At 46.4% G+C, this 56,390-nt stretch carries 59 protein-coding genes, 3 tRNA genes, 1 other RNA gene, 1 pseudogene and 1 riboswitch (2 of these 65 only partly in view); of the genes and pseudogenes, 57 read left to right on the forward strand and 7 right to left on the reverse strand.

Features of this window, described 5'->3' with window-relative positions:
* The 3 genes from ACYQ2N_RS14380 to ACYQ2N_RS14390 form a co-directional block, all read left to right on the forward strand.
* Positions 1-12: transfer RNA gene (locus ACYQ2N_RS14380), tRNA-Asn, on the forward strand; it begins 63 nt to the left of the window's first position.
* 20 nt (positions 13-32) lie between these two features.
* Positions 33-107: transfer RNA gene (locus ACYQ2N_RS14385), tRNA-Ile, on the forward strand.
* 111 nt (positions 108-218) lie between these two features.
* Positions 219-294, forward strand: a tRNA-Val gene (locus ACYQ2N_RS14390).
* Positions 295-568: 274 nt separating this feature from the next.
* Here ACYQ2N_RS14390 and ACYQ2N_RS14395 read toward each other — a convergent pair.
* Complete coding sequence (locus ACYQ2N_RS14395) at positions 569-1,453, reverse strand: LysR family transcriptional regulator (protein ID WP_459999935.1); 885 nt, start codon at positions 1,451-1,453, stop codon at positions 569-571.
* A gap of 331 nt (positions 1,454-1,784) precedes the next feature.
* Between ACYQ2N_RS14395 and ACYQ2N_RS14400 the strand changes: the two genes are divergently transcribed.
* The 10 genes and pseudogenes from ACYQ2N_RS14400 to rnpB all read left to right on the forward strand — a co-directional run bounded on the left by ACYQ2N_RS14400 (position 1,785) and on the right by rnpB (position 9,411).
* Positions 1,785-2,174, forward strand: a complete 390-nt coding sequence (locus ACYQ2N_RS14400) for a DsrE family protein (RefSeq protein WP_459999936.1) — start codon at positions 1,785-1,787, stop codon at positions 2,172-2,174.
* Positions 2,161-3,735: an ASKHA domain-containing protein gene (locus ACYQ2N_RS14405; RefSeq protein WP_459999937.1), complete on the forward strand. Its 1,575-nt coding sequence runs from the start codon at positions 2,161-2,163 to the stop codon at positions 3,733-3,735. Before ACYQ2N_RS14400 ends, ACYQ2N_RS14405 begins: the two co-directional genes overlap by 14 nt.
* Positions 3,736-4,003: 268 nt before the next feature.
* A complete protein-coding gene (locus ACYQ2N_RS14410) occupies positions 4,004-5,008 on the forward strand; it encodes a YeiH family protein (protein WP_460000551.1) in 1,005 nt (334 codons plus the stop codon).
* 62 nt (positions 5,009-5,070) lie between these two features.
* Positions 5,071-5,493, forward strand: coding sequence for a universal stress protein (locus tag ACYQ2N_RS14415; RefSeq protein ID WP_459999938.1), 423 nt, complete (start codon positions 5,071-5,073; stop codon positions 5,491-5,493).
* A gap of 42 nt (positions 5,494-5,535) precedes the next feature.
* The gene (locus ACYQ2N_RS14420; RefSeq protein WP_459999939.1) at positions 5,536-6,105 is read left to right on the forward strand and encodes a hypothetical protein; all 570 of its coding nucleotides are present in this window, start codon (positions 5,536-5,538) and stop codon (positions 6,103-6,105) included.
* Positions 6,106-6,160: 55 nt separating this feature from the next.
* Positions 6,161-6,566 (forward strand): annotated as a pseudogene (locus ACYQ2N_RS14425) (Uma2 family endonuclease).
* Positions 6,567-6,838: 272 nt separating this feature from the next.
* Entirely contained in the window at positions 6,839-7,666 is an 828-nt protein-coding gene (locus tag ACYQ2N_RS14430) for a tRNA (adenine(22)-N(1))-methyltransferase (protein WP_459999940.1), read from the forward strand.
* Positions 7,666-8,643: a Nif3-like dinuclear metal center hexameric protein gene (locus ACYQ2N_RS14435; protein WP_459999941.1), complete on the forward strand. Its 978-nt coding sequence runs from the start codon at positions 7,666-7,668 to the stop codon at positions 8,641-8,643. The genes ACYQ2N_RS14430 and ACYQ2N_RS14435 overlap by 1 nt, the downstream gene beginning before the upstream one ends.
* Positions 8,644-8,803: 160 nt before the next feature.
* Complete coding sequence (locus ACYQ2N_RS14440; protein ID WP_459999942.1) at positions 8,804-8,962, forward strand: hypothetical protein; 159 nt, start codon at positions 8,804-8,806, stop codon at positions 8,960-8,962.
* A 72-nt stretch (positions 8,963-9,034) separates the two neighbouring features.
* An RNA gene (gene rnpB / locus ACYQ2N_RS14445) (RNase P RNA component class A) lies at positions 9,035-9,411 on the forward strand.
* A 126-nt stretch (positions 9,412-9,537) separates the two neighbouring features.
* Here the strand turns inward: rnpB and ACYQ2N_RS14450 are convergent.
* Positions 9,538-9,864, reverse strand: a complete 327-nt coding sequence (locus ACYQ2N_RS14450) for a helix-turn-helix domain-containing protein (RefSeq protein WP_459999943.1) — start codon at positions 9,862-9,864, stop codon at positions 9,538-9,540.
* Between the two features lie 244 nt (positions 9,865-10,108).
* A riboswitch (cyclic di-GMP riboswitch) is annotated at positions 10,109-10,193 on the forward strand.
* A 75-nt stretch (positions 10,194-10,268) separates the two neighbouring features.
* Between ACYQ2N_RS14450 and ACYQ2N_RS14455 the strand changes: the two genes are divergently transcribed.
* From ACYQ2N_RS14455 to ACYQ2N_RS14490, 8 genes are all read left to right on the forward strand, one after another.
* Positions 10,269-11,372 (forward strand): HD-GYP domain-containing protein, encoded by a 1,104-nt coding sequence (locus tag ACYQ2N_RS14455; protein WP_459999944.1) that lies wholly within the window; start codon positions 10,269-10,271, stop codon positions 11,370-11,372.
* A 38-nt stretch (positions 11,373-11,410) separates the two neighbouring features.
* Positions 11,411-12,487 (forward strand): HD-GYP domain-containing protein, encoded by a 1,077-nt coding sequence (locus tag ACYQ2N_RS14460; RefSeq protein ID WP_459999945.1) that lies wholly within the window; start codon positions 11,411-11,413, stop codon positions 12,485-12,487.
* 1 nt (position 12,488) lies between these two features.
* Positions 12,489-13,700 carry a GAF domain-containing SpoIIE family protein phosphatase gene (locus ACYQ2N_RS14465; RefSeq protein ID WP_459999946.1) on the forward strand — a complete coding sequence of 404 codons (1,212 nt, stop codon included), beginning with the start codon at positions 12,489-12,491 and terminating at the stop codon, positions 13,698-13,700.
* Positions 13,701-13,724: 24 nt separating this feature from the next.
* Entirely contained in the window at positions 13,725-15,542 is a 1,818-nt protein-coding gene (locus tag ACYQ2N_RS14470; protein WP_459999947.1) for a flagellar assembly protein A, read from the forward strand.
* 5 nt (positions 15,543-15,547) lie between these two features.
* Positions 15,548-15,880 carry an STAS domain-containing protein gene (locus ACYQ2N_RS14475; RefSeq protein WP_459999948.1) on the forward strand — a complete coding sequence of 111 codons (333 nt, stop codon included), beginning with the start codon at positions 15,548-15,550 and terminating at the stop codon, positions 15,878-15,880.
* A gap of 33 nt (positions 15,881-15,913) precedes the next feature.
* Positions 15,914-16,426: an ATP-binding protein gene (locus ACYQ2N_RS14480; RefSeq protein WP_459999949.1), complete on the forward strand. Its 513-nt coding sequence runs from the start codon at positions 15,914-15,916 to the stop codon at positions 16,424-16,426.
* 179 nt (positions 16,427-16,605) lie between these two features.
* On the forward strand, positions 16,606-16,986 hold the full coding sequence (locus ACYQ2N_RS14485) for an EamA family transporter (protein ID WP_459999950.1): 381 nt from the start codon (positions 16,606-16,608) through the stop codon (positions 16,984-16,986).
* Between the two features lie 235 nt (positions 16,987-17,221).
* The gene (locus ACYQ2N_RS14490) at positions 17,222-17,410 is read left to right on the forward strand and encodes a Rossmann-fold NAD(P)-binding domain-containing protein (protein ID WP_459999951.1); all 189 of its coding nucleotides are present in this window, start codon (positions 17,222-17,224) and stop codon (positions 17,408-17,410) included.
* Between the two features lie 175 nt (positions 17,411-17,585).
* Here the strand turns inward: ACYQ2N_RS14490 and ACYQ2N_RS14495 are convergent, their stop codons facing one another.
* The 3 genes from ACYQ2N_RS14495 to ACYQ2N_RS14505 all read right to left on the reverse strand — a co-directional run bounded on the left by ACYQ2N_RS14495 (position 17,586) and on the right by ACYQ2N_RS14505 (position 19,573).
* A complete protein-coding gene (locus ACYQ2N_RS14495; protein WP_459999952.1) occupies positions 17,586-17,855 on the reverse strand; it encodes a hypothetical protein in 270 nt (89 codons plus the stop codon).
* Between the two features lie 356 nt (positions 17,856-18,211).
* The gene (locus ACYQ2N_RS14500; protein ID WP_459999953.1) at positions 18,212-19,006 is read right to left on the reverse strand and encodes a CheR family methyltransferase; all 795 of its coding nucleotides are present in this window, start codon (positions 19,004-19,006) and stop codon (positions 18,212-18,214) included.
* Between the two features lie 126 nt (positions 19,007-19,132).
* Positions 19,133-19,573, reverse strand: a complete 441-nt coding sequence (locus tag ACYQ2N_RS14505; protein WP_459999954.1) for a YaaR family protein — start codon at positions 19,571-19,573, stop codon at positions 19,133-19,135.
* Between the two features lie 57 nt (positions 19,574-19,630).
* Between ACYQ2N_RS14505 and ACYQ2N_RS14510 the strand changes: the two genes are divergently transcribed.
* Positions 19,631-20,680: a M28 family metallopeptidase gene (locus ACYQ2N_RS14510; RefSeq protein ID WP_459999955.1), complete on the forward strand. Its 1,050-nt coding sequence runs from the start codon at positions 19,631-19,633 to the stop codon at positions 20,678-20,680.
* A gap of 16 nt (positions 20,681-20,696) precedes the next feature.
* Here the strand turns inward: ACYQ2N_RS14510 and ACYQ2N_RS14515 are convergent, their stop codons facing one another.
* The gene (locus ACYQ2N_RS14515; RefSeq protein ID WP_459999956.1) at positions 20,697-21,569 is read right to left on the reverse strand and encodes a flagellar motor protein MotB; all 873 of its coding nucleotides are present in this window, start codon (positions 21,567-21,569) and stop codon (positions 20,697-20,699) included.
* 61 nt (positions 21,570-21,630) lie between these two features.
* Positions 21,631-22,440 (reverse strand): flagellar motor protein, encoded by an 810-nt coding sequence (locus tag ACYQ2N_RS14520; RefSeq protein ID WP_459999957.1) that lies wholly within the window; start codon positions 22,438-22,440, stop codon positions 21,631-21,633.
* Positions 22,441-22,687: 247 nt separating this feature from the next.
* On the opposite strand from ACYQ2N_RS14520, the gene flgM reads away from it, so the two are divergent.
* From flgM to fliF, 35 genes are all read left to right on the forward strand, one after another.
* Positions 22,688-22,960, forward strand: a complete 273-nt coding sequence (gene flgM, locus ACYQ2N_RS14525) for a flagellar biosynthesis anti-sigma factor FlgM (protein ID WP_459999958.1) — start codon at positions 22,688-22,690, stop codon at positions 22,958-22,960.
* Between the two features lie 34 nt (positions 22,961-22,994).
* Positions 22,995-23,477, forward strand: a complete 483-nt coding sequence (locus ACYQ2N_RS14530; RefSeq protein WP_459999959.1) for a flagellar protein FlgN — start codon at positions 22,995-22,997, stop codon at positions 23,475-23,477.
* Positions 23,478-23,510: 33 nt separating this feature from the next.
* Positions 23,511-24,986 (forward strand): flagellar hook-associated protein FlgK, encoded by a 1,476-nt coding sequence (gene flgK, locus ACYQ2N_RS14535; protein WP_459999960.1) that lies wholly within the window; start codon positions 23,511-23,513, stop codon positions 24,984-24,986.
* Between the two features lie 52 nt (positions 24,987-25,038).
* On the forward strand, positions 25,039-25,956 hold the full coding sequence (gene flgL, locus ACYQ2N_RS14540) for a flagellar hook-associated protein FlgL (protein WP_459999961.1): 918 nt from the start codon (positions 25,039-25,041) through the stop codon (positions 25,954-25,956).
* A gap of 11 nt (positions 25,957-25,967) precedes the next feature.
* The gene (locus ACYQ2N_RS14545; RefSeq protein WP_459999962.1) at positions 25,968-26,525 is read left to right on the forward strand and encodes a DUF6470 family protein; all 558 of its coding nucleotides are present in this window, start codon (positions 25,968-25,970) and stop codon (positions 26,523-26,525) included.
* Between the two features lie 11 nt (positions 26,526-26,536).
* Positions 26,537-26,986 carry a flagellar assembly protein FliW gene (locus ACYQ2N_RS14550; RefSeq protein ID WP_459999963.1) on the forward strand — a complete coding sequence of 150 codons (450 nt, stop codon included), beginning with the start codon at positions 26,537-26,539 and terminating at the stop codon, positions 26,984-26,986.
* Positions 26,986-27,240, forward strand: a complete 255-nt coding sequence (csrA, locus tag ACYQ2N_RS14555) for a carbon storage regulator CsrA (RefSeq protein WP_459999964.1) — start codon at positions 26,986-26,988, stop codon at positions 27,238-27,240. The genes ACYQ2N_RS14550 and csrA overlap by 1 nt, the downstream gene beginning before the upstream one ends.
* A gap of 205 nt (positions 27,241-27,445) precedes the next feature.
* Positions 27,446-28,264, forward strand: a complete 819-nt coding sequence (locus tag ACYQ2N_RS14560) for a flagellin N-terminal helical domain-containing protein (protein WP_459999965.1) — start codon at positions 27,446-27,448, stop codon at positions 28,262-28,264.
* A 124-nt stretch (positions 28,265-28,388) separates the two neighbouring features.
* Positions 28,389-28,763 (forward strand): flagellar protein FlaG, encoded by a 375-nt coding sequence (locus ACYQ2N_RS14565; protein WP_459999966.1) that lies wholly within the window; start codon positions 28,389-28,391, stop codon positions 28,761-28,763.
* 12 nt (positions 28,764-28,775) lie between these two features.
* Entirely contained in the window at positions 28,776-30,260 is a 1,485-nt protein-coding gene (gene fliD / locus ACYQ2N_RS14570) for a flagellar filament capping protein FliD (protein WP_459999967.1), read from the forward strand.
* Positions 30,261-30,278: 18 nt separating this feature from the next.
* Complete coding sequence (fliS, locus tag ACYQ2N_RS14575) at positions 30,279-30,665, forward strand: flagellar export chaperone FliS (RefSeq protein WP_459999968.1); 387 nt, start codon at positions 30,279-30,281, stop codon at positions 30,663-30,665.
* Positions 30,666-30,679: 14 nt separating this feature from the next.
* The gene (locus ACYQ2N_RS14580) at positions 30,680-30,946 is read left to right on the forward strand and encodes a hypothetical protein (RefSeq protein WP_459999969.1); all 267 of its coding nucleotides are present in this window, start codon (positions 30,680-30,682) and stop codon (positions 30,944-30,946) included.
* Complete coding sequence (locus ACYQ2N_RS14585) at positions 30,943-32,793, forward strand: motility associated factor glycosyltransferase family protein (RefSeq protein ID WP_459999970.1); 1,851 nt, start codon at positions 30,943-30,945, stop codon at positions 32,791-32,793. The genes ACYQ2N_RS14580 and ACYQ2N_RS14585 overlap by 4 nt, the downstream gene beginning before the upstream one ends.
* Positions 32,794-32,835: 42 nt before the next feature.
* Positions 32,836-33,840: an SDR family NAD(P)-dependent oxidoreductase gene (locus tag ACYQ2N_RS14590; RefSeq protein WP_459999971.1), complete on the forward strand. Its 1,005-nt coding sequence runs from the start codon at positions 32,836-32,838 to the stop codon at positions 33,838-33,840.
* 12 nt (positions 33,841-33,852) lie between these two features.
* Positions 33,853-34,791 carry a dTDP-glucose 4,6-dehydratase gene (locus ACYQ2N_RS14595; protein WP_459999972.1) on the forward strand — a complete coding sequence of 313 codons (939 nt, stop codon included), beginning with the start codon at positions 33,853-33,855 and terminating at the stop codon, positions 34,789-34,791.
* 81 nt (positions 34,792-34,872) lie between these two features.
* The gene (pseC, locus tag ACYQ2N_RS14600) at positions 34,873-36,060 is read left to right on the forward strand and encodes a UDP-4-amino-4,6-dideoxy-N-acetyl-beta-L-altrosamine transaminase (RefSeq protein ID WP_459999973.1); all 1,188 of its coding nucleotides are present in this window, start codon (positions 34,873-34,875) and stop codon (positions 36,058-36,060) included.
* 27 nt (positions 36,061-36,087) lie between these two features.
* Positions 36,088-36,816, forward strand: a complete 729-nt coding sequence (locus ACYQ2N_RS14605; RefSeq protein ID WP_459999974.1) for a cytidylyltransferase domain-containing protein — start codon at positions 36,088-36,090, stop codon at positions 36,814-36,816.
* Positions 36,817-36,849: 33 nt separating this feature from the next.
* Entirely contained in the window at positions 36,850-37,875 is a 1,026-nt protein-coding gene (locus ACYQ2N_RS14610) for an N-acetylneuraminate synthase family protein (protein ID WP_459999975.1), read from the forward strand.
* Positions 37,876-37,917: 42 nt separating this feature from the next.
* On the forward strand, positions 37,918-38,907 hold the full coding sequence (locus tag ACYQ2N_RS14615; protein WP_459999976.1) for a PseG/SpsG family protein: 990 nt from the start codon (positions 37,918-37,920) through the stop codon (positions 38,905-38,907).
* A 94-nt stretch (positions 38,908-39,001) separates the two neighbouring features.
* Positions 39,002-40,738, forward strand: coding sequence for a biosynthetic-type acetolactate synthase large subunit (ilvB, locus tag ACYQ2N_RS14620; protein ID WP_459999977.1), 1,737 nt, complete (start codon positions 39,002-39,004; stop codon positions 40,736-40,738).
* 63 nt (positions 40,739-40,801) lie between these two features.
* On the forward strand, positions 40,802-41,551 hold the full coding sequence (locus ACYQ2N_RS14625; protein WP_459999978.1) for an SDR family NAD(P)-dependent oxidoreductase: 750 nt from the start codon (positions 40,802-40,804) through the stop codon (positions 41,549-41,551).
* Positions 41,544-42,776, forward strand: a complete 1,233-nt coding sequence (locus ACYQ2N_RS14630) for an ATP-grasp domain-containing protein (RefSeq protein ID WP_459999979.1) — start codon at positions 41,544-41,546, stop codon at positions 42,774-42,776. Before ACYQ2N_RS14625 ends, ACYQ2N_RS14630 begins: the two co-directional genes overlap by 8 nt.
* Positions 42,777-42,779: 3 nt before the next feature.
* Positions 42,780-43,721: an NAD-dependent epimerase/dehydratase family protein gene (locus tag ACYQ2N_RS14635; protein WP_459999980.1), complete on the forward strand. Its 942-nt coding sequence runs from the start codon at positions 42,780-42,782 to the stop codon at positions 43,719-43,721.
* Positions 43,714-46,041, forward strand: coding sequence for a hypothetical protein (locus tag ACYQ2N_RS14640; RefSeq protein ID WP_459999981.1), 2,328 nt, complete (start codon positions 43,714-43,716; stop codon positions 46,039-46,041). Before ACYQ2N_RS14635 ends, ACYQ2N_RS14640 begins: the two co-directional genes overlap by 8 nt.
* Positions 46,042-46,057: 16 nt before the next feature.
* Positions 46,058-47,377, forward strand: a complete 1,320-nt coding sequence (locus tag ACYQ2N_RS14645; RefSeq protein ID WP_459999982.1) for a UDP-glucose dehydrogenase family protein — start codon at positions 46,058-46,060, stop codon at positions 47,375-47,377.
* Between the two features lie 68 nt (positions 47,378-47,445).
* Complete coding sequence (locus ACYQ2N_RS14650; protein WP_459999983.1) at positions 47,446-48,669, forward strand: class I SAM-dependent methyltransferase; 1,224 nt, start codon at positions 47,446-47,448, stop codon at positions 48,667-48,669.
* An 89-nt stretch (positions 48,670-48,758) separates the two neighbouring features.
* Entirely contained in the window at positions 48,759-49,250 is a 492-nt protein-coding gene (locus tag ACYQ2N_RS14655) for a hypothetical protein (RefSeq protein WP_459999984.1), read from the forward strand.
* 381 nt (positions 49,251-49,631) lie between these two features.
* Positions 49,632-50,006, forward strand: a complete 375-nt coding sequence (locus ACYQ2N_RS14660) for a hypothetical protein (RefSeq protein ID WP_459999985.1) — start codon at positions 49,632-49,634, stop codon at positions 50,004-50,006.
* A 141-nt stretch (positions 50,007-50,147) separates the two neighbouring features.
* Complete coding sequence (locus tag ACYQ2N_RS14665; RefSeq protein WP_459999986.1) at positions 50,148-50,723, forward strand: Uma2 family endonuclease; 576 nt, start codon at positions 50,148-50,150, stop codon at positions 50,721-50,723.
* A 326-nt stretch (positions 50,724-51,049) separates the two neighbouring features.
* Entirely contained in the window at positions 51,050-53,305 is a 2,256-nt protein-coding gene (locus ACYQ2N_RS14670) for a chemotaxis protein CheW (protein ID WP_459999987.1), read from the forward strand.
* Positions 53,306-53,323: 18 nt separating this feature from the next.
* Positions 53,324-53,770 carry a chemotaxis protein CheW gene (locus ACYQ2N_RS14675; protein ID WP_459999988.1) on the forward strand — a complete coding sequence of 149 codons (447 nt, stop codon included), beginning with the start codon at positions 53,324-53,326 and terminating at the stop codon, positions 53,768-53,770.
* Positions 53,754-54,971 (forward strand): protein-glutamate methylesterase/protein-glutamine glutaminase, encoded by a 1,218-nt coding sequence (locus tag ACYQ2N_RS14680; RefSeq protein WP_459999989.1) that lies wholly within the window; start codon positions 53,754-53,756, stop codon positions 54,969-54,971. Before ACYQ2N_RS14675 ends, ACYQ2N_RS14680 begins: the two co-directional genes overlap by 17 nt.
* Positions 54,972-54,980: 9 nt before the next feature.
* Complete coding sequence (gene flgC, locus ACYQ2N_RS14685; protein ID WP_459999990.1) at positions 54,981-55,499, forward strand: flagellar basal body rod protein FlgC; 519 nt, start codon at positions 54,981-54,983, stop codon at positions 55,497-55,499.
* Positions 55,500-55,503: 4 nt separating this feature from the next.
* Positions 55,504-55,833: a flagellar hook-basal body complex protein FliE gene (gene fliE / locus ACYQ2N_RS14690; protein ID WP_459999991.1), complete on the forward strand. Its 330-nt coding sequence runs from the start codon at positions 55,504-55,506 to the stop codon at positions 55,831-55,833.
* Positions 55,834-55,933: 100 nt separating this feature from the next.
* A protein-coding gene (gene fliF, locus ACYQ2N_RS14695) for a flagellar basal-body MS-ring/collar protein FliF (protein ID WP_459999993.1) crosses the window boundary here: on the forward strand, positions 55,934-56,390 show its 5' portion. Its footprint extends 1,133 nt past the window's final position; only the first 457 of its 1,590 coding nucleotides appear in the window; the start codon lies at positions 55,934-55,936; its stop codon lies off the right edge, out of view.

Consider the following 56,390-nt stretch of genomic DNA (forward strand, 5'->3'; position numbering starts at 1 on the left):
CTCGGGGAGCCAATTTTTATTTGTTTGTGCATGGGCCTATAGCTCAGCGGTAGAGCAGCCGGCTCATAACCGGTCGGTCCCTGGTTCGATCCCAGGTGGGCCCACCATAATCTGGTTCGTGGTTCGAAGTTCGTGGTTCGAAGCTAAGGTCGTTGTTTTTTGACCTAAAATCGAACTTTCAATTCGAATATCGAACATCGTACATCGAATATCGAATTGGGCGATTGGCTCAGTCGGGAGAGCGCATCCTTCACACGGATGAGGTCACTGGTTCGATCCCAGTATCGCCCACCAGTATTTAAGCGGCTTTCAGCCTTGCAAAATTCAGTACTTCTGTGTCAATATAGACATAGACTTGCTGAGAACCTCTTCGGGTTTTTAGCTTGATCTCACAACGAGTGTGGAAAAGGTAGCTAACCATTTTGCCGTGGGTAAAGCTTTCTTCGACACTCGTTTTTTCTTTGTTCGCGTACCACTGAGCGTAATTCAATAAGGTTTCTCTCGGAATAGCCGCACAGTTTATGGCGACAAAAAGCCCGTCTTTTCACAGATAATAAATCCCGGTCGGTTATTTTTCTAAGGATAGGAGTTTTTCCATGAATATCTCTATCGCTTTGGAGGTTGTTGGCTCTTTTGGCCTTAAGATAGACAGGGAGCGGAAGAGGTGTTTTCCTTTGATGCGTAGAGCGGTTAGTTCCTCTGCATCTAACTCTTTGCGGACGATTAAACAGGAAACCAGGGCGATGCCCAGGCCTGTAATAACCGTCTGTTTCACCCCTTCATTGCTTCCAAAAACAAAAGACCGCTTAACTCGTAGTCCTAAATCCTCAATCAGAAGATCGGAAAAAGCACGGGTACCTGATCCGCTTTCCCTGAGTATCCATACCTGATCTTGCAAATCTTCAGCTGTGACAACGGGCAGACGGGCCAAGGGATGATTGTTTGACACCACTAAAATCATTTCATCTTTGGCGAATGTTTGCATTTTCAAATCCACATGACTAACGTCCCCTTCCACCAGTCCAATGTCAAGGTGATTGGAGTGGATTTTCTGGGCAATCTCCTCGGTGTTCTCAATAGCAACCTCTATATCAACTTTGGGATATTGGGCGGCCAACTCCGCCAGGAGTGCTGGAAGGATGTATTCCCCGATGGTAAAACTGGCCCCAATTTTTAAAGAACCTGTGACCTCATTCTTCAACAGGTTGATCTTCTGTATGGCTTCTTCATACAGCAAGAGAATCTTTTTGGCGTGCTGATAGAGGATATCGCCTGACTGGGTTGGCTCTACATGTTTCGATGATCGATGAAGGAGTTTTGTTCCCAGTTCATTTTCCAGGTTCCGGATGTGTAAGCTTACACTGGGTTGAGATATATATAGGATGTCGGCTGCGTGTGAAAAACTTTTTTGTTCGATGACGGTGACAAATACTTTGAGTGTGTCAACAATCATTAGTTGTCCTCCTTCCTTAAAGAGACCATTACCTTAGATTATAAATCGGAATTTAAGTAGATAACACAGAATAAGCCGACGAAGAGATTCGATTTCTTAATACTACGAATAAGGAATTTCGATTGCTCGACAATTTACTACAATGTTATAGTGTTAACTATGAAGAACGGTTTATTACATATAACGTGATTCATAGGAAGTATGGGAATTCCTTCGAATAATCGCTCTATAGAACGAAAAATCCTTATAATTAGAAGATTCTTGCTATATTGCATCCGTCTCCTCATTCAAGTTACAATGTTGAAAAAAACTACTGGAAGGAGGTCTTTTGATGTTGCCTTACAAGATTCTGTTTCACGTTAATGAGCTTAACCGTTGGCCTGTCGCTTTGCTTAACCTGCGCAACTTGATTAAAGATACCGGATCAGAGAACATCCAAGCCGAGGTCGTCGCCAACGGCCCCGCGGTTCTTCTCTATGCTACTTCAGCGGAGATCGGGGAAAAACTGCCGCCAAGCTGGAGCGGTGAATTCCGTCAACAGCTCCTGCGCGACATGCGGGAGCTTCGGAAACTGGGCATTCCTTTTCTGGCCTGCGCTAATGCCTTAAAGATGAATGCCTTGGAAGAGAAGTCTCTCCACCCATTCGTGACCGTCATCCCGGCAGGTATTACGGAGATCGTCAAGAAACAGGCTGAGGGTTACGGTTATGTCAAACCCTGAACAAGCGTCAATCTTGTGTGAACAAATCCAAGCGGACCTCGGTGACTTAGACCCTTTGACCCGGAAGGTTCTTTTGCAGCTTTTACCTCCGACTCCAACGGACAACCGGGCGGATGTCGACCGGCTGCGCCTTGCTCTTGAGCACCAAGTCGGTCCGGTTACGGTGCCCCTTGCCCTGATGTCCCAAATCCATCAGGTTTGCTCTGTCTGCGGGTGTGTTACAGCCACCGTTTCCATGACGGGCAGCGGTTGGCAGCTTATAGACCTGGAACCGGGGGACACCACCCAAGAACACTATGGGCTGGCTATCGACATCGGTACGACCACGGTCGTTGTTTACCTCATTGACATGAGTTGTGGGGCAGTTCTCCGGCGTGCAGCTGATTTTAACGGACAAGTTCCGCTCGGAGAAGATATTCTCAGCAGGATCAGGCACGCTGCCAACCCAGGCGGCCTTGCTGAGCTACAAAAGGCGATTCGCGACACGCTAAATCGTTTGATCGGACGCCTCTGCACTCCACCTCTCGCTCCTACCCGGATCAGCGCGGCAAGCATCGGAGCCAATACAACCATGGTGCATCTTCTTCTTGGCCTTGACCCCGCGTCTATCAGCCGTTCCCCGTATATCCCGGTCGTCAACAACCCTGGCATCCTCACGGCCCAGGACATCGGGCTCCGTATCAACCCTCTGGCACCTGTCTACTGCCTGCCTAGCGTCGGCAGCTTCATCGGCGGTGACATCATTGCCGGAGTCCTTGTCAGCGAGATGCACCGCCGGGAGGAGATCTCTCTGTTTGTGGACATCGGAACAAACGGAGAGATCGTCATGGGAAATCGGGAGTGGCTGGTCGCCTGTGCCGGGGCGGCAGGGCCCGCTCTGGAAGGCGGTGTCACGACCTATGGCATGCGGGCAGAACCGGGAGCGGTCGATCGGGTGAGCCTGGACCCCGTCACCGGAGTGCTCTATTCGACGATTGGGCATGCCCCGGCCTGTGGAGTCTGCGGTTCAGGTCTGGTGGACGTCTTGGCCGAGCTCTTTCTCAACGGGCTCATTGACAGGGCAGCGCGGTTTAGCGCCGGGCAAAGGCATTTTGTGGTCGTGCCTGCCGCCGAATCTGCCTCAGGGCAGGATATCGTTGTCACACAAGCGGATATCGATAACCTGATGGCTACGAAAGGCGCGGTCAATGCCGCAATTGAGGTTCTCCTGGAGAGCGTCGGCTGCAACTGGCAGGATATCCGGCGCTTTTACGCTGCGGGAGCCTTCGGACAATACCTTCCCCTGGAATCAGCCATCACGATCGGCCTCTACCCCGATCTGCCGCGCTCGGCGATGGTCCGTCTGGGCAACAGCTCCGGCGAAGGAGCCCGTCAGGTGCTTTTGTCCCATTCCAAGCGCAGGGAAGCGGAAGCACTTGCTGCCAGGATCACATATTTCGAGCTTAACACCAACCCGACCTTTATGGACAAATTCAAAAGCAGCAAATTTCTACCCCACACAGACATCGACCGCTACCCAAGCGTCAAAGCGCGCCTGCAAGCCCGCCGCCGGATGCTCTAGCATCCAGAGTCCACCGACAAAAGGTCCAAGTGGAAACGCGCATGCGGCTTACTTCGCTCCGGGTGCATGAATGGTTTGCACGATAGGCTTTCTTCCCATAAGTTTTCTATATCATAAGTCTTCCTAATTGTCCGTATAGGATATCGATATTGACTGCTCAGTCCTGGGCCAATTATAGTTATTCATGTCAAGCCTGCAGGGAGTATCAGACAATGAAGGAGGACGTTGAGTGTTACAACAAGAAAAAAAGAGTTCACTGAGAAAAGAAGTGTCTTATTCAGCACCTGCTGCGGAACATACAAACTGGGGTCCGCTTACGTTAGGCCTTCTGTTTACCCTGACCATTGCCGCAGCAGGGACTGCTTTGGCTTATCTTCCTGGGCTAAATCGTGTCGGAGCGATGTTAACTTCGATCCTGCTTGCTGTCGTTTACCGAAATATCAAGGGATATCCCGAGTCCTTGAGGGAAGGAATCCGCTTTTCGGGGCACAAAATACTGCGTTTTGCCATCATCCTTTACGGCTTTAAATTAAATATTGATGTTGTTTTGCATAAGGGGATGACTCTACTGCTCTATGATGCGCTGACCATCGTTTTGGGCATTGGAGTAACGATGCTGGTTGCCAGGTTGATAGGGGCCGAAAAACAGCTGTCCCTTCTTCTGGGGATCGGAACAGGGGTCTGCGGAGCGGCAGCTATTGCCGCGGTTGCTCCGATTCTGAATGCGGATGATGAAGAGACCGCCATCGGGGCGGGTATCGTTGCGCTCATGGGCACCGTTTTTACTCTCAGTTACACTTTCTTGCGCGGCTACCTTCCCTTGAGTCCTCTGGAATACGGAGTATGGAGCGGTGTCAGTCTGCATGAGATTGCTCATGTCGCCGCTGCGGCGGCACCCGCCGGCACGGAGGCTTTGGCAGAAGGGCTGCTTGCAAAGTTGGGGCGTGTTTTCCTCATGCTTCCCTTGAGCTTTATTCTGGCTTCCTGGATGCGCCGGAAAGGAAATGCAGAAGTCAAACAAAGCACACCGTTCCCTTGGTTTCTTGTCGGGTTCATGCTGACCAGCCTCATGGGAACATACTTGCCGATCCCGCAAGCCGTTTTGAATACCATTTCCACCGTGGCCTCCTTTCTCTTGGCTGCAGCCATGGTCGGTTTAGGATTGAATGTACATCTTGCTAACCTGAGAAAGCGGGCCTTGCGTCCCTTAACGGCTATGTTTGCCGCTTCGCTCGTAGTGTCCGTCGTTTCTTACTTTATTGTGCAGTTCTGAGCAGTAACCTGGACGTAGCGCCTTCTAAAAAGTCCTATGAAAATAAAAGGGGGTTTTTCTTAATGGATATTCGCAGCATTCTTGTTGGTCTTGACGGTTCAAAAAGCAGCAGAAAAGCCTTGCAAGCTGCCGTGGATTTAAGCCGGAAACTCAATGCCAAGGTCACAACGTTGACGGTTGTGCATTTACCGGATTTCAGCCCAGGCGGAGGCGAAGTGGAGGAACTTGAGCAGGCAGAGAAGTACTACCAGCCTTTGCTGCAGGAGGTACGGGCTTATGGGTCAACGCTCGGGTGTGACATTACTACGGTGATCCTGAAGGGCCATCCGACAGAACGGTTACTCCAATATGCCGAGGATAACCAGGTGGATCTAATAGTCATCGGGACCCGCGGCTTAGGGGGATTCAAAAAGCTGCTCATGGGCAGTGTAGCGCAAAAAGTCGTAAGCTTTTCCAAGATTCCGGTCATGGTCATCCGGGAATGACAGCAGGGGATTTTCCCTAGAAAAGTGTCAGGGCATAATACTTTGCTGAAAAGAGAACGTGAAATGGGCGTCGTCCTTTATGTAGACGACACCCATTTCACGTTTAAATTTTCCTGTGCGCTGAGGTCAGAAACGGTACGTTCTAAGAATAATTATCTCTTAAACTCTTTAGGCGGCCCTGTTCATCAAGCCTTTGCAGGGCGTGTAATAACCCACCGTAACAGGCGGAACAGGCATCTTCGGCAATCACCTTTTCGGCCAGCCGCTGAGCTCTATATCCATCCCAGCGAACCTACGTTGCGTCGCCATTTACAAAGCATCGACGCCGAGAAGCTTGATGAAATCATGAATCAGTGGTTGGCGGAGCAAACCGACCCGGATGCTATTGCGATAGATGGTAAAACCTTAAAAGGTGCGAAAGACGTTAGTGGAAGACAACTGCACTTAATGGCCGCCATCCTGCATAAAGAGGGTGTTGTTGGCCAAGGGCCTAGGGTGATGGCCAGCCTTCGCAACTTAGTAATCAGCTTGTTTCGGTTGCATGAAGTAAAGAACACAGCGAAAGCGCTACGTACATGTGGACGTAATATGGAAGCGTCTTTAAGCTACTAGGATTTCTTTCAAAGCTCTTCAGGGCATGGTATAATATTACAAAAGGAGTGATTTTATGCCGTTTCCACGAGAAGATGAAAATATACCTATGCAGATTATATAACTTGGCCGGAAGATGAAAGATGGGAGATAATTGATGGAGTGCCATATATGTAGGCTGCTCTTTCATGGCAGCATCAGGCAATATCTGTTGAATTAACATCACAGTTCAACGCTTATCTTAAAGGTAAACCATGTAGAGTTTTCGCTGCTCCATTTGACCTTTGTATCCCTGAATATAACGAAAGTGATGAGGAAATCTCCAATATTATCTCACAGCCCGATATTGTTGTGTCTTTGTTCTTCAAGATAATAAACGCTATGGAAGGCCGGAAGTTTACTCCGAAGAAGATCAAATAATAGTTTCTTTATTCCCTGAACTTATAATCGATTTAGCGCCTGTTTTTGATTCGGTCATATAACACCGCACCGAGCTTCAGACGAGGACTGTGGCATTTAGGCTCCGGTTTTTTTTTGGCTATTCAGAAAGTATAAGTCTGAGGACGCATAAGTGCAACTAAGACTTCTGCCTGCGCCTTCAAGGCTAACAAGTGCGTTACTGCCACCGGCAGTAACGGGCGCAAGCCAAGTTTTCTTTACTTTGCCTGCGGATTGAATAATTTAGATTCTGACGAAACTGTCTATCTGTAGAAGTGCCGAGTTGCGTGCCGGTGCTTTGATATGAGGTGAGAATTTGCATACTGTATCCGAGTTAGGACCGCGTTTACAAACGATTACAAACTTTGTGCCCCCGGGAGCAAGGCTGGGGGATATCGGGACAGACCATGCTTACCTGCCGCTGGCTCTGGTCGCAGACGGGAAGATCACCGGTGCTGTTGCCATTGATGTTCACAAAGGACCTTATCAGTCTGCACTAAAGGCGGTGAACAGCGCCGGCTTCGCGGACAGGATTGATGTCCGCTTTGGGGACGGACTGGAACCACTTGTGCCCGGGGAAGTGGATACCGTGGTCTTAGCCGGGATGGGCGGGGTTACAATCCTGGAAATACTGAATAATAAGCCGGAGGTCTTGCATGAGGTGAGTACGCTCATTCTGCAGCCTCAGGGTGCAGAGGGCAGAGTGCGGGAAGATTTAAGCAGCAGGGGTTGGCTCTTAAAGGATGAGGTCTTAGTAGAAGAAACAGACCGTGTGTACACGGTGATTTTATACTCGCACCAAGAAGGATTTACGGCTGCGGAACTGGAAGAAAAGGTTCGGTGGTGGCAGGATAAAGTATTACAAAGCTTGGCTTCAGCTTCTAATTCCAATTCTAATTCTAATTCCGATGGAGATGCTGTTAAAGTCTCTGCAGTTACCCGCTCGTTCGTATGGGAGTACGGTCCCCTTATTCTTTCCCGGCGCGGAAACCTGCTTACAAGACTATTAGCGGAAAACTACCAAGAACTAACGCGTCAGTTGGAAGAGATACGCAAGGGAAAGTCTGAAAAAATAGGCAGGCTTGTGCAGGACAAGACACTGCAACTAAAAGTACTTGAGGTTTTACGTTGGGAGGCAAGATAATGGCAGTGACAGTCGGTTCAATCGCTCAGACCATTGAAAAGGTTGCCCCAAAGTATTGGGCTGAAGAATGGGATAATGTGGGCTTATTAGTAGGAAATATGGCTGACAGTGTGGCAAGGGTCTTACTTGCAGTGGATGGAACCCCGGAAGTTGTGGCTGAGGCAAGTGAACGTGATGCAGAGATGATTGTTGCTCATCATCCGCTCATGTTTCGCCCCCTGAAAAACCTGCGCGCAGATAATCCCCAAGCCGAAGTGCCGTTAAAGCTTCTTAAGCACGGTATTTCATATTACGCCGCACACACCAATTTAGATCAGTCCCGTTTCTCGTCCAGTTGGCTTTTGGGCCAGAGCCTGGGATTAAGAGAGATGGATTACCTGGCTGTGACCAGATATGAAACACTTGATCTAAGCCCTCTTCAGAACCGCGGCCAAGCTAGGGGGTACGGCATCATTGGCTATTTGCCGCAGGCTGAAAGCTTGGGTAGTGTCTGGCAGCGTCTGACCGCACTTCTAAGAGACGAACCTTGGGCCGAAATTCAGTACAGGGTTAATAATGATTACGTGTCCGAACAAAGACCTGTACATGAGCGGAATATTACAGATGACATGGTTACTGATGCTAATAGTGGTAAGACTGCTAAACTTTGTCTGGGTGGAATCCGCCTGGCCGGCGACTTAGCCAAACCTGTGCGCAAAGTGGCGATTGTTAATGGCAGTGGCGGCAGTTTTGTCCAGAAAGCGCTTTTTCAAGGTGCTGACCTTTTTATTGCAGGGGATATTGATCATCATGCCGCACTAGATGCTCTCCAAGGAGGTATGACGGTGGCAGATATTGGACATTTTATTAGTGAAAGACCAATGCTTTATAACTTGGCCCACTACTTACGTTCTGCCAAAGCCCTCCAAGGAGTGGAGTTTATTATCAGTGCGGCGGATAAATCTCCTTGGATAGTGCAAACGAGTGAAAAACAATAGAACCATTGTCATGTTCAATACTTGACAATTTTACTCGGATAATCTATCATGTGTACTAAAGGAAGAATATTTATAAATTAATAAAAATATAGACAAGATAGTTATTAATAAAGATAGTTATTTTGCTAGTTTAATCTGAATCACAAAGGAGGGTAAAAACATGAGTCGTACGGAAATGTTGCGGCGCGAGCGAGAAAGAGTTTTGGCTAACCTCGCTTCCGATTACGAAAATCGGACTAAGTGGCTAATAGCTCTTATGGATATTGACGATGAAATGGAAGAACTCGAAGATAGCGCCCATCATACAAACAGAGCGTAAGCCCAAACTCTGGATCTGCAACCAGCAAAATTTATTTGACCAAATTCATTTTTTGCAGTACTATTATGTGGCGAAGTTGACGAGATGATCGCGGAGGCAAGGACCGAAAGGTCGTCTCTGAGGAAAGTCCGAGCTTCATAGGGCAAGGTGCTGGGTAACGCCCAGTGGGGGTGACTCCAAGGAAAGTGCAACAGAGATATACCGCCCAGCACTCAGGCGACTGAGTGCTGGGTAAGGCTGGAAAGGCGAGGTAAGAGCTCACCGGCAGCCAGGTGACTGGCTGGCCCTGTAAACCCCACCTGAAGCAAGACCGAATAGGGGAGCTATGAAGCGGCCCGCTTCGTTCCCGGGTAAGGTCGCATGAGGCCGTTGGCAACAGCGGCCCCAGATAGATGATCATCGCCTCTCACATGAGAGGAACAGAACTCGGCTTAACGGAGACTTCGCCATGCTCATGGGAAACTGAGGTGCTAAAGCATCCGGTTTCCCTTCAGTTTTTTATCCGGTAGTGCCTGTAAGATTAATGGGAAAAGCCTTCGGCGTGATGCCGAAGGCTTTTCCCCTACTCTCTTTTCTTAGCTTTCTAAAGATCGAAAGTAGGCTTGAGCTACTTCCCTGATAAATTTGACTTGTTTTGATTTCTTATCGGACAAAACAGCCAGCAACTGATAAAGTTCCCGTTCTTTTGCGTCGTATGAAGTTAGCAATGCTGCCGGCTCTACGGTGAGGCTCACAGCGATTTTCGCCAGGAGTTCCAAAGAAGGTGCTTTGCTGCCCCTTTCGATATATCCTATGTACGCTCCGCTGACACCGATCATTTCGGCCAGCTTTTCCTGCGTAAACCCCTTTAACTTACGAAAATATCTTATGTTATACCCTACGAGTTTTCGTATATCATGCAACCCTGTCACCTCCATCTCCTATTGTAGCTGGAGGTGCAATAAGTGTTTATAAACTATTAGTCTATAAAATAAACAAAATTATACACTGTTAGAATCTAACCATCAAGTTGATTAGGTGGTACAATTTGACTAAGATTATATATAAATTTACCTACACTTACATAAAGCTATATATTTAGACACCATGCCACATCAGTGTGGCACTAAGAGAGAATGAAAATTCGTTCAGAATAGCTAGTAACTACTGCGACAAAGGCAAACCCGACGAAAGCCGGGGGCGCAAAGCCACAGGTCTTCCACTTCAAGGTGATGACGGCTGGGTTACCGAACAGGGAGTAGTTGGTTAGAGTTGCCATACCTCCTGGGTATGGCGCTTTTGTTTTAAAAAAGGGGTGAATGGTGCCTTGAAACTGCAGATCGTTCCGATTCAGGTTGATACTGTTGTAGCAGATAAGCCCTCACCGTTCGATTTGTTTGATCAGGGGGGCTATTTACTTTTGGAGAAAGGGGAAGCAGTTACCGCACAAGTTTTCGAGCTTGCCTGTAAAAGAGAGATCTATGTAGTCAGCTATGAGTGGACCGAATTAGCGGGGCGTGAACAGTCGGTTGATTTCAAGGACGATCAGTTTCAGAAAGCCCCCCTTAAGCATATACGCTACAATTCTCATTTTATCCGGATTGATTATCTTAAACAGGCGCTGCCGATTTTGGCAAGTTCCCTGCAAGAATTGGAGAAGTGTCACGGATTTCCCGGCTTCTCCTGGCTGGATAACCATGACCGGTATACCTATATTCATTCTGTGAATGTGGCTGTGCTGGCGACGATCATCGGTATCCATATGGGGTATGAGGCTGAGGAACTGTCCTATTTGGCAAGTGGCGCTGTGTTGCACGATTGGGGAAAATTACTGGTTCCCCGGGAGATTTTGCACAAACCGTCCGCTTTGTCGCCGGAGGAATTTCAAGTGATCAAGAGCCATCCTGTCCGCGGGGAACAGGTCTTGCGGGATGCGGGCTGGCCGGACGAGGTTTTGCGGGTGATCCTGGAGCACCATGAGCGGTGGGGAGGACAAGGCTACCCGGACGGTTTGCGCGAGATGGAGATTCATCCGAATGCTCAAATCGTTGCGGTGGCGGATGTTTTTGATGCCCTGACGGAAGACCGTCCGTACAAAGTCAGGTTGGCTCCTTACCATGCCTTGGAGATGATCTTGAACGGATCCGGTTCAAGCTATGCCCCGGGAGTGGTGCGGGCTTTGCGCAGTTGTGTCCTCCTCTACCCGGAACATTCCACCGTGACTTTGAACAGCGGAGAAACGGGTGTCGTGATTGCGCTTGCCTCCGATTTACCCACCCGTCCGGTGGTGCGCATCATTGCGGATCAGCAGGGAAGGCCCGTACGGGGAGAAAACATTATTGACTTAAGGAAAAATCGCACTTTAACCGTAAATAGCATTACCTTTGACCGCAACTCAGGTTCACGACCGGAATTTAACCCATCGGCTTGATGAGAGACTTTCAGGCAGGAATCCCCAGGGGGAGGGTGATGAGTATGCGGGCTATGCCCATTGACAAGGTGCGGGTCGGTATGCAAGTGAGCAGGGCGATTTACGGAGCCAATGGCGAGACCTTGCTGGCTGCCGGAATTACTTTGACTCCCCGCTATATTCAGAGGCTCCAAGAGCTGGGAGTGCTCGCTCTTTATATTCATGACAAAGAGGTGGGCGATCTTGAGATCAACGATGTCGTCTCGGAGAAGACCCGGTTGCAAGCCCTGAAAATAACGAAGGAGACTATGGATAATCTCAAGCTGAGCCCGGCGCTGGAGCTGTCTAGGGTAAAGTCAGTGGTTGACGATATTATCGAAGAACTACTGAGCAACAAGGATGTCATCGTTAATTTGGTGGATATCCGCGCGATGAACGATTACACGTTTGGGCACAGTGTGAATGTGGCTATTCTTTCTCTGATTACCGGGATTGCCATGGGTTATGAGCGGGAGAAACTCTACAAACTAGGGGTTGGGGCTCTGTTCCATGATATTGGGAATACTTTGCTGCCGGAAAATGTCTTGAATCAGAACAGGCCTTTGACTGATGAAGAAGAAAACCTGTATCAACAGCATACCGTTCTGGGATTCGAGGTTTTGCGCAAGTTGGAAAACTTCAGTTTGTCTGTTGCCCATGTGGCTTTACAACACCATGAACGTTACGACGGTACCGGCTATCCCAGGCAACTGCAAAAGGAGGCAATCAATGAATTTGCTAGGATTGTTGCGGTAACCGACCTTTATGATAAGTTAACCAGTGGGTGGGGTTGGCAGCCTCGCTGTTTGCCCTTTCAGGCTCTTGAATTAATTATGGCCAACCGGGAAAAGTTCTTTCACCCTGACGTGGTTGAAAATTTCATGAACACGGTTGCTGTTTTTCCCATTGGAACCTTAATCATGCTCAATACGCAAGAAAAAGGAGTCGTCGTGCAGACCTATAAAGAATACCCAACGCGGCCCCGGGTCAGAGTGCTGGCCGATTCTGGAGGAAAAAGAATTGTTCCCCCCTATGAGTTGGATTTGGCTTTGAATCCGAACTGCTGTATTGTCCGGATCCTGGATGAGGGAAACTGAGATGACTAGGACAGAGGAGACGGAAATTCTTTACCAGGTCTGTTCTCTCCTCCTGCAAGCGCAAGCAGACGAGCAGGCTTTTACAGAAATCACTTGCCGCCTGTGCTCGGGTCTGGGAGCTTCCTGCTGTAGTCTGTGGCTGGCTCGCTCCGGCGGGGGGCGCAGCCAGGAGCGCTTGGCGATTTATCAAGCCGTTAAATTGCCGTCGGAACTTGTTAATTTGGATTTTGCAGTGGCCAAGCAGGCCATCGAGCAGGGGCAATCTCTCGTCTGGCAAAAACTTCGGGTCGGAGAAAACCAGGAGTTGCTCCTTATCGCCAGCCCCTTGGTCAGACAAGCTCAGGTCGTAGGAGCTGTTTGCTTGTGGTTTGCTCCGGATACCCACGCTGGGAACGTCACGCTGATGCTGGTACATCAAATTAGCCGCGATCTGGCGCAGGGGATTTACAATTATACTTATCATTCCGGTGTCAACGGTAGGAGTCTGAGCAAAGAATTAGAAATGGCAGCGCATATCCAAACAGGTTTGTTGCCGGAAAAAATACCGGATATCAAAGGGATTTCCCTGGCCATGCGCTCGTTGATGGCCCATGAGGTAGGCGGTGATTACCTGGACTTATTTCAAACACCGAATAAGCTGTTGGGGATTGCCGTGGGAGATGTCATGGGGAAAGGCATTCCTGCTGCCTTATGGATGGCTATGACCAGGGTGGCCCTCCGTACTGCGGCCCGGACTTTTTCTCAGCCTGATGCCGTGCTTGAGGAAGTGAATAGGGGTCTTTATCCGGATCTAGCCGGCCAAAGCATTTTTGTGACGCTGCAGTACGCTCTGTATGAGCCTGTCAAAAAGGTTCTGTTTTTGGCCAATGCTGGTCATCTCCCGCCACTGATATATCATGGACGGACCGGGCAATTTGAATTGCTTAAAGTAAAAGGGATTTATATAGGGGGTCTGGAAAACTACAAATTCAAATTGGCAGGCGTACAGTTGAAAGAAAGCGATATTGTTTTGTTTTACAGTGATGGCGTCACGGAAGCCGCCAATGCGGAAGGACAGCAATTCGGCCTGCGCAAGGTGGTTGACGTTTTAGAAAAAAACGCTCTCTTCAGCGCAGCGGAAATTGCCGACAAATTAATTATTCACCTTGGCCAACACATAGGTGATACCAGGCAACGAGATGACATTAGCTTTTTGTTGTTTAAGCTTGAATAACGAGATGGGGAGGTGTGAAATCCGATGGTTGGCATAGGAGTCGGGCAACAAGCGGATCTGCCGGATCAGGACGGCTGGGTTACAATCAAGAACGGTCAAGTTATCGTGTGCAATCCCCGGGGGTGTGGCAAGTTTCCTACGCTTACTCCGGACAAGAATGTGCAGGTTTTCCTTAACGGAGAAAAAATAGTTCGGACTGCTTTCGTCCACGAAGGTGACAGTATCAAATTACAACCCCTTAATACGGAACCTTTTCTGAATTTAGAGGTTAAATTAAGCTCAGACAAATTGAAAGCTTTTTTGCAAATACATAAAAAACCCGGGAAGCGCTATGTGGTTGAAGATATGCCGCCGACAGGGGAAGCAACAGTTAAAGCCAGTATTGCTCAAGTCATCTGGCCGCAGCTTACTTTTGAACAGGTGCGGGATCTCCTGCACCAAAATCAGGTTGTTTACGGAATTAACGAGGAAGCAATCCGGCAAGCGCTTGAGCTGGAAGACGAGAACATGAGTATCGAGGTAGCAGCTGGTCAGGCACCAATACCACCCCAGGATGCCGGGATTGTTTATACCTTTCAAAATAGCGGGCGCTTCCAGGGAACGATTGAACCTTACGGCCAGGGCAATCCTTTGTCTGTTGCCGTAGGGACGGTTTTAGCGGTCAAAAGCCTTCCCGTGGATGGGAAGGCGGGTATGGACGTGACAGGAAAAATTATACCACCCCGCCCTCCGCGAGACGAACCGATCCTTAGCAAGAGCGGGGTCAGTCTCATCCAAAACGGAGCGGTTGCGGTGGCTGCAGTTTCCGGCAAACCAGTCCTGGAAGGATCGGTCCGTAAGTATTTGTCCGTCCAGCCTGTGCACATCATCAACGGAGACGTGGATAGGAAGACCGGGAATATCAAGTTCAAAGGCAACATCGTTGTGACGGGCAGTGTTTTGGACGGATTTGGTGTGGAAGCCGGAGGGAGCATCGAAGTATGGGGCGATGTCCTTCACGCTTCTCTTTATGCCAATAACGAGATCATTATTCATAACAAGGCTATCACGGCCCGAATCCAGGCCGGCGGCTTATCGTCCCAGTACAGGCGAATATATGGGGTGCTTAAGCATTTGGCAGACCGCCTGAAGCAACTGCTCAGTTCCATGGAAGTTCTGAAACGCCAACCGTCTTTTAACACCGCGGATCTGAAGCTGAATGGCGAAGGACGCTTGGTTCAGCTTTTAATGGATTTCAAGTATAAGGATGTACCAAAGCTTGTCAATGATTTTCTGGCCGTGTTGGCTGAAACGGAAAATTGGCCGCAACAAGAACTGGTTGAGTTAGGGCGGGATCTAAACGAAAAACTGTGTAATTTAGGTCCGCTTCGCATAAAAAAGCAGGCTGAAATGGAGTTGCTAAGCCAAGAGGTGCAACAGACCCTGGAGACTCTGATGTGGCTGATCAGCAATACAGCCGATGTGCAGGTGGGCTATGTGCAAAACAGTGTGGTGCGGGCGAGCGGAAACATCATTGTGAAAGGACAGGGCAGCATTGTTTCGGAGCTGGACGCCGCAGGTCAAATTCTAATCAGCGGTGGCAAGGTAAGAGGCGGCCGCCTGACTGCCCGGGAAAAAATCCAGGTTCAGGAACTGGGTTCCCCCAATGATGCACAGGTAATTATCCGGATGCTCGACAATTGTTGCTTGGAAGCCAATATTGTCCATCCGGTTGTAACCATTGAACACGGTGCGGATCACCTGGTTATTGCGGAGAACTGCCGCCGTTTGCGAGCCAGCGTAGGCAAGGACGGGGACTTAAGGCTGGAGAGAGAGTATCCGGGTACCAGAAAGGAGTTGTAAGCAGAATGTTGTTGCAAATACGGACGGAGATCTCTGAGCAGCGGGCTGTGCTTTTTCTGGAAGGGGTATTGGATATTTCTACGGTCGATTTCCTTCTGACAGGCGTAAGCGGGCTGGCAGGGGTGAAGGAAGTTGACCTGGATTTAGCCGGGGTGACTTTCATAGATTCAACCGGCATCGGCGGGATTAGCAAAGCCGTGACCGAACTCCGAGAACGCCAGGTCTATGTTAAAATCATAAATATCTCGGCTGATTTGTTTGAGATTTTTGATATCTTGGGGCTGCCGGAGATCTTTGGTGCTGAAATTTTCGAAAAAAATCGAGCCGGGAATTCATGAGACTGGATGCGCGTGACAGCAGGAGGCAGGGCCATGGGGGAGAGGGAAAAGGTTTTTCAGATGTGCAGAGATGTTTTGCATTCCGTCAGTGCCGGGAAGTTTGAGTTACTTGCTGACTGGGAGACCGGTTTGTTAAGATCGGCTGGCACACTCCAGGCCGAGTTGGAGATCAAGCGTCCGGCCGATGTGGACGCTGCCCGGGGGCTGATCAGGAATATTTTAGGAGCCGGAGGATGGGATCGCCAACGGATTTTACATATCATGCTGGCTGTGTCAGAGGGAGTTACCAATGTGCTTAAGCATGCTCACAGCGGAAAGATGGAAATTCGGGAGACAGGAAACGGGATGCGGGTGATCGTAGCAGACCAAGGGCCCGGTCTGAACTTGCTTATGCTTCCCCACATGATTGTTCGTCAGGGATATTCCACCAAGAGTTCTTTAGGCTATGGTTTCAATATTATGTACAGAGTATCCGACAAAATCCACCTTGCTTCATCGGAGCAGGGTACCTTTCTGGCCTTGGACTTTCTGAACCGTGCTCTCTGAGAGGAACAGAACTCGGCTTAACGGAGACTTCGCCATGCTCATGGGAAACTGAGATGCCTCGGCATCCGGTTTCCCTTCAGTTTTTTTGGGGGGGGCTTGTAAGTCAAGAGCTAATTGGTTAAAATTAACATGAAGATCCATCTTGGATTATCTTATATCATTAGAAAAAGGAGTCTATGATGACGATTGATTTAAGAAGTTTGGGCATTCCTTTTGTATCCATCCTTCTCGGAGCCACGGGGCAATTTTTACTAAAGCTTGGAATGACGAATTTTAAGAACGTAACGGCTAACGGCATTTGGGGACAGTTAATCCATATTCTTTTCACTCCGGCGATATTTCTTGGATTTGCGTGTTTCGCTGTAAGTTCCGTTTTGTGGCTGGTTGTGCTCTCACGCTGGGAGTTAAGCGTGGCCTATCCCATGGTTTCTCTGGGCTATGTTATAGCCTTTATCTTGGCAGCAGTGTTTTTGCATGAATCTTTTTCTTTGCCGAAAATTATGGGGAGCGCTTTTATTTTACTGGGAATTAGCATTTTAGGGCTGTTTGGCAGGAGCTAAGGACTAATTTCCGCCGACTTTAGGCCAAAAGGGAAGTTGCGGCCCGGTAGAAAGTGCGGTATTATGACAGTAAGAGGCTTATGCTTGCATAAGCAAGGATGTCTTCCTTATAAGACGCAAGGGTGTAAATCCCAGAGTGACGGAAGGAGCCAGGAAGAAAAAAGCAAGAAAAACTTAATATTGGCAGTAAGCAATCCCTAGGGGTAAATCCTAAGAATCAAAGGGGCGTGTGGCGATGGTGCTTAAAGACTTTGGCAGAGGTGCACGGATCCAGTTAGCTAAAATGGCTAAACAACTTGGGATGAAATTCATTGGGTATAACCCTACGGACCAGCAGGTATCGCTGGAACACCAGGGCAAAGGGATTACTTATGAATTGGAGGAATTTATAAACCACTATAATAGAATTAGTGAGTCAGTATGAACCTACTCCGCTAGGGTGTTCGTAAACTTGTTTCCTAGTTTTGTTCATTGAACGAAAGGAAGCTTGTTCGAGGCAAAAATAGGGTTTCGGTTGTAACATCAAAAGAATAAAAATATAGAGGGCTCACCCTGAAGTGTGTAAAACTACAGGATGTGGAGCCCTTAAATTTATTATATTACGCCGTCTGGCGTCTGCGCCGCAAATTAACGTTGGCGGGTAAAAGCATTACAGAATGCCTTATTTCTAAAGTCACCGGAAGCGGGCGGTAATGTTCTAAACTTTGCTGGGAGGCGCGTTCATTTTCATAATTGCGGTACTCCTGCCAACGAGCGATAAAGTCCTCTTTGCCGACCGTTAATTCATCCCCTCCTGCAAGTTGGAACTTGTAGCGGTTTAACTCCGGCTCCTGGATGTACCCGATAATCAGACGGCCCTGAAAGAACAAGTAAACCCCACCTTCCCAATTTTTTCCCTCTGTTAGATGTGAAGAACCTAACATCAACTGCTTTCAGTGTAGCAAATCCGGAAAGGTTTGCGGTGAATAATTCTCCGACAAAAGCTAGTAAATTAAAATACTGTTAGAGCTTTTTCTTAAATAAATGTACAAGAGTATCCAAGAAGTAAAAAAATGTGCGATAATACTTTGTAGTCAGTAGTCAGTAGTCAGTAGTCAGTAGTCAGTAGTCAGTAGTCAGTAGTCAGTAGTCAGTAGTCAGTAGTCAGTAGTCAGTAGTCAGTAGTCAGTGTGGAAACCGGTAACCATATTCTACATTATTCTGAATTCTGAGTACTTGAATAGCGCTATTTCCCGTGTTTTTGGTAGAAAAAAGATGACACCGGCTGTAGCCCCAAATGATTCATGCCAAATAAATGCTCGGTGCTGCCTGTGAAGAGGATCCCAGCGGGACGCAGGGATTCTGTAAACTTTTTATAAAGTAATTCCTTGGCATCCTCGGTGAAGTAAATTACTACATTGCGGCAGGCGACAAAATCAAACCCTGTATCAAAGCGGTCTGTAAGCAAGTTCTGGGTCTGAAAAGTAACCGTGCGTTTAACGGCATTATTGATTTGATACCCTTTCTCTGAAGAAGTAAAATATTTTTTAAGAAGCTCGGGCGGGGTACTGGCAAAATCCTGCTGCTTGTAAATTCCCTCTTTGGCCTGGAGCAGGACGTTGGCATCAATGTCGGTAGCCAAGACCGTGAAGCGCACGTTCTGAAAGTATTCGAGCATCGTAATCGCCAGGGAATAGGGCTCTTGACCGCTCGAACAGCCTGCGCTCCAAAGTTTGAGCGAGGTTTTTCCTTGTACAAGTTTGGGGATAATCGTTTCACGCAGGGTTTTCCATTGGTTAAAGTCGCGGAAAAATTGCGAGACATTAATTGTTAAATGCTTAAAGAAAGAGTCATACAGTTGGCGGTCTTGGTCGAGGACCTTCAAAAACTCGGGATAAGTTTTGTACCCGTGCGAATTCATAAAGCTTAGGATCCGCCTCTGCATCTGGTTTTGCTTATAGAAGTTAAGATCGAGACCGCTTTTCGGCAAAAAGGCTTTAACGAATCCTTCATAGCTGTTTGAATCGGGAAAGAGAAGCATTTTGCACCTCGTTCTGCGAGAATTTCCTTTCCAGGCTTCAGTTATTAAACTTAAGTAGTGCCTGGTCTAAGATTTACTTTATTGTATTCTGGGCCCGGGTTAAAAAATCCTACCTTGTCCCAAGGTCTAGACGAATAAGTCGACAATAAGCCCGCGGATTTCGTCTATTTTCTTCAAAATCTCCAAGGGTTTATCTTGCTCTGCTAAAACTTTGCGACCAAGTTCTTCTAGGGCATGGTCAATGCGGCTAATGCGGGCCATCACTTTGGGCCTGCCGCCATAATCCCAGAAAGTTTCTTCCTGGAGCTGACGGCTCTGACCAAAGGTTGAGCGTAAAAAGGACTTGACTAAAGACCGGAAATCCGCCAAGTCGCTTAAAGAGAGGGACTTGCTCAGTTTCTGGCCCTGATCACTCAGCTTGGCTAAAAACTGTGCCAGCTCCTGCTCCTGCATGCGCTGAGTTTTGGCCAAGGCTTGGCGAAAGTCAGCTTCACCAGCAAGGGAGGATTTTGAATTTGCGTGTTCGTTGGCGGTGGTTTGCCCTGTGCGCTCGATACGCATGGACATAGGTGCAGGTCTCCTTTGCCTTGGATATTTTAGTAAAAATGAAAGGAACAGACGATTGTGCAGACGCGCCGTGCTTTTATAAAGCTCCTTTGTGGTTTAGGTGCAGTGGCTCTCCCTTGGACTGGCTTGCCACGGCGCTTGCAGGGGTCGCTCCAATCCTGGGTAGAGCGCCCGGCGGTTAAATTCGTCCGTTCGCCTGCAGAGGATGAACAGATGAATTTTAAGCGCTTGGCAGCAGCGCATTTAGAGCGGACTGCCTGGGACGATGTGAATGTTTTAGCTAGCTTAGACTTTGGGGGTAGGCGTGCCGGGACCGTCGGCGAGGGAAAAGCTGCTGGATACCTGATCCACGAAATGGCCGACATTGGCTTAGTCCCCATGGGGAGCCTTAAGCAAGACGGGAAGCCCGGTTTTGCCCATGCTTTTACTATTCCCGAGGTTGCGGCCACTGTCGTTAACGGGCGCCTAGTTATGCGCCCCCAAGCGGGACTAAAAAGCCCTGCTCTCAATCTGCTTGGTGCTTTGCCGGGGGAGAACGCGGAAGAGATTATTATCATAAGTGCCCATTACGACCACCTTGGAGTTTACCAAGACAAGCTCTACCCGGGTGCAAATGACAATGCATCCGGGGTTGGCTGTGTTCTGGAAGTAATGCGCAGACTGGTGCGTGCAGAAATGAAACCCAAACGTTCGGTTGTTGCCGCTTTCTGGAGTGCAGAAGAAATGGGTTTTTTAGGTTCGAATGCCTTCGTCCGGAGTCCGAGTTTTCCTCTTGCCAGCTTAGTCGCAGTGCTTAATGTAGATACTGTCGCGAACGGGCCTACAGGAGATTTCATGCTCTGGGCTGACGGTTTAAACCGTGCGGCTAAAGCTTGCGCTGATGCGGCTGCCCAGGCGGGGGCATCAGCGCCCTTGGGTCCCACCAATGGCCATAACAGTGATCATATAAGTTTTGCGCATAAAGGAATTCCGGCTGTAACATTGCTGGCTAAGTCTTGGCTTGCCCAAAACCATACGCCTGAGGATGATGTTAAAAATCTTAATCCCGACCAGCTTCGCCTGGCTGTGAGTATTCTTGAGCGCGCGGTAAGGATAGCGGCTTTTTAGAGTGTGTTATTGTCGCTTAAGGCTGGCTCTGAGGAATTGGTTCTGCGATCAGTTTTTTACCAGGCTCGGTTAAATCATATTTGGAACGCAGAATCACCAGGTCCACGCGGCGGTTGCGCGCACGGCCTGCTTCTGAGTTATTGGTCGCGACAGGACGGTATTCTCCGTAGCCCGTAGCCGAAAGGCGGTCTGGATTAACTCCGCCGTCGCTTGCCATAATCTGTACGACATTGGTCGCGCGCAGGACGGATAATTCCCAGTTGCTTGGGAACTGAGGGGTATGGATGGGCAAATTGTCCGTATGCCCTTCAACTTTTATGTAGTTAGGTGCACTGGCAAGTACCGTACTGATTTTATTTAGGATTTCGCGGGCTCTTGGAGTAATTACGGCCGAGCCGCTGTCAAAGAGAAGGGTGTCCTGGATACTGACGACCAGCCCTCTCTCTTCGATCGAGCTTACAAGCTTGGCTTCGAAGCCGTTGTCGGTCGCAAACTGATCGAGCCTTGCTTTGATTCCTTCAATCGTGAGGTTTTCCTGTTCGGCGTTGCCGCTCCCTTCACTCTGGTTTTGTCCGGCATATTCTGAGTTGGCACTGTTATCAGGTTTGTCTGTTTTCCCGGGTGTTGTAGCGTTCGTCTGTGGGTTTCCGGTCTGAAACAGGGATGGACCCATGGGACTGTCGGCGATTTCAACTTTAGACGGGGTGCCGCCTCCCAGTGCTTTATTAAGTGAGTCTGCAACCGCCCGGAATTTATCGGCATCGATTTTACTCATGGAGTAGAGTACAACGAAAAAGATCATGAGGAGGGTAATAAGGTCGGAATAAGTGAGGAGCCAGCGTTCGCCATTTTCTTTTTCCTGTTCGGCTTCCTGCTTCTTTCTCGCCATCTAATCACTCCCCCTATGCTTTCAACTCTAATTAACAGCTTGCAATCTGCTACCAAACAGTTTACTGAAGTTCGCCCATGGCGGCCCTTCCGGCTCCGGCTTCATCTTCTTTGGCTTGGGGCTCAGGGATGTTGCCAAGGTGGGTTTTAAGTTTTTCTTTAAGAATTGAGGGGTTTTCTCCAGCCTGGATGGAAAGGATGCCGTCCAGGATCATTTCCATGGCCGCCACTTCAAAGGTGTCTTTTATTTTCAGTTTGGTGGCTATTGGCAGCCAGACTAAGTTTGCTGTACCGACGCCGTAAAGGGTGGCAAGAAAAGCGGCCGCAATCGAGCTCGAGAGGGCGCTGGGGTCGGAGAGGTTGCCTAGAACGTGCACCAGCCCCATCACTGTCCCGATAATACCCATGGTTGGGGAGTATCCTCCTGCCGCCTCAAAAACATGTATCCCTACTTTGTGACGCTTGCGTAAGACTGCTATGTAAGATTCGAGAATCTCTCTCGTGATTTCCGGGTCAGTGCCATCGATGACAAGCTGCATTCCCTGCCGGGTAAACTGGTCAGTTACAACTTCGAGTTCCTGCTCAAGGCTCAAAAGTCCTTCCCGCCGGGCTTTTTCCGCGAAGCGGATCAGGGTTTCATAAGCTTCGGCAGAACCAAAAGACTGATTGCCAAAGGCAATTTTGAACCATTGAGGAGCCTTCTTTAGTTCGGAGAGCGGAAAACTGGCGACAACTGCGCCGATTGTGCCACCAAACACGATGATGCTGGCAGAAAACTGCAAAAGTGAGCCGGCATTGCCCCCTTCCAGGATAAAACCTACAAGTAGAGCCCCTATTCCGGCTATAATTCCTAAGGTTGTTGATAAATCCATGCAACTGCCGTGCCTCCACCTTTGCCAGGCAAGGGTGAGCACGAATCACCTCCCATGTGGACAAGATTCTATGCCTGTGACCATTATACAGTAAAAAACGACATTAAAGCCAGAAATTTAATTTCACGGAAAACTATAAAGTTTCATCGCACTTATGCCGATAAATATTGCAGAAGGGTCTAGTCGCTAAAATGTAGAACATGAGGGAGTACTTATAAAAACAGAGATAGATTCGGGAGTGAGTTATATGAAAATCGATGGAACCTCTATTTCCCCGGTTGGGAGTGTCCAAGCGACAAACAGGGTAGGGCAGGCAAAAGGGAAAGCTCTGTCCCAAGGCGCTGACGAGGTAGCAGTATCGGAGAAGGCACAAGTATATCAGGCTCTCTTGCAAAAAGTGAAAGAGATTCCTGAGGTACGCGAGGAACGTGTGCGCACTTTAGCTGAACAGATCGCTAACGGGGAGTTTCAGGTAAACGCCCAGAAAGTAGCTGAAAGGCTGCTGTCCCAGGAAATCTAGGAAATAATTGTCTTAATTGCCAGGGGGTTTTTACATGTCTGAAGTGCTGCAAAGCTTAAATGAGAACTTAAAACGGCAAACGAATGTTTACAGTGAACTCAACCGTCTGGCAGAGCTTAAGCAGCAGGCATTGATTAAAAACAACCTGCAAGAGCTGGAAGTGGTTACGGTTCAGGAAGAGCAGCTCCTTTTGGAAGGAGGACGTTTAGAAAAAGAACGCCTCCTGTGGGCGGAGCAGATAGGCAGGGAAATGGGCAAGGCTCCGGAAGACCTGACGTTAGCCGAATTAGCGGAGCATTATCCCGAGTTGGAAGGAGTTCGCAGGGATTTAGACAATGTGCTTTCCCGGCTTAGGGAAGCTCATGAAATAAACACAGAGCTTTTAGAGCAGGCGGTGAAGGTTGTAAATGTCACGCTCAATATGCTGACACAGGAGGACAAGAGTACGTATTCCCGTCCTGGAAAAGAAGTGAAAGATGGGTCTAAACATGCCCGTATTTTAGATAAAAGCGTTTAACTGAAGTTGCACAGCTTAGAGGAGAGAGAAGAAATGCACTCTACTTTTTTTGGGTTAGAGCTGGCGCGTCGGGCCTTGGAGACACAGCAGTACGCTTTGGATGTAACAGGCCACAATATCGCCAATGCCAATACCCAGGGGTATACCCGGCAAGTTGCTAACATGAAATCTACCACCCCGGATACGATTAATAGCTTAGGGCACAGCCTAAGTGTGGGCACCGGCGTAACCCTGGAAAACATTACCCGGGCTCGCGATGCGTTTGTCGACCGCCAGTACCGCTGGGAAACCACCAAGCAGGAGTACTGGGGCGGTCGGCAAGATGCTCTGCAGAAAGTGGAGGGCATGTTCAACGAACCTTCCGAAAACAGCCTGCATGATGACATGAATAAATTTTGGACTGCCTGGAGCGATCTCTCGAAAAATCCTGAGAATATGGGAGCCCGTTCCGTAGTTCATGAGCGGGCTTTAACCTTGATTGACAGTTTTCATCATCTAGCCCAGCAGGTTACGGATATGAAAAATAACATGGACGCTAATGTCAGGGTCCAGATTCATCAAATCAACAGTTACTCCGAACAAATTGCAGATCTCAATGAACAGATAAAAAGGGCGGAAGTAGCGGGTGACAATCCTAATGATTTAAGAGACAAACGAGATTCTTTGGTGGATGACCTTTCTAAAATTGTCAGCGTTAGAGTTGTCGAAACGATTGACAGTAACTTTACCGACCGCGAAGTGCATAACTACCAGGTTAATATCGGTGCTGAGACAACTCCACCACAAATCTTGGTTAGCAACACAACGGCCTATAAACTGGATGAAACTGCGGTCAATGGCAATGGTTTTGCCGTGGTTCAGTGGGACGCGAGTGCACCTAACCCAGGGGCTGCCCTTAACCTGGGAGACAGGCTGGGGAGTTTACAGGCAAACATGGAAATACGCGATGATTATTTGCCTAACTTTCTGCAGAAGTTTTTGGATGACCTCGCATTAGGCATAGCCCAGACCGTGAACACTCTGCATAATACGGGTGAAGGTCTGACTGCCGGAGTCCAGGGCGATTTCTTTGATCCGGCTTCGACAACGGCCGCAAATATTGCTTTAGACCCTTACGTTGATGATTTAAGCCATATTGCCACGCGTCCTATAGGAGCGGAAATTGGGGATGGGGGTGTTGCCCAACAAATCTCATCTTTGGCTAACGGCTGGGCTGCAGCTCCAAGCCCCTTCCCTACATCTGCGGCTACTTCTTTCGGAGATTTCTATGGGGCTAACATTGCCCAGATGGGAATTGACGTGCAACAGGCTGACCGGATGAAAGCGGGAGAAGATGTGCTGGTCACACATTTGAGCAATCAACGCGAATCCCTTTCCGGAGTGTCTTTGGATGAAGAAATGACCAATCTGGTGAGATTTCAAAAGAGCTACTCCGCTGCGGCAAGGGTTGTAACGATGATGGATGATATGCTCGATACGATCGTGAACAGGATGGGAGTTACGAGGTAATTATCCAATGATCAATAAGGTGGGACTTTCGCTGAAATGGGAGTGAATTACGATGAGGATTACTAATAATATGTTGTCCCGGAACTTGCTGCGCAACTTGGAAACAGCCCAGGGACGAATGGATGAACTGCAAAATCAGATGTCTACAGGCCACCGCATCTCGCGGCCTTCGGATGATCCAGTGGGGATCGAAAGCGCCTTAAGGCTGAAAACGAATATCTCAATGGTCGAACAGTGGTCAAACAATGCAGGTGAAGCCCTTGGTTATATGAATACCACGGACAGTATCATGGGTGAGATGACTTCCATGCTTCAAAGAGTAAGAGAACTGGCTGTCCAAGGTGCTAGCGATACAACGCCCCCGGATGCACGTGCAGGCATTGCCACAGAAGTGCGCCAGCTTGCTGAACAATTGAGGGTGGTTGCCAATACAAAAATTGGGACGAAATATATATTTTCAGGGACAAAAACAGACCAAGAACCGATCCCAACGCCAGCTAGTCCTTGGTTGGGGAATTCTGACCAGGTTAATTTCCAGGTGGGCAACAATGTAACAGTAAACATTTCTGTAAATGGACAGGATTTATTTACAAATGAAATTGGAACCACCCCCAGTGGTAAAGGGATGTTTGCCAACAGCTCTTTTTCTGGTGTCTTGGACGATTTGGCTACAGCGTTAGAAACTGATAATACTACAGGCATTTCCGCTACGCTGGATGATTTGGATCAGAACCTTGATAAAGTTCAACAATTGCGGGCCGGTCTCGGGGCGCGGATTAACCGCATGACAGCGATCCGCGACCAATTGGATGCCACCTCATATAACTTGGAGCAAAACCTCTCGGATATTCAGGATGCCGACATGGCCAAAACTATCGTGGATTTTAAGAACCAGGAGAATGTTTTCCGCTCCGCTTTGGCTGTAGGAGCTCAGATTATTCAACCGTCCCTGGTGGATTTCTTGAAGTAATGAGGGTATAAATGGTCAATTTACAGATATATCAACAGTATGGGCGAATCGGAGTAAAAACAGATCCTTTTGAGTTTATGCTTAGCATTAACCGGGCTCAATTGGATCTTAAACAAAGATCTGCACAGATCATCCCGGAGAATACTCCACTTCAGATTGATTTAGATTGGAGTCCATATTGGGAATCCATTGGATACCGGGGTCTTGAGGCCCAACAGCGCCAATTTAATGAGGATGCGAAGTTGACCGTTAAACAAGGGATCGGGCGCCGTGCGCAAGAAGGGAATGCTCTTGGGCATATCGAAAAGAGCATCTCTATCGCTCAAGTGGTGAATAATGCCCTACAACCGCCGGAAAGGGATCTGGAGCTTGTGAATATTGAACCTGCCCGTTTTTTCGTGCGCGAGGGGTCTCTTAGGTGGTCAGTAGAATTAGGCGGTGTCGTGGGAGATTATACTGCGGGTTCGGTGTCAACCGAATTTCGATACGGCAAAGTTCAAAGCTATTTGGAGCAAAAGTCATCGATCGAATATCACGCGGTGGGCGAAGTCTTTGATAGCAAAGGATAGGAGAAAGGAATATGAGTGCATTACAGGACTTAAAGCCTCAAGAGGCAGAAGAACTATATTTTTTTCCCAAAGGCCTTCCGGGTTTCGAAGAGACTCGGTATTTTCGCCTCTTTGAAGAGGACACGGCTTTAGCTCAGCTTGTTGCCGCCAATGACGAAAAGATAGGCTTCATTCTGGTGCGGCCAGAGGTGATGGATGTTGACTATGAATGGGAACTTGATCCCGAAACCAAACGAGAATTAAGATGTGGTAGGGAGTCGGACTCTCACCTGAATTTTGACGTATGGTTAGTTCTAACCTTAAATCGTCAGGATGTCCACAGCAGCACGGTAAATTTGAAAGCTCCTCTCATACTTAATCGAGAGGAAAAGGTCGGAGTGCAAATTATCCTGGATGATGAACGGTATGCGAGCAGGCAGCCCCTCGTTAAGCAGCAAGCACGGAAAGGGGCTGAAGGCTAATGCTCGTTCTGTCGCGCAAAGTTAACGAAAAAATCAAAGTCGGAGATGAGATTGAGATCATCGTGGTTGCGGTCTCAGGAGATACGGTGCGCCTTGGCATCAAGGCTCCGCCCACAATTAAGATTTTGCGCAATGAAGTATATGAAGAGGTTCAACAGCAGAACCGGGAAGCTGCTATTAATATGACAGATGCGCTGCAATACCTTGATCTAAGTGTACTGCCCGCTTTGACGAAGCCTGAGAAAGATGAATAATATGGCAGGAAAGCCCGAAATCTTGAGCAATTTAATGTAAGCAGCAGATTTACTCAGAAATTTAACGAATTTGACCTTGTTTTATTTCATAAAAAATAACGATGATTAAAGTGTAAGACGTTTTCCTTCGCCGGCGGGAGACGATATTACTAAAAAAGCGCTGCACATGGATGTGGGCGCAATAAAGTACATGGAGGGAAAAGACATGATCATCAACACCAACATGGGGAGCTTAAATGCTCAACGCAGCCTAACCGCAACCAACAACGCGATGCAACGTTCTTTGGAGAAACTGTCCTCTGGCTATCGGATCAACAAGGCGGCCGATGATGCGGCTGGATTGGCCATTTCCGAAAAGATGAGGGCGCAAATCAAAGGCCTGAATCAAGCGCAACGGAATGCTCAAGATGGTATCTCTTTGGTCCAAACCGCAGAGGGCGCACTCAATGAGACCCACTCCATCCTGCAGAGAATCCGGGAGTTGGCTGTACAATCTGCTAATGACTCCAATACTTCCACTGACCGCACACAAATTAACGAAGAAGTCACTGCATTAAAAAATGAGATCAACCGGATTGCCAGTGCCACAGAATTCAATACCAAAAAGCTGATTAATGGGTCCCTTACCGCAGGCATTGGCAAAATTCAGGTGGGTGCTAATAAAGCCCAAATTATTACTATTGCTATTGACACTATGACTTTAGCCGGCTTGTCCATCAACGGAGTTTCGGTTGGCAGTTATACCGCTGCCAATACTGCTATCGGGCTGATCAGCAAGGCGATTGACACAGTATCAACTCAACGTGCTAAATTGGGTGCCCTGCAGAATCGGTTGGAGCATACCATTGCTAATTTAGGTACCGCCTCGGAAAACCTGACAGCGGCTGAATCCCGTATCCGTGACGTCGATATGGCGAAGGAAATGTCTGAGTTCACTAAGAATCAGGTGTTGAGCCAAGCCGGTGTCGCAATGCTTGCTCAGGCTAACCAAGCCCCTCAGGCTGTTCTTAAGTTACTGGGCTAAGAAACGGCTAGCCTAATTTAGGTTCAGGCTGCATCTCATTGAGCCGGCCGGCGCTGACTGCCGGCCGGCTCCTCCTATCCTTAGGCAGGATAGCCTGATCACATCGATGTCGGGAGGGTTTGTTATGAGCAAAATCATTCCACCGGGAGGTTTGCCGCAAAATCAGATGTGGGGTTTTGATCCTTTTCCGCAACAGAAATTAGATAGTGCGAGCGAAATTTCACGTCCGAAAGTTATCAGCAAAGAAGAGGTACCGTCAGCTCGGGAGGAAGTTCCGCGGGAAGAGGTTGAAAAAGCAACCGAGAAGATGAATCGTCTGATGGGAATCATTGATAAGCGCTGGGAATTTAGCGTGCATGAACGATCACACCGGATCATGGTCAAGGTACTCAATCGTGACAGTGGGGAAGTGATTGAAGAGATCCCGTCCAAACGCATTCTGGATATGCTGGCTTCTTTCACAGAGATGACTGGAGTGTTTTTGGATAAATATCTGTAAGGGGTGATAAAAATGTCCATTAATTTGCCAGGCCTTTCAGGATATGATTTTTCGGGGATTATTTCCGGAATGGTTCAGGTATACCGACTGCCTGAGAATAAACTGAATGACCAGAAAAGCAGCCTACAAACGCAAAAGGATGCTTGGAGGGATGTAAATTCCCGACTGTTAGCGTTGGACAATACACTCACTACGCTTAAGAGTGCCTCAACCTGGACCGCTGCAACTTTAAGTTCTAGTGATCAAACAGCCATAACCGGAACAGCAGGAAGCAGCGCCACTCCTGGAATCTATACGGTTAAGGTGACCAATACCGCTAAGGCGGAAGCAGTAGTGAGTGCGGAATTTACCGATACGACCTTAGCGAGCGCGCTTGGAAGTTATACGGACTCCGGTACCTTCTCCAACTGGGATTTCCAGATTGCGGTGGGTGGGGTTACGAAATCAATTTATGTGAAGAACAGTACCACTAATCCGACCCCCGGACTTGGAGACATCCGTGATGCTATCAATAACGCTGGTGCTGGAGTTACGGCTTCATTGACCCAGACCAGTACCGGGAATTACCGTCTGGAGGTGATTTCCAATAAGACAGGATCAGCGGGCCCTGCCGATCCGATCACCTTTACAGACCCAAACTTGGTACTTAATAAAATGGGTATAGTAGATGGCACGGGGACAGCCTATGACCGCACGGCTGGGTTGACAGACCCCACGCTCGGCGGAAAAATTCAGTCGGCCACGAATGCAACGTTCACAGTCAACGGCCTGCAATATAGTAGTGCTGTAAATACGATTACCAATGCCATTCAAGGGGTAACGCTTAATCTCCTCAAGGATTCTTCCCAGTCCACGATTACCCTAGCGAGTGATCCCAGTGTTGCGCAAAAAGCAGTTCAGAGTTTTGTCGACCAATATAATTCAGTGAAATCTTTTATTGCTGACAAGCTAAGTTATGATCCCGACACGAAAAAAGCCGGCGATCTCTTTGGGGATTCCATGCTCCAAGGGATACAGTCCCGCCTGAGAACTATGATTGGCAGCGAATTTTATGCGACATCGCCTAAACTTTTAAGTGACGTAGGGATAAAGATTGTCGATAAGGAAGGAACCCTATCCTTTGACACAACCAAATTTAACGACATGCTAGCCAGTAATCCGCAAGGGGTAGCGAATTTGTTTAGTGCTCCCTATGGCGGAATTACTCCGAAAAACGACTATACCAATAAGGTCTACGAAGGGGTCGCCAACATTTTCCATGCCTACATTGACCCATTGGCCAGCTTTGTCGGACGCATTAACGATGTCCAGAATAACCTAGGCAACCAAATTAAAGATGTCGATGACCGGATTCGGAGTTTTGAGGAGCGGGCTACTGCCTATGAAGAACGCTTGAAGTTGAAATTTTCCAATCTAGAGGGTTTGCTATCGAGCCTCAATATGCAAAGCAGCTGGTTGACGAATCAAACTAATGCGTTGACTGCATCTAAGAAATGATAGGAAGAAGGAGTGTTGATGTTAAATTCACAACAGGTGCACAATCAGTACGAGGTCTATCGCCAAAGGGCCGTTGAAACTGCTTCCCCGGCTAAGTTGCTCATTATGTTATATGATGGAGCGATTCGTTTCCTGCAACAAGGGAAAGCGGCTCTGGAAGCAGGAGACTTTGAAAAGGCTAACGCCCACTTGCTTAAGGTTCAGGATATCCTGTCTGAGCTCATTGTCTCACTCGATCTGAGTCAAGGTGAGATCGCGGAAAATTTATACCAGTTGTATGACTTTTATCTTCACGAAGTAATTAAAGCCAATATAGAGAAAAAAGCTGCCTATTTAGAGCCGGTCGAGGATTTCCTGAGAGGTTATCGGGATATGTGGATCGAAGCGGCGAAGAAGGCTGGTTAATTAAGGAGCATAGCATGGAAAACGCTGAATTAGCTACTGAAGTGATGACAATCGCATCAAAGTTTATGCGTTTGGATGATGAACAAGGACTCGAAGCTGTGAGTGATGCGTTAAGTAAAATAGAACGCTCTCTCACCACGGGTGGGTTGCGGCAGGAATTCAAGATGTTGCTAGAAGAGGGATTGGTTGATATTAATTCTAAGAATTATGTCCATCTGGCTGATTTGCTCCTGTATCGAATTGTTCCTTTCATTAAACGAATACCAGAGGAAGCAATATGAAAACATTATACGAGAAAAACCTAGCGTTCTTAATCAGTCAAGGTTTTCAGGAAAAAGACTTAAAGATAGTAGAAAAGAATTCGACTTTGCAGGTATACTCTGGGGAGCGCGGTTACTATACGGCACGCAAGGCTTACGATTCACAGTCAGCTTTGCTCCATAGTGAGTATGATCCTCTATTTGAAGCCGAACAGAGTATGGTTGAGGAGGATTTCTCTCTGCAATTATCTGTATTTCTTTTTGGGCTTGGTTTGGGATATCAACTTGTGGAAGTACTCGGAAAGACACGATCGGATTGTCTCATTTTTGTCCTGGAATCAGACTGGGAAGTTATTCAGGCGGCCATGTTCGTCATTGATTTCGAGGAGATACTTGCTTCCGGACGAGTTGTCTTAGCTTTTGGCACTCCGAGTGAGATAAGACTCATTTTGGATGGCCTTTTCATCATTCTTGACGTAATGATCAAGCTTCACCATATGAATTTTGTCTATTTCGCACCAAAATATCGCTTTGAATTGGAATGGGTTCAAGAGGTGCGCCGTCTTGTCATGGATACCTTTCGCTATCATCGTCAAGCGATGGGGATTGATGTCAGTTGGCCGATTGATGGACTAAAAAACCTCACCGATCAATTGAAACCGATTCTTCGGAGTCCTTTTCCCTCGGTATGGAAAGGAAAGTGGAAAAGGCCTATCGTTATTGCGTTGGCTGGGCCGTCGTTAGCGAAGAATATTGACGTATTGAAACAATGGCAGGACAAAGTCACCATTTTCTGTGTCAATACGTCTTTTAATAAATTGCTGGATAGTGGTGTTGTGCCAGATGCTACATTTAGCTTAGATAGGACACCGTTGATTCCGGAACTACATTACGTCCGTGACGAGATACCGGAATCCATAGTATTTGTGTCTAACCCCGTCGTCGATGCTCGCTGTGTCAGCCGATTCAAACATACGATCTATGTGCTCGGTGGAGGGGAATATTATGAGAATGAATTGGCAGAAGCCTTGGGAAGTCAATGCTTGCCAGTGGGTCTGTCGGTCACCCATATGGCTTTCTCCTTCGCCCGCCATTGCGGTGCGGCCCCAATTATCTTGATTGGTCAGGATTTGGCTCTCGGAGAAGGGGGGAACACCCATAGCGAGGGCACTGTTTACGAAACCGATCGCATTGAGCGGGACAGCCCTGGCTTGGTGCAGCTTGAGGGTTATTATGGTGAAAAGGTTCCGTCTACCCTTAGCTGGAAGGCATTTCGCGATTGGTACGAAGATTTCCTGGAAAAATTTCCGACACTGCTTATCAATGCCACCGAAGGTGGGGCTAGGATCAAAGGCACTATGCAAATGAGCCTGGAAGAAACGCTGGAGAAATATGTTGGGAACGATGCCCCTGTGAAACCATCATTCAATGAATGGGTCGATGGCATGGTGGAAAAGACGGAGGCGGATTTCCTGTTGAGGCTGGGGCAAGTTGAGTCCTCCTTCGAACAACGGGTCCGTAAGCTTGAATCTCATGAGCGGGAACTGAGTAGAGCGATTATCTTATGTGAACGAATCACGGATAGCAGTCTGAACTTGACATTGAAAAAAGGTTATTTAGATAAGGTGCTTAATATCTTTAAAGATGTCAGTGCCAACGATTCATGGGTTTATTCCCTGTTTCGACCTGAATATGTCCGAATCATGTCCGAGATGGAAATTTCAAATTCGACGGAAATCATGCCGGACCTAGCCAGTAAACAGGAAGTTCTCCAGGCAGCTTTAATCAGCCTAAAGCAACTGCTTAGTGAGCTCAAGCTGATTCTTAATAAATCTCTGTCATCGATACAACTGAGACTGGAAGAGTAAGAGTAACAGAACAGTCCCGCTTTGGGAGAGGGGTTGTACGGGGTGTTTAAGGACAAAAAAATTCTAATTACAGGCGGAACCGGAACGATCGGAACAACTCTGTTAAAGGCCCTCCTTACTGAGCAGCCTCAAGTCATCCGGATTTTCAGCCGGGACGAATATAAACAGTTCCAGTTGCAACAGGCTTTCAGAGATCAGGGGAATATCCGCTTTCTCTTGGGGGATGTTCGTGATTACTCCCGTTTGCTCCGGGCCTTTGAAGGTATCGACTATGTATTTCACACGGCAGCCTTAAAGCATGTTCCGGCCTGTGAGTACAATCCCTTTGAAGCAGTGCAAACGAATATTCTTGGTACCCAAAATGTGATTCAGGCGGCACTGGAAACTAGGGTCAAACGTGTCGTCGTCACAAGCACTGATAAAGCCATCAGTCCGACCAACACGATGGGTGCTACAAAATTGATGGCTGAACGCTTAATTGCCGCGGCTGAGTATCAAAAGGGAAGTAACAAAACTTTATTTGCGGCGGTAAGGTTCGGGAATGTCATGGGGTCACGCGGATCAGTCATTCCCTTATTTAAAGAGCAAATTTTGAATGAGCGAAAAATTACGTTGACTGCCCCTGATATGACGCGCTTTATGATGACGATCTCTGAGGCTACACGGCTCACGATGGAAGCGATGAAACATTCTCAGGGGGGAGAAGTTTTTGTCTTTAAGATGCCGATCGTGCGCTTAGAGGATCTTGCTCACGTGGTTATTGAAATGGTGTGTGCGAAATATGGAATTTCCGTCAAGGACGTGGAGATTGAACAGATCGGGTTAAGGCCAGGAGAAAAGATGTATGAAGAGCTTATGACTCTGGAAGAAGCAAAGCATGCTTTTGAGTATCCACATATGTATGCCATCTCCTCCCCGTTTATCGATGCAGTTCCCAAAAATCGACCAGTGAACAAGGCCTTAGAAGCAAACTATAGTTCGGAATTTGGACAAGCTCTGAGCAGAGAAGAGATTCGGAGATTGCTGGAAGCAGAAGATTTGATCTAGGAAGTGAAGCACATGAACATGTTGGTGACCGGGGGAGCAGGGTTCATCGGGAGCTGGGTCGTAGATGGGCTCTTACAAGCAGGGCATGATGTCTGGGTTTTGGATAATTTAGCAAACGGTTCGGAGGAGAACATCCGTGAGTATTTGGTCCATCCTCATTTCAGAGGTTTTATTCAAGGGGATATTCGCAACCAGGAAATTTTAGCGGATTTGTTTCAAAATCAATTTCATGTCTGCTACCACCTCGCAGCCAGTATCAATGTGCAAGACAGTATCGATGATCCGAGGACCACGTTTGAAAATGATGGTGTTGGCACGTTTAATGTCTTAGAAGCATGCCGCCAACACAAAGTCAAAATGGTATTTATGAGCACCTGCATGGTTTATGATCGGGCCACCAATGATTCCGGCATTGACGAAAAGGCTCCGGTTAAACCGGCATCTCCTTATGCCGGTTCTAAGATTGCCGGGGAGAATCTGGTACTGTCCTATTACTACGCTTACGGCTTACCCGTCACTGTGGTCAGGCCGTTCAATACCTATGGACCGCGCCAGAAGTCATCTGGAGAGGGCGGAGTTGTCAGTATTTTTATCTCAAAAGCCCTTCAACAAGAATATCTGAATATCTACGGATCCGGTGAACAAACCCGGGATCTGCTTTATGTCGAAGACTGCGCCCGGTTTGTAGTTGCTGCCGGACTTAATGATAAAGTAAACGGGGAAATCGTCAATGCCGGTTTAGGGCGCGATATCTCCGTAAACGAACTGGCTTTGCTTATTAGTAAAGATCCTGGTTTAATCCGGGATGTTGAGCATATTCACCCGCAAAGTGAGATACCAAAGCTCTTGTGCAATTATCAAAAGGCTAAAAAGCTGCTGTGCTGGGAACCTGAAGTTACACTTGAACAGGGGATCGAGAAAACCAGAGAGTGGATTAAGCGTAGGCTTTAGTCTGAAATTTTTAGTATAAGGTTCATAGCACAGCTTGTTATTTGCTATCTCATGACGTGGAACAGAAAGAAGTGCGAATAGGTGAAAGAAAAGTTGGCAATTCATGGCGGGCAGCCGGTCCGCCGCAAGTATCTTCCATACGGAAGACAATGGATTGATGAACAAGATATTGAAGCAGTGGTAGAAACTCTAAAGGGAGACTTCTTAACTACTGGTCCGGCGGTAGAAAAATTTGAGCAGGCCATTGCCACTTATGTTGGTGCTAAATATGCAATCGCTTTTGCCAATGGGACGAGTGCTCTCCATGGAGCAGTTTATGCAGCGGGAGTGTCTGAAGGTGATCAAGTCATTACGACGCCAATGACTTTTGCTGCATCGGCTAACTGCATTCTCTATCAAAGAGGAATTCCTGTTTTTGCAGATGTAGACCAGGAAACCGGTCTTATTGACCCAGACAGGGTAGAGGAATTAGTTAATACTAAAACAAAAGCAATTATACCAGTCGATTACACCGGACGACCGGTCAATATGATAAAAATAATGGATATTGCCAAACGGTATGGGTTTACAGTTATTGAAGATGCGGCCCACGCTTTCGGTGCCAGTTATAAAGGAAAACGGGTTGGTTCCCTAGCGGATATGACCATGTTTAGTTTTCACCCTGTTAAGCACATTACAACGGGGGAAGGCGGGATCATTACTACAGATTCAGACGAGTATTATGACAGATTGTGCCATTTCCGAACCCATGGAATTGTTAAAGAAAAAGAAAAGTTGCCGGAATTTGAGGGGCCATGGTACCATGAAATGCAGGAATTGGGGTTCAATTACCGTTTAACTGATATTCAGGCAGCTTTGGGGTTGTCCCAATTACAGAGAAGTAATGAATTTATCGAACGGCGTAGGAGTTTTGTGCAACTTTATAGGGGAGAATTAAAATCTGAGCAAGGGATCATACTTCCGCCAGAAAGCGCAGAGTCATCGTGGCATCTCTTTGTGATTCAAGCTGAACTTAATAAACTTACTGTTGGAAGGAGAGAAGTATTTGAGGCTTTATTGGCCGAAAACATTGGAGTAAACGTTCACTATATTCCGGTGTATCGTCATCCATACTATCGGAATTTGGGTTATCCGCAGGGGTTATGCCCAAATGCCGAGGAGTTTTATCGCAGGATCATAACCTTGCCATTGTTCCCTTATATGACTATTGAAGACTGTAAGGATGTAATTCGAGCGATTCGGAAAGTCATTCGGCATTACCTGAGGTAAGAACATAACTTTAGCGGAGGTAAAGTCATGAGTACAATCTGTATTGTCCAAGCTAGGATGGGTTCGCAAAGATTGCCAGGGAAAGTCTTAAAAGAGATCGTTGGCAAGCCAATGCTTGAGCATATAGTTAATCGATTAAGTCAGGGATTAAGGGTCGATAAGACTGTAATTGCCACCAGTGTGGATGAAAAAGACAATCTAATTGATGATTTTTGTCATAAAAGGGGAATTGCAGTTTTCCGGGGCAGTGAGAAAGATGTATTAGACCGCTACTTCCAGGCGGCTTGTAAATATAATGCAGATATTATCATAAGAGTCACCGCAGATTGTCCGCTTATAGATTACGAGGGCATAGATATTCTGGTAGATCAACTTGTTGCAAGTAAGAAGGACTATATCGGTTTCAATGCCGAAAAATTGCCAAGGGGTTTGGCGGGAGAAGTATTTACTTTTCAGGCGTTGGCTCTTGCTCATGAGACAGCGAACCAACCATATGAGCGCGAACATGTCACGATTCATATGTATGAAAACCCAGAGAAATTTGGGCTTAAGGTTCTAGAACCGCCTTCTTGGATAGTGAGGCCCACCTACAGACTCACAGTTGATACGGAAGATGATCTTGAGCTAGTGCGGCGAGTCTATGAGATGATTCAGGCTGACATCGTAAATTTAAGGGATGTAATAAATTTGTTGGATGAACGACCTGATTTAGTCAGGATAAACAGTCACATTGAACAGAAGGACCCGAAGATCTAAATCCCCGAAAGTGATGTTATAAGGAGTGTAGGTATGTTTAGAATTGGTGGGAAAAATGTAGGTGCTGAATATCCTTGTTTGGTTATCGCTGAAGTAGGGTCAAATCATGAGGGCGATCTTGAAAAGGCGAAGACCTTAATAATGGGCGCAGCTAGGGCTGGTGCTGATGTTGTAAAGTTCCAATCTCTTTCTGCAGACGAGCTAATAAGCACAAAGAGGATGGTAAACGGCAAGTGGGAGAAGAATCCGGCTTATCAGGCAGTTAAGAAGTTGGAAACACCTAAAGAATGGTACCCTGAGCTAATAGCTAAATGCCAAGACGAAGGGGTTCTTTTTTTAAGCACACCATTTAGTTCTGAAACGGCTTTTTTCTTAAATGATTTAGGTATTCCCGGATTTAAAATTGCATCTGGCGATTTAACCCATATTCCACTAATTAGAGAAGTAGCCGAGCTCAAGAAGCCCATGATTATTTCGACAGGGGCGGCCACAATTGACGAGATTAAGTTAGCTATTAGGGCATGTGAGAGTGCTGATAATGACCAACTTGTCATCTTACATTGTGTGTCCTGTTATCCAGCTATGATTCAAGATGCCAATATTAGAGCGCTTAAAGAGCTGGAACAATTCGGGTACCCGGTTGGTTTTTCGGATCATACTCTTGGGTTTACAGTAACCTTAGGTGCGGTAGCTTTGGGTGCCAATGTTATAGAAAAACACATTACTTTTGATCGTAGTCTGCCTGGTTCAGATCATGGACATTCCTTGACAATTGATGAGTTCGCGGCGATGGTAAATGAAATTCGAAGCCTAGAATCGGCTTTAGGGAATGGGCAGAAAGTACCGGTAAAAGATGAAATTCCGGAAAGGGTGGGAGCTAGGCGGAGTATTTATGCTCGTATCCCTCTTCCTGCTGGTACCAGACTTGAAAAGAGTATGATTAAAATAGTTAGACATGCTTATGGTATCCCCCCCTATGAACTGGATAATATTCTTGGGAGGCAAACCAAACATGATATGCAGGCAGACGAGGCCTTGCAGTGGGGGGATCTTTGCTAAGGACATGTGTTTGCTTTTTGAGTAGATTAGTAGGTGGCGAAAATGAGGAACGAAATTGTCTTTTTGACTGAAGGCGGACCTGGAATAGGACTGGGCCATGTTCGACGTTGTTTGGCTATTGCTAGGGAAATGGAAGCCAGAAATAAGTTTAATATAAGCTTTTTGATTAATAACCCATCAGTCTCAGAGTTGATTTTAAAGTCTGGCTTCAAGGCTTTTTACAATAAGAGTTTGTTTATGCTCCCCAAACCTAATCAGACGATTGTAGTTATGGACCTCAAACGGGATGTGTCAGAGGAGATAAGAATAGTTAAGGCTAAAGGGGCTAAAGTATGCTTGATCGATAATTCTACGCCTGCACGTATTTTAGCTGATACAGTTATTTATCCTGTTGAACATTTAGTTGACGGATTGGATTGGGAAGGTTTTACGGGTGAGTATTTTGCAGGTGCTAAATACTTTCCCCTTAACAGGGAATTTATTGAAGATGGCTCTTCTGCACGGTATATAGATAAGGAGTCTTTTCGGATTTTGATAACAATGGGAGGCTCTGATCCGTTTAATTTGACATTAACAGTAGTGCGAGCAGTATTGCAAATTCCTTTTGTAAAAGTTAAGGCAGTGATAGGCCCAAATTTTGTACTAAAGCAAGTAGAAGATTTAATGATACTTTCAAAAAAGAACCCTGAGTTGGAAATCCTACAAAATGTGACTAACATGGCAAGAGTTATGTCCTTATCACAATTGGCAATTACTGCTTTTGGCACGACGCTCTTTGAATTGGCTTTTATGGGGTTACCGGCTATGATTTTAGGGAATTATTCAATAGACAAGGCTGAGGCGCGTATTTATGAATCGCTAGGGTGTGCCTTGTTTCTAGGTTATTACCGGGAACTTAAGGAAATTGACATCATTAAAGGAGTTAAGTTTTTAATAAGAGACGAGTATAAACTTAAAAAGATGTCCATTGCAGGAAAAACACTTGTCGACGGTTTGGGGGCTTCGCGAATTGTGGATATAATTCAAACGTAAAATTACATCAATGTTAAATAGGAAAAAACGAATATACTCATTAAGTAATTACTGAATTAAGGATAGTTAAGCAAAAATGAGGTGTGGAAGAAATATGCAAATAACCGCTGCCCAAAAGATTGTTCAGAAACTTTTAGAGAACAATGTCAAGGTTGTTTTTGAGTATCCTGGTGGTAATATTGCCCCTATTCTTGATTGCATCAAAAGGGAAAGTAACATTGACCTCATAGTAACACGTAATGACCAGGCCGCATCTTTAATGGCCGATGCCTATTCTCGAGTTTCAGGCGAAACGAGCGTATGTATGGCGACTTTGGGACCTGGGGCTTCTAATCTTATAACGGGCATTGCCAATGCCTATTTTGACTCTATTCCAGTTGTAGTTATAACGGGGCAGGTCGGACTAGACAGTTATAAGGGTTATAAAGATACCAGACAATTGGGCTTTCAGGAGATGGATATTGTTTCTATGGCTACCCCAGTGACAAAATGGTCATATTTGATTAAGAAGCCGGAGGATGTAAGCTGGGTGATTGACAGGGCTTTTCAATTGGCCAACGAAGGCCGGCCAGGTCCGGTCCTAATTGATGTACCCATGAACATTCAACGAGCCAATCTAAATGAGGAGGATCTTTTAGAAGGGATTATTAACAATATTGGAACTAGAAGGATTGAACAGAGCAAGATAGAAATTTTGGTTAAGCAGATTAATCAAGCAGAGAAACCTGTGATTATTAGCGGCGGGGGAGTTGTTTTAAGCAAGGCGGAACAGGAGCTTGCAGCTTTGGCCCAAGAATACGGAATACCTGTTGCTAACACTCTTATGGGTCAGGGAAGTTTCGATCAGTATAATGAGTTGAGTTTGGGGTTTATGGGATGCTATGGGAGTAGATTTTGTAATAAAGCTGTGGCCGAAGCAGATCTTGTAATTGGGGTCGGGACCAGATTTGATTTGAGAGCCATTGGAACCGAAGTTAAGAAGTTCTCCGAAAATAGGTTTGTGGCACAGATCGATATTGATCATTCGGAGATTAAGAATAGAGTTAAAGTTAATTTGGGAATCCAAGGGGATGCTAAAGAGGTTTTGACCCAATTGTTAGCAGCTCTCCGAAATGCCGGTATTAAGAATAATACAAGGAATTGGGTAAGAAGAATTAATAGTCTCAGGGAAGAGTTGAGTTTGGACAGTGAGTACGGGTTAAATTTGGACGGGAAATATGATAAGGTGAGACCTCAATATATAATTAAGAAGATTTCAGATACTCTAAAAGGCGAAGCTATTGTTTCGGCTGACGTGGGGCAAAATCAAATGTGGCTTGCTCAATTTATGAAATATAGGTATCCGAGGACTAATCTAACTTCAGGTGGACTTGGCACTATGGGCTATGGTTTACCAGCCGCTATAGCCGCAAAATATGCGAGGCCTGATCTAAACGTGGTCAATATTACAGGCGATGGAAGTTTCCAAATGAATATTCAGGAGCTTGCTACTGCAAAAGAATATGGTTTACCTATTAAAGTATTTATAATGCACAATAATACACTTGGCTTAGTCAAGCAATTTCAAGATAAGACTTTTATAGGAAAAGCTACTTCAACAGAATTTGGGTATAATCCGAACTTTTTGAAAATAGCAGAGGCTTATAATGCTGTTGGGTTTATTATAAGTATGCCTGACCAGATCGATTCCGTGGTTGAACAAGCCATGAGTATTACAGACAGGTCTATTATTGTTGACTGTGTAATTGACAAAGATGAAGTGGCAATACCTGAAATTGAAGGGGGTCATTATTTGAATGACCAGTTTCCATATACAAAAGAGAATTATTAGTAGCGTATAGTATCGATAGATTTAAGGGAAGATCCAGAGGATTGTAGTTATGGGAGGAATAAGATGCTGCTAGAGAACAGAGTTGCATTAATAACGGGAGCCAGCAGAGGGATCGGGAAGGCCATAGCAATAGAGTATGCCCGAGAGGGAGCTAAAATTGCTGTCACATACCATAAAAACCAATCTAAAGCGGAAGAAGTTCTCCGCTTTATTCGTAGTATGGGTGGTGAAGCTATACTTATTCCTTTGCTTGTTGAGAACCGGAATTCTGTTAAGGATGCAGTAAAGATGGTTTTAGACCAGTGGAACAGGATAGATATACTGGTTAACAATGCCGCTGTTTTAGAGCAGAAACCGTTTACAGAAATTAGTGATGAAGAATGGGATCGAATCTTGAGAGTTAATCTTAAAGGGGCGTTTATCTGTTGTCAGGAAATAGCTCCTATTATGGAGAGTCGGGGATGGGGGCGAATTATCAACATTGCATCGATTGGGGGACAATGGGGAGGAAATCTTGCGGTTCATTATTCTGCAAGTAAGGCGGGCCTAATTTCACTAACGCGATCATTAGCCCGCATTTATTCACCTAAAGGAATAACCACAAATGCAATATCCCCCGGACTAGTTTTAACAGACATGTCTTCGGGAGAACTACTTACCGAAGAAGGTAGGAAGAAAGCTTCGGCGATCCCTTTGGGAAGAACGGCTGATCCGACTGAAATTGCTCGTACGGCTGTATTTCTTGCCTCTGAGGATGCTTCGTATATCACTGGTCAAACAGTGAACGTTAATGGAGGAATGTATTTTGGATAAATTCGTCCCCAACAAAACTCTTGTTATTCTAGGTGCGGGAATCGAACAAGTTAATGCTATTCTTATGGCAAAAAGCAAAGGAATTCATGTTATTGTACTTGACAAAAACCCAAACGCGCCCGGTTTTGAATATGCCGATGAGCATCATATTATTAGTACACGTGATAAGCGAGCATTGAAAGAATTCGCTACGGTTTTCGCAGGAAAAGTTCATGGGGTTATGACTATTGCTTCTGATATTCCACACATGGTTAGTTATCTTGCCAATGAACTTGGCGTTCCTTCAAACTCACAGACTGCTGCAAACTTGGCAGTAAACAAACTGGCGATGAAATATAGGTTTAAAGATTTTGGAATTCCGGTACCTTGGTTTGAAGAAATTAAATCGATAGAAGAACTAGAGAGTGTAGTGAAAGAGCAGGGTTATCCTCTCGTTATTAAACCTATCGACAACTCTGGCGCCCGTGGAGTAATACGACTGACTCCTAATATCGATTTAGCATGGGCGTTTAATACCGCAAAAAAATATTCATTATTAGAAAATATATTAGTTGAGAAATTCGAAAATGGATTGCAAATAAGTACTGAAGGCTTAATGTGGGATGACAAGTTTTATACGACAGGATTTGCCGATCGAAACTATAAACGGCTTGAACAGTTTGCCCCATATATTGTGGAAGATGGAGGGAATATGCCTTCTGTTCTTAGCAGGGAAGAACAGGTTTCTGTTTGTAATATTTTCGAGGAAGCAGTTAGGGCCATGGGGATCGATTGGGGACCGGCCAAGGGCGATATTGTCTTAAGCGCTGAAGGGCCTAAGATTATTGAAGTAGCGGCGAGGCTAAGCGGAGGATATTTTTGTGATATAGAAGTCCCCCTTGCTTCGGGTGTTAATATTGTGGATTTGGTGATAGATATGTCGGTAGGACAAGAACCTGATTTGAATAAACTTTGTCCCGATCGTAATATAGGAGTAGCTGAACGTTTCTTTTTTCCTTCGCCTGGAAAGTTGCTTGGAATTCAAGGAGTGGAGGAAGTTAAATGTTTACCATGGGTTAAAAAGTTGGATTTGTATTATAGCTTAGGCGCTATAATTCCTCCTGTAACAAATCATCCAAGCCGCGCCGGAGTCGTCATTACGGTTGGCAGCGATTCTCAAGAGGCAGCAATGAGGGCAGAAAAAGTAGTAAATGAGCTAATTCAGTTCGAAGTTGAAGGAAGGTGAAAGATGATGCGTGTTTTAGTAACGGGAGCAGCCGGTTTTATCGGTTCTAGTCTATCAGAGAAGTTGTTGGGTCAAGGGTATGACGTCAGAGGAATTGACAGTTATACTGATTACTATGGAAGGGAATTTAAGGAAAGAAATATTGCTTTCCTTACAAAGTTTAAGAATTTTAAATTAATTGAGGAAGATATACTTACTACTGATCTTACTAAACTAACTGATGGAGTAGAGGTGATCTTTCATCTTGCTGCCCAGGCCGGTGTTAGAAGCAGTTGGGGTTCCGAGTTCAATATCTACCTCAACAATAATGTCCTAACGACTCAACGTCTTCTTGAAGCGAGCAGAAGTAGTAAAATTAGAAAGTTTGTTTATGCCTCGTCATCATCAGTTTACGGAAATGCAGAAAAGCTGCCGGTTACTGAGGGCGCCTCCACAAGACCATTTTCTCCTTACGGAGTTTCAAAGCTTGCGGGGGAACATCTTTGTTCCCTATATTATCAAAACTATGGAATTCCTACAGTTTCCTTGCGTTATTTTACGGTATACGGGCCTCGTCAAAGGCCGGATATGGCGTTTCATAAGTTTATAAAGGCTGTATTAAGCGGACAATCCATCTCGATTTTTGGAGAAGGGACACAAACTCGAGATTTTACGTTTATTTCTGATATAGTTGATGCTACATTCCAGGCTATGAATGCACCTTCCGGGAAAGTTTATAATGTTGGAGGCGGAAATAGGGTAAGTGTCTTGGATGTTATCAATCTTTTGAGAGAAATATCGGAGAAAGAAGTTAAGATTGAATTTATGCCAAGGCAAGAAGGGGATGTAAGAGACACCTTGTCAGATATTTCTGAAACGAGAGTTGATCTGAATTATATGCCAAAAGTTTCTTTGCGTGACGGGCTGCGATCCCAATTTCAATGGCAGGTTGGAATATATGAGTAAATTATATCTATATGGCATATTCCATGGCAATTTACAATTTTCAAGTATCCCATATGAACAGTATTCTACAATTTTAGAACGCTGTTATCTCCCTGTCCTAGATATTGCAGAGGAGTTAAACTGTCCCTTGGGTCTCGAATTTCCTGGATATTCACTGGAAGTGCTGGAGCGGCTTGACCAAACATTTGTCCATAAATTAGCAAAAGGCTGGAGCGAAGGAAAGTGGGAAATAATCGGCTCAGGATACTCTCAAGCAATTTTTCCATTAATTCCAGCAGAGGTAAACGCTTTTAATCTAAAAGTGGGAAATGAAGTCTACCAAAGCAGATTGGGAAGGATACCGCGAGTGGCGTATATTAATGAACAGGTCTTCGCGGAGGGGTTAGTAAGACTTTACCAAGAAGCAGGGTACGAAGCGGTTATTATGGACTGGGATAATGCAGCCATAGCCGGTGGTTTAACGCGTGAAATTGCATATCTACCAAAAATCTTGAAAGGTACAAGTAATGATGTTATTCCAGTTATATGGAATAGTTTTATTTCTTTTCAACGCTTTCAGCGTTATATCCATGGAGAGATAGGACTCGGTGAGTATAAGGAATATTTATTGGGACATCTTTCTCCGTTAGAAGACAGGGTACTTCCGTTTTACGGATCAGATTGGGAGATATTTGACTATAGACCTGGAAGCAAAGATCCCCTCTACTTGAATTCGTTCATTGCCGGTAACAAAAGTAGTGAGATTAATAGGTTAAGGGAAATGTTAAAGGATTTGAAAGAAGATGAACGCTTTGAAATAATCGCGCCTTCTGAGGTTTTGAAAGTTTCAAATCCAAAAGGTCTTGTTTCTGCTTGTTCTGCAAGCCATCCTATTCCTACAAAAAAACAGGCAAAATACAACGTAACCCGTTGGGCTGTGTGCGGAAGAGACAACACAAAAATCAATACTGAGATGTATAAGACATTTTATCAAATGAAACGAATAAAGGGATTAAAGACATTTGGTAATATCGAAGCGGGTTATTCCAACAAACAAATGAGGGAATTGAGCTATGTTTGGGGAAGCGATTTCCGAACATTTACTACAGAAGAAAAGCATCGACTGCTTCATCATAAAATGGGAGAGTTATGTAATCACCTGGAAAGACAAGAGAGAGAGTTGCACGAAGACTTAGCACCGGTAAAAGGATTGCTTATTATTAACCCGCATGATTTTCCATGGGAGGGGTTACCACTTCAATTGACGGTGGAATTTGTTCCAGGAATGCTATTTGAGCCTATTGCACTGGTGTTGGAAGGACAACCTGTCCCAACCCAAATTGAGCATAAAGAACATTATCGGGATGGCAGCTTACGCAGAGTTACTTTGGTAGCCAATCCATATATCAATGCTCATGAAAGTTTAAGGGGTAAGATTGTTAACCAAGATACAAATACCAAAATGATTAATTTAGAGTGGACTTCTGTTATGGAAATTAGAACCCCTTCAGTGAATGCCGTTTTTTTGCCAAACAAGGGTGGGGCTCTTAAAGAAGTAGTTTTTCCGAATGTTTATCCTGATCCTTTGGTAGGCACGATATCTCATGAATACTATGGTCAAGCAGATTTTTCGACCGATCAGTTTACCGGTAACATGATTATTTTTGACCGCTCCCGAGGAAAGGTTACTGATCTCCAGCAAGTAAAATTGATGACGCCAATTAATCAAGAGTTATTTCCTATTCGGATTCCCATTGTAACTAAATTACAAACACCTGTCGGTGAACTTTGGAAAAGGTTTTATGTCTATCAGGATTTGCCTAGGATAGATTTTCAATATGATTTTAGGTTCCAAAATTTAATGCCCCTTTCCATGCGTTTAGGGATAGTTACCGTAAACCCGGAATCTTTCAAACGGGGAGACATGTGTTTGTCGACTGTTAACGGGGGGAATGACGTTGAAACATACTCTCTTGCCGGTGAAAACTTGAAACAGAGTGAATCCGTTGATCCACGTGTTTCTTCAAGGCACTGTCTCGGGTCAACCGAGGGTTGGGTTTATGCGGGTGATAGCGAAAAGGGTGTAGGTATCATTTCGCAAAATAGTTCATTGTATTCCGTGCCGCTCATTGATTACTATGATACACTAAAATCATTTTATTTGAGGGTTTATCACACTCTTTGTGAAAACGATGAGACCAGTTTCCAATTTTGGCGCGGACATAGTCGATATAATTTGACAGTTGTCGGATCACAAGGAGAAATTGATAAGGTTAGAATCCACGGTATCCAAACCAACCAAGGTTTGATCGTGTTAACAAAAGAATATGCGCTCACTTGAAAGAGGAGGGTTTGAAATGGAAAAGATAGGGATAATCGGGGGAACAGGATATGTAGGGTTGGTGACAGCGGTAGGGCTGGCGATTCTAGGTCATCAGGTTGTTGCGGCTGACATCAATAAAGAAAAGGTTCGTGTTCTTCAGGAAGGGAAAACTCCTATCTTCGAAAATGGATTGCAGCCTTTGCTGGAAAAGGCTATCAGCGAAGGACGCCTCTCGTTTACTACTGATATTTCTCAGACGATTCGAGATAATGATATATTGTTTGTAGCTGTAGGCACACCTTTAGGGGGAAATGGTGAGGCAGACCTAAGTCAAGTTATAAAGGTTGCGGAGACCTTAAGCGCAAACCTTTCAAATTATAAGATAATAGTAGTAAAGAGTACTGTACCAATCGGGACATTTGACATATTTTCGGGACTCTTGAAGAAAAGAGGCAAGCGCGAGGATAAGGATTATGCGTTGGTATTTAATCCTGAATTCTTACGGGAAGGTGAAGCTGTTTATGACTTTTTTCATCCGACACGGGTAGTTGTAGGAGCCCAGAACGAGGCTGTAGCAAAGAAAGTTGCAAATCTTTTTATTGATATTGAGGCACCATTTATTTTCACCAATATTAACAGTGCGCAAATGATCAAATACGGATCAAATGCTTTTCTGGCTGCGCGCATTTCGTTTGTCAATGAGTTAGCAAATATCTGTGAAAGGGTAGGGGCCGATATAAAGGTTGTTGCTGAAGGCATGGGATTTGATTCTCGAATAGGTAAAGGGTACCTGAATGCTGGAATTGGTTTTGGAGGTCCGTGTCTTGGCAAAGATCTTAACGCCTTAATTAAAATGGCGGAAAATGTTTCTTATGATTCAAAGTTTTTTAAGGCTGTTATCGAAAAAAATCATGATCAAGTCAAAAGTATCTTGAAAAAGATAAGCCTCGCAGTTGATGGGTTCTTGTTGTATAAAAAAATAGGAGTTTTGGGTCTTAGCTTTAAGGCAGGAACCAATGATGTTAGGACTTCATTAGGCATGAAAGTCGTGGCTGAGCTCCTTGATGAAGGAGCTCAGATCAATGCATATGACCCCCAGGGAATGGAGGAAGCAGCACCCTTAATGCCAAATGTTAAAATGTGCGATTCCCCTTATGAAGCGGTGTCGGATTGTGATGCAGTTGTCGTTCTTACCCCATGGCCGGAATTTGTGAAATTGGATTGGGATAGAATTAAAACGGAGATGAAAGGTTCGTATGTAGTTGATGCTGTGAATATTTTAGAACCGTTCGGTATGAAGGAAAGTGGTTTTCAGTATGTGGGGGTTGGTCGTGGACAAGATAAATCGCTTTGATAATCTTGAAACCAGTCGATTATAAGTTCAGGAAAATAGTTTATCCTTGTTAAGAAAGGGAGGAACAAATGAATCTCAAATGGAATAAAATCAATTCTTTTTCGGGTAATCGGACCTCACCTTTGTTAAGCTATTATCGTCCATGTCCAGTCTGTGGTTCAACACAGTCAAGGACAATTTGGTCAACCGATAGCTTTCAGTTTTTCTCAGATGACATCGACGTCCACAAACGCATAGATTTAAGGGTTCATCTGTGTTCGAGGTGTTTTGCCCTCTTCCTAAATCCTTGTTACTCAAATTTTGGTTTCAAGGAACTTTTTTCCGAAGCCGGACAATCGTACGGCTCTTCCGATCTTAGGCCCAGTGAGCAACTGCAGTGGTTATCTGAAAGAGGCTTATTGCAGTCCAGTAACGCTGTCTTAGATGTTGGGTGTTTTGATGGGCGTTTTCTAGCCCTTCTTCCTCCAAGTTTGAAGAAAATCGGTGTAGACATTGATAAAGGAGCAATTAATAGAGGTAGAGAGGTCTATGCCCAAAAAGGGATTGAGTTTATTTTAGGTGATCTAGAAAGCTTCCGATTTGGAGGGAAAGTGGATTTAATCCTCATGTTCCATGTCTTAGAGCACCTTGCAAATCCTGTGGCTGTGTTGCGTAACTTGCGGTCCATGTCTCATAAAGACACTGTATTAGTATTAGAAGTCCCGATTTTGGAAAATGGTATGACTAATGATATAAATGGTTTCTTAAGTGTGCAACACATGACTCATTTTAGCAAGAAGAGTTTGGAGAATTGTCTTAGGGCAGCTGGGTGGGATGTGATAGAATGTCAAGAACAAGATGCTTATAATGGCTACCGTGTAATGGCTAAGATAACTAATAATATGTTTAAGATTCAGGCAGATAGGTCAGATTTATCATTCCTATATGGATATCTTTCATCGTGGTATGAAGCTCTACAGAAAGTGGAGTCCATTGTTAAAAATATCAAAGATGATAGACTGGTAATCTGGGGTGCGGGTTTGCATACGGAGTTTCTTTACCAAACGACTTCTCTCTTTCAGCCCCGGAATCGAGAATATGTTATTGTCGACAGCGATCCTTTAAAGCAAGGTAAGTCCTGGCGAGGGATATCAATTCATAGCTCAGAAGTATTGGCGGAGGAAGATCTCACAGGAGTGCAGATTCTTATTTCCAGCTATGGTAGTCAAAATAAAATATTAGAAGCGATTAATGAGATATCCAAAAGACCGCCTAATGTTATTACTCTTTATGAACATTTGAGGGTTTATTAAAAGTGTTCTATTTTTAGAGATAATGAATTCCCAGGATATGATGGAGGGAATGCGTATCCGAAACTTAGAGGTAAAGGAAGAGAGATGCTGTGAATCCAAAAATTGAGTCACTTACGCACAAAATTACTGAAGCTATCCGGGAAATAATTCCACTATATGAGGAGATTCTTAACATCACGCTTAGTTTGGACGGGCTTACCATCGATGACAGCATCGATACATTTAGCACAAGCTTAGAGGAACGACAGAAACTGATGGTGAGGATAGACACCGCTGCTGCACTAATCTCCGAGTGGAAGGTAGAAATTTGTAATCTGGCAGAAATAAAGGATTTTGCTTTGGAAAAGCTAAGCCAACATCTGAACGAGAATACCCTGCAGGAATTGGTAGCAGAGTTTGGACGTGTGGAAAAGACCATCCAGGAGATCCGGGAGCGGGACGAGAAGCTTAAAGATCTCGTCGCTATGAGTAAAAATGAGACCCTGCTGGCTCTTCACCGCCTGCATTCGGGTACCAAAGCCAGAAATGCCTATTCAAAAAAGGCAGTGCCGGAGCCTCATTTCATTGACGGCGAAAAATGAGCAACCGAGCCAACAAGAATGGAGCAAGTTCAATGAAAGTTGCAATAATCAAGTCCTCGGGGGTTATTGCCCCTTAGGTAATTGGACGGATATATTAAGGCCTTTCAGGCTGCCCAAAACCAAGTATTAGCTCTAACGGTTGGACAAAGTTATGAACGATCCGAGTCGGAAAAACTAAATGATTTTCAGCCGGATATCATTCTTGCTTATGGGTAAGGGATTGGGGTTCCATATGCTATAATGGAGTCTGAGAAGGCATTTGATGAATGGAGGTGGTGTTGGGCAAGATTCCACTGGCTACCATTCGGGAATTGGCAAAGGAGCTTGAGATAAACATTCAATCAAAAATGGGAAAATTTTATATTGAAGGGGGTTTCGTTCATGGAAACAGATGAGAGTGTTTTGTGCGGTAAGTGTATCTATTGTGGTACAACCGAAAATGTCCATGCGTTCTGTAAGACTCAACACAGTGAAAGCGAGGAAAAAAAAGTCTGTTATTGCGTCTGCCCTGATTGTGTTGAACATATCGAAAAGAATCTGGAACCGAATGTCCCTTGTGAAACCTGTGAAATCTGTGGTAAAGAAACAGAAGTATTCGCTTTCTGTTCTTATGCCCCTACTGATGAGGGAACTCCGGAAAAAGTTTGCTACTGTGTCTGTCCGGACTGTGTGGAAAAGCTCCAGGACAAGGTCTTCGATTATTATGAGGAGGTCTTAAACCAAGGATATACCCCGGTCAAACCCGAGAAGAAGTAAAGAGTGTTCGATAGTCTCTTTGTCTTCTAAATGAACGGTCACACGTTCACACTTCCATGAATGTGGTATAATATGGGAAGATAGGGAGGGAGGAATCGGACGTTCCCGATATTTCCATTTGCACAAAGGAGCGTGTTTTTAATGCCATTACCACAAGAAGGAAGAAAATACACCTACGCAGACTACCTAACCTGGCCAGAAAACGAAAGATGGGAGATTTTAGACGGAGTACCCACTATGCAAGCAGCTCCAACTTGGCAGCATCAGGCCATATCGGCAGCCTTGCTTGCGCAGTTTTACAATCACCTATTGGGGAAGCCGTGTCACGTGTTTGCCTCCCCGTTCGATTTGAGGCTACCGGATGCGGACGAAAAAGATGAAGATACCACATTTGTGGTGCAGCCAGACATTATCGTTATTTGTAACAAAGAAGGGTTAAGAGGAACGGGGTATTACGGAACGCCAGCCCTTGTCATAGAAATCTCCTCCCCTTCCTCTTCCAGGTCCGATAAAATATCCAAATTCAATCGCTATGAAAAAGCAGGCGTTCAGGAGTACTGGATTGTAGAGCCAGAAGGAAAGATTGTCAACGTCTTTGTGCTTCAAGATAATAAGAGGTATGGAAGACCGGAGGTCTATGCAGAGGAAAATCAGATTATCGTCAACGTCTTGCCTGATCTGGCCATCGATTTGACATCGGTATTTGCAACCATTTGAACATTATGAATTTTGTTCACAGGGTCGCCCTCCGGCACCCTGTTTTATTATTGCCCAAAAGTCCTAGGCCTTTTCTCGCATGCACCTGTTTACAGGATTTGTCCGGAAATGCTACTATGAGAAAGGAATTGGATATCTATGAAACTTTTATCACTTATTCAGAGGAATTCAAAAAAATATGGCGAAATAGTAAACGAATTGGTCTACCCTAAAACAAGTCAATTCCTGAGTGAAACAAGAATACGATACATATGAAGCGTACATAGGACATGCACGGTACTGATATGAATCTTAAGTAAGGTTGAAAGATAGGGGTGGGGTAAAAAATGAGCGAAGACGATTCCAAGACCCAAGGAGTCGATATCGGGGAATTCCTGGAATTTTACCTACTCGATTCGCAAGAACAGATAGAGAGGCTCGGGGCAGGGCTGTTGCAGTTGGAAAAGGAAGGGACTAACATCAGTCTGATCAATGACCTTTTCCGTTCTGCCCACAGCCTTAAAGGAGCTTCAGGGACGATGGGCTTCACCCCGATTGTGGCTCTTACTCATGCGGCGGAGGATTTGCTGGATCGTTTGCGGCAGGGGAAAATGGAAGTGTCGATGGATATGATCGACATCCTGCTAGCGGTGACCGATCGGGTGCGGGCGATGCTGGGCCAGGTCGAGCAGCGTCAGGATATCGATACCGAGTGTGACGATTTGGTCCAGGCTATGAAAGCCCTCATGAGCGGAGAGGGATTAAGCGCAAAAAGTGATGCCGGTGTTGCAGCACGCGGGGCCGGGTCAGCAGCAAGCAGCGCCGGGACAACAGGGACAGACGGCAAAGAACAGGAAAACTCTGAGGGGGTCAGCTTTACCCCACGGGATTTTGCTCTTTCTTCTTCCGAATGGGAGAAGCTTCAGAATGCCCAGATTATGGGACACGGAACCTACCAGGTTGATGTAACTCTTGCCGTCAACACTCTCATGAAAGCAGTGAGGGCGGTAATGGCTGTGCAGCGTACGGAGAACGTGGGCAGTGTGCTTAAAATTATGCCGAGCATGGAAGACCTGGAAACAGGGAACTATGACGGGTTTTCTTTGCTTGTCATAAGTGATGAACCACCTTCTGAGATTAGCGAAGAAATCCTTGGTGTCTCGGAACTAGTGGAAGCAGTAATACATCCCTATCCGGCAGTGGAAAAATTAAAAAGTGCCCATGCATCCAGGCGCGAGGCTATTTTGGAAAGTAATCCGGGAGCAGGTGGAACTGCTGTGGCCAAAACAGCATCCGGTGGACGTCCGGAGGGAATACTTGCGCAAGCAGCCAGTGAGCAGGCTCCGAGCTCTGTGTCCAAGGGGCAAAGTGCTGGAGTGGCTGGGGGGACTGCTGCCGGAGAAGGGAATGCGCAAGTCCACACGATCCGCGTTGATACGGTTCGGATGGATAATCTCATTAACTTAGTCGGGGAGATGGTGATTACCCGTACCCGCCTGGTGCAGATTGGGCTTGACCTTAAAATCGAGCATCGTATGGACCCCTTAGTTAATAACCTAAATGAGACTAATGTTTATTTGGGCCGCTTGATGAACGATCTCCAGGAAAGTGTCATGCGCCTGCGGATGGTGCCAATCGGTACCGTCTTTAATCGGTTTCCACGCTTGGTGCGTGACCTTTCGCGCAAGACTGGTAAAGATATCGAACTTGTGCTTAAAGGGGAAGACACTGAACTCGATAAAACAGTGGTCGAGGTCATTGGGGATCCCTTAATGCACCTCATCCGCAACTCGGTCGACCATGGGATTGAATCCCCTGAAGAACGGCGGGCGGGGGGCAAACTAGAGTCAGGGCACATTACGCTTGATGCCTATCACGAAGGGAACCATATTGCTATTTTAGTATCTGATGACGGCACGGGGCTTCCTTTGGATAAGATCCGCCGGAAAGCGGTTGCCAGAGGGATGATCGGGGAGAGAGAAGAACTCTCTGACCGTGATATTGCCAATCTTATTTTCCTGCCAGGCTTTAGCACTGCCGAGAAGGTTACAGATATTTCCGGACGCGGTGTGGGTATGGATGTTGTTAAAAAAGCCTTGAACAATTTGGGCGGTATGATTGACATCGACACCCACCGGGGTCAGGGAACGACCTTTACGATCCGGCTTCCGCTCACTTTGGCTATTATTCAGGCCTTGCTGGTAGAAGTAGGGGATGAAATCTATGCCGTTCCGCTTTCGTCTGTGCTTGAGACCCTCCTGGTCCGACGCTCTGATATCAAGACTGTCGGGGGACTGCCCATGGTGCAGTTGCGTGGGAACACCTTGCCTCTGATCTCCCTGCAGGAAAAATTCGATTTGCCGAAGCAGGAAAATCCAGGCAGTGAGGTCTTCGTGGTCGTTGTCGGCTTAGGGGAAAAGTCCATCGGCCTGGTAGTGGACGGTTTGCGAGGACAGCAGGAAATAGTGATTAAATCTTTGGGAGATCTCCTTAATAACTTGCCTGGTATTGCCGGGGCCACAATCCTCGGGGACGGCAAAGTGACCTTGATCCTCGATATCGGATCCTTGATTCAGGATCTATTAGTTATGCGCAAAAGCTAATATAGAGGAGGTTTATATATGGCGGAAGAACAACTGGTGACCTTTGGTCTTGGCTCAGAGGAATTTGGCGTTGACATTATGCTCGTTCAGGAAATAATCCGCATTCCTCCACTTACGAGGGTTCCCAAAGCTCCTCCTTATGTGGAAGGAGTGATAAACTTACGCGGTAATGTAATTCCTGTGGTCAGCCTGCGCAAGCGCTTTGGCATGGATAAGGCTGAAGAGACTGACTTAAGCCGGATTATCGTTTTACAGGTTCAGAAAAAAGTCTTTGGTATCAGGGTTGATGCTGTTACGGAAGTTTTGCGCCTTGATACCGCTGCGATCGAACCGCCGCCGTCGGTGGCTCTGGGTATGGACTCGCAATTCATCCGTGGGGTGGGCAAAATCGGAGAACGCCTACTTATTCTCTTAGACCTCGACCATATCATGGGCGGGGAGATGAGCCATGAGTTTAGTGCCTGATTCCCGGATTGGCGTACTAATTGTGGATGACTCCCCCTTCATGCGCTTGACGATACAGAAAATCCTTAGCCAAGATCCTGGAATTAAGGTACTGGATACAGCGAGGGACGGGCGCGAAGGAATTGAAAAATTAAAAGCTCTCAAACCTCAAGTTGTGACCATGGATGTGGAAATGCCGGTGATTGACGGCTTGCAGGCCTTAGACGAGATCATGCGCTGGCAACCGACGCCGGTGATTGTCCTCAGTTCCCTCACAACTCAGGGGGCTGAAGCCACGCTTAAAGCCCTGGATTTGGGTGCTTTTGATGTGGTGGCTAAGCCTTCCGGAAGACCGGGGGCAGATTTGCAAGCTCTGACGCAAGAGTTACTTGATAAAATTAAAGCTGCAGCCGGAGTTAATTTAGCTCGTCTACGGCAAAGAGGTTCGACGGTAAGTGCAACTGGTGCGAGCACTACAGTGCGACCATTGGGTGCCGGAAACACATCCGCCAAAGGAGCAGCTACAGTCGGGTACAAGGGTGCTGCCGCCGGATCAGATATTGTGAAACCCGCTGTTGAGGTACCGAAGGGGGGAAGTGCTCAGACGATTCGCGCGGCAGAGCGAACATCTTGGCCCAGACATGTGCCGGAAATCGTGGCTATTGGCACTTCAACCGGAGGGCCTTCCGCTCTTCAGGCAGTTCTGCCTCAACTTCCGGGAAATTTCCCGGTGCCGGTGATTGTGGCTCAGCATATGCCGCCAGGCTTTACTGCGCCCTTGGCCGAAAGACTCAACACCCTGTGTGCTCTCGAAGTTAAGGAAGGGATAGCAGGGGAAGTGTTAAAGGCCGGCAAAGTGTATATCGCTCCGGCCGGCAAACAGATGCAGGTGCAGCGTCGCGGGGGCCAGCTTGTCCTTCAGATTACGGACGAGTCCCCGATAACTACGCTCTACCGGCCTTCGGTGGATGTGATGTTTTTCTCCCTCGCCAAGGAAGTGGGCAAAGGGACACTGGGCGTAGTCATGACCGGGATGGGGAATGACGGGATGCGCGGGATGCGCGAGATTAAAGCTCTTGATGGGTTTGCAATTGCCGAAGCCGAGGAAACCTGCGTGGTTTACGGCATGCCCCGAGCTTTGGTCGAAGCAAAGCTAGCTGATCGCATCGTCCCGTTGGGGGAAATCGGGAAAACCATTACAGATTGTGTCCTAAGGAGGTAAGTAAGCCTTATGGGGGTTTTTCAAGCGATTGATATCAGCGCGTCCGGCCTCACGGCCCAGCGCCTGCGTCTGGACCTCATTGCCAATAATATTGCGAATGTCAATACGACACGAACCGGACAGACTACCGCTGGCGGCAACCCTATTCCTTACCGGCGGCAAGTGGCCGTATTTGTGCCACGCCCGCCAGAGACAGGTTTCGCCCAAGTTTTTAGGGAAACCATGAACCGATTTGGTCAGGCTTCTACATCCCTGACTGCTGCATCACCAGCGGGTAACGGAGTGCAAGTGGCAGCAGTAAGTGAAGATGAAGCCCCGTTTCGCCTTGAGTACAACCCAGATTCCCCGGATGCGGCCACAGTGGCGGAAGCAGGGATACCGGCAGGTTATGTCAGGTTGCCCAATGTTAATATCGTGACGGAAATGGTGGATATGATCTCCGCCTCGCGTGCGTATGAAGCCAATGTCACTGCGCTTAATGCCAGTAAGTCGATGGCCTCTAAGGCCTTAGAGATCGGAAGGGGGTAATTAAATGAGCATTAACGGGATTTTGCCGCTCTCCCCTCTGCCGCCCATCGGGCAAACAGGGGAAACCGCCGCAGTTAAAACTCCGGTTCTGGGGAACGGCGCAGCCAAAGCAGGTGTGGATTTTAGCAAGTTCCTGCAGGAAGCCATTGACCAGGTAAATGCTCTTCAACAAAACGCGGAAGCTGCCAGCACCGGTTTAGCAACTGGGAAAATTCAAGATCTGCACACGGCTATCATCGCCTTGGAAAAAGCGAGCCTCTCCATGTCCCTCACTGTCGAAGTGCGCAATAAAGTGCTCGATGCTTACCAGGAAATGATGCGGATGCAGATTTAGTTATTTATGTCTTCAACTTTGTATACGGATGCCTCTCGTTTTTTGAGTAGGGTACAAACGAGGTAATTTTTTCCTAAAAGTTCTAGAAAGGAGGAGCACAATGGATTTTTCTTGGGGTGGGATGCAAAAATCAGTGCGCGAGTTTTGGCAAAAGCTTTCTCGCCCGCAGAAGATTATTACAATCGTTGCTCCTCTGCTGGTGGCAACAGCTTTATTCGGGCTTATTATCTGGGCCGGTCAGCCGAACTATGTCTCTATTTATAAAGGGACAGAAGCGGAAGCAGGAGCTATCAGGAATAAACTAGTGGATCTTAAATTCAAATACCAGTTGGCTGACGGCGGCACTAACATTTTAGTGCCTCAGGCTCAGGCTGCTGAAGCCAGGCTTCAGCTTGCGGTAGCAGATCTGCCGCAAGGGAGCAAGTTCAGTTACGACTACTTAAATCAAATGCGCATCGGGGAGACTGACGCTGACCGCAAGCTGCGCCAGCTCCTGGGACTGCAAAATGAACTGGAAACCACAATTAAGACTCTGGCCGGGGTGCAGGACTCCAGGG

The organism is Paradesulfitobacterium aromaticivorans (genome assembly GCF_054657415.1).

What these genes read in the sequence shown, in the direction of transcription:
- ACYQ2N_RS14395 (WP_459999935.1), bottom strand. Translation starts at nt 1,453, where the DNA reads ATGATTGTTGACACACTCAAAGTATTTGTCACCGTCATCGAACAAAAA.
- ACYQ2N_RS14400 (WP_459999936.1), top strand. Translation starts at nt 1,785, where the DNA reads ATGTTGCCTTACAAGATTCTGTTTCACGTTAATGAGCTTAACCGTTGG.
- ACYQ2N_RS14405 (WP_459999937.1), top strand. Translation starts at nt 2,161, where the DNA reads ATGTCAAACCCTGAACAAGCGTCAATCTTGTGTGAACAAATCCAAGCG.
- ACYQ2N_RS14415 (WP_459999938.1), top strand. Translation starts at nt 5,071, where the DNA reads ATGGATATTCGCAGCATTCTTGTTGGTCTTGACGGTTCAAAAAGCAGC.
- ACYQ2N_RS14435 (WP_459999941.1), top strand. Translation starts at nt 7,666, where the DNA reads ATGGCAGTGACAGTCGGTTCAATCGCTCAGACCATTGAAAAGGTTGCC.
- ACYQ2N_RS14440 (WP_459999942.1), top strand. Translation starts at nt 8,804, where the DNA reads ATGAGTCGTACGGAAATGTTGCGGCGCGAGCGAGAAAGAGTTTTGGCT.
- ACYQ2N_RS14460 (WP_459999945.1), top strand. Translation starts at nt 11,411, where the DNA reads ATGAGTATGCGGGCTATGCCCATTGACAAGGTGCGGGTCGGTATGCAA.
- ACYQ2N_RS14465 (WP_459999946.1), top strand. Translation starts at nt 12,489, where the DNA reads ATGACTAGGACAGAGGAGACGGAAATTCTTTACCAGGTCTGTTCTCTC.
- ACYQ2N_RS14470 (WP_459999947.1), top strand. Translation starts at nt 13,725, where the DNA reads ATGGTTGGCATAGGAGTCGGGCAACAAGCGGATCTGCCGGATCAGGAC.
- ACYQ2N_RS14475 (WP_459999948.1), top strand. Translation starts at nt 15,548, where the DNA reads ATGTTGTTGCAAATACGGACGGAGATCTCTGAGCAGCGGGCTGTGCTT.
- ACYQ2N_RS14480 (WP_459999949.1), top strand. Translation starts at nt 15,914, where the DNA reads ATGGGGGAGAGGGAAAAGGTTTTTCAGATGTGCAGAGATGTTTTGCAT.
- ACYQ2N_RS14485 (WP_459999950.1), top strand. Translation starts at nt 16,606, where the DNA reads ATGACGATTGATTTAAGAAGTTTGGGCATTCCTTTTGTATCCATCCTT.
- ACYQ2N_RS14490 (WP_459999951.1), top strand. Translation starts at nt 17,222, where the DNA reads ATGGTGCTTAAAGACTTTGGCAGAGGTGCACGGATCCAGTTAGCTAAA.
- ACYQ2N_RS14500 (WP_459999953.1), bottom strand. Translation starts at nt 19,006, where the DNA reads ATGCTTCTCTTTCCCGATTCAAACAGCTATGAAGGATTCGTTAAAGCC.
- ACYQ2N_RS14505 (WP_459999954.1), bottom strand. Translation starts at nt 19,573, where the DNA reads ATGTCCATGCGTATCGAGCGCACAGGGCAAACCACCGCCAACGAACAC.
- ACYQ2N_RS14515 (WP_459999956.1), bottom strand. Translation starts at nt 21,569, where the DNA reads ATGGCGAGAAAGAAGCAGGAAGCCGAACAGGAAAAAGAAAATGGCGAA.
- ACYQ2N_RS14520 (WP_459999957.1), bottom strand. Translation starts at nt 22,440, where the DNA reads ATGGATTTATCAACAACCTTAGGAATTATAGCCGGAATAGGGGCTCTA.
- flgM (WP_459999958.1), top strand. Translation starts at nt 22,688, where the DNA reads ATGAAAATCGATGGAACCTCTATTTCCCCGGTTGGGAGTGTCCAAGCG.
- ACYQ2N_RS14530 (WP_459999959.1), top strand. Translation starts at nt 22,995, where the DNA reads ATGTCTGAAGTGCTGCAAAGCTTAAATGAGAACTTAAAACGGCAAACG.
- flgK (WP_459999960.1), top strand. Translation starts at nt 23,511, where the DNA reads ATGCACTCTACTTTTTTTGGGTTAGAGCTGGCGCGTCGGGCCTTGGAG.
- flgL (WP_459999961.1), top strand. Translation starts at nt 25,039, where the DNA reads ATGAGGATTACTAATAATATGTTGTCCCGGAACTTGCTGCGCAACTTG.
- ACYQ2N_RS14545 (WP_459999962.1), top strand. Translation starts at nt 25,968, where the DNA reads ATGGTCAATTTACAGATATATCAACAGTATGGGCGAATCGGAGTAAAA.
- ACYQ2N_RS14550 (WP_459999963.1), top strand. Translation starts at nt 26,537, where the DNA reads ATGAGTGCATTACAGGACTTAAAGCCTCAAGAGGCAGAAGAACTATAT.
- csrA (WP_459999964.1), top strand. Translation starts at nt 26,986, where the DNA reads ATGCTCGTTCTGTCGCGCAAAGTTAACGAAAAAATCAAAGTCGGAGAT.
- ACYQ2N_RS14560 (WP_459999965.1), top strand. Translation starts at nt 27,446, where the DNA reads ATGATCATCAACACCAACATGGGGAGCTTAAATGCTCAACGCAGCCTA.
- ACYQ2N_RS14565 (WP_459999966.1), top strand. Translation starts at nt 28,389, where the DNA reads ATGAGCAAAATCATTCCACCGGGAGGTTTGCCGCAAAATCAGATGTGG.
- fliD (WP_459999967.1), top strand. Translation starts at nt 28,776, where the DNA reads ATGTCCATTAATTTGCCAGGCCTTTCAGGATATGATTTTTCGGGGATT.
- fliS (WP_459999968.1), top strand. Translation starts at nt 30,279, where the DNA reads ATGTTAAATTCACAACAGGTGCACAATCAGTACGAGGTCTATCGCCAA.
- ACYQ2N_RS14580 (WP_459999969.1), top strand. Translation starts at nt 30,680, where the DNA reads ATGGAAAACGCTGAATTAGCTACTGAAGTGATGACAATCGCATCAAAG.
- ACYQ2N_RS14585 (WP_459999970.1), top strand. Translation starts at nt 30,943, where the DNA reads ATGAAAACATTATACGAGAAAAACCTAGCGTTCTTAATCAGTCAAGGT.
- ACYQ2N_RS14595 (WP_459999972.1), top strand. Translation starts at nt 33,853, where the DNA reads ATGAACATGTTGGTGACCGGGGGAGCAGGGTTCATCGGGAGCTGGGTC.
- ACYQ2N_RS14605 (WP_459999974.1), top strand. Translation starts at nt 36,088, where the DNA reads ATGAGTACAATCTGTATTGTCCAAGCTAGGATGGGTTCGCAAAGATTG.
- ACYQ2N_RS14610 (WP_459999975.1), top strand. Translation starts at nt 36,850, where the DNA reads ATGTTTAGAATTGGTGGGAAAAATGTAGGTGCTGAATATCCTTGTTTG.
- ACYQ2N_RS14615 (WP_459999976.1), top strand. Translation starts at nt 37,918, where the DNA reads ATGAGGAACGAAATTGTCTTTTTGACTGAAGGCGGACCTGGAATAGGA.
- ilvB (WP_459999977.1), top strand. Translation starts at nt 39,002, where the DNA reads ATGCAAATAACCGCTGCCCAAAAGATTGTTCAGAAACTTTTAGAGAAC.
- ACYQ2N_RS14625 (WP_459999978.1), top strand. Translation starts at nt 40,802, where the DNA reads ATGCTGCTAGAGAACAGAGTTGCATTAATAACGGGAGCCAGCAGAGGG.
- ACYQ2N_RS14635 (WP_459999980.1), top strand. Translation starts at nt 42,780, where the DNA reads ATGATGCGTGTTTTAGTAACGGGAGCAGCCGGTTTTATCGGTTCTAGT.
- ACYQ2N_RS14640 (WP_459999981.1), top strand. Translation starts at nt 43,714, where the DNA reads ATGAGTAAATTATATCTATATGGCATATTCCATGGCAATTTACAATTT.
- ACYQ2N_RS14645 (WP_459999982.1), top strand. Translation starts at nt 46,058, where the DNA reads ATGGAAAAGATAGGGATAATCGGGGGAACAGGATATGTAGGGTTGGTG.
- ACYQ2N_RS14650 (WP_459999983.1), top strand. Translation starts at nt 47,446, where the DNA reads ATGAATCTCAAATGGAATAAAATCAATTCTTTTTCGGGTAATCGGACC.
- ACYQ2N_RS14660 (WP_459999985.1), top strand. Translation starts at nt 49,632, where the DNA reads ATGGAAACAGATGAGAGTGTTTTGTGCGGTAAGTGTATCTATTGTGGT.
- ACYQ2N_RS14665 (WP_459999986.1), top strand. Translation starts at nt 50,148, where the DNA reads ATGCCATTACCACAAGAAGGAAGAAAATACACCTACGCAGACTACCTA.
- ACYQ2N_RS14670 (WP_459999987.1), top strand. Translation starts at nt 51,050, where the DNA reads ATGAGCGAAGACGATTCCAAGACCCAAGGAGTCGATATCGGGGAATTC.
- ACYQ2N_RS14675 (WP_459999988.1), top strand. Translation starts at nt 53,324, where the DNA reads ATGGCGGAAGAACAACTGGTGACCTTTGGTCTTGGCTCAGAGGAATTT.
- ACYQ2N_RS14680 (WP_459999989.1), top strand. Translation starts at nt 53,754, where the DNA reads ATGAGTTTAGTGCCTGATTCCCGGATTGGCGTACTAATTGTGGATGAC.
- flgC (WP_459999990.1), top strand. Translation starts at nt 54,981, where the DNA reads ATGGGGGTTTTTCAAGCGATTGATATCAGCGCGTCCGGCCTCACGGCC.
- fliE (WP_459999991.1), top strand. Translation starts at nt 55,504, where the DNA reads ATGAGCATTAACGGGATTTTGCCGCTCTCCCCTCTGCCGCCCATCGGG.